At 56.0% G+C, this 57671-nt stretch carries 54 protein-coding genes and 1 pseudogene (2 of these 55 cut by a window edge); 48 read left to right on the top strand and 7 right to left on the bottom strand.

The window, feature by feature from the left end; all coding sequences use genetic code 11:
• Both AAFN83_RS16885 and AAFN83_RS16880 read left to right on the top strand, forming a co-directional pair.
• Positions 1-150 carry the 3' end of an aminoglycoside 6-adenylyltransferase gene (locus AAFN83_RS16885; protein WP_347771445.1) on the top strand. It extends 672 nt beyond the left edge of the window, so 150 of the gene's 822 nt are visible here — the last part of the coding sequence; its start codon lies off the left edge, out of view; its stop codon occupies positions 148-150.
• 50 nt (positions 151-200) lie between these two features.
• Complete coding sequence (locus AAFN83_RS16880; protein WP_347771443.1) at positions 201-707, top strand: GNAT family N-acetyltransferase; 507 nt, start codon at positions 201-203, stop codon at positions 705-707.
• A 23-nt stretch (positions 708-730) separates the two neighbouring features.
• On the opposite strand, the gene mnmA is transcribed toward AAFN83_RS16880, so the two are convergent.
• Positions 731-1834, bottom strand: a complete 1104-nt coding sequence (gene mnmA, locus AAFN83_RS16875; RefSeq protein WP_347771441.1) for a tRNA 2-thiouridine(34) synthase MnmA — start codon at positions 1832-1834, stop codon at positions 731-733.
• A 232-nt stretch (positions 1835-2066) separates the two neighbouring features.
• On the opposite strand from mnmA, the gene cymR reads away from it, so the two are divergent.
• Entirely contained in the window at positions 2067-2486 is a 420-nt protein-coding gene (gene cymR / locus AAFN83_RS16870; RefSeq protein WP_347771439.1) for a cysteine metabolism transcriptional regulator CymR, read from the top strand.
• Between the two features lie 122 nt (positions 2487-2608).
• A complete protein-coding gene (locus AAFN83_RS16865; protein ID WP_347771437.1) occupies positions 2609-4228 on the top strand; it encodes a S41 family peptidase in 1620 nt (539 codons plus the stop codon).
• A gap of 82 nt (positions 4229-4310) precedes the next feature.
• On the opposite strand, the gene AAFN83_RS16860 is transcribed toward AAFN83_RS16865, so the two are convergent.
• Positions 4311-4862, bottom strand: a complete 552-nt coding sequence (locus AAFN83_RS16860) for a GyrI-like domain-containing protein (protein WP_347771603.1) — start codon at positions 4860-4862, stop codon at positions 4311-4313.
• A gap of 84 nt (positions 4863-4946) precedes the next feature.
• Positions 4947-5243 (bottom strand): annotated as a pseudogene (locus tag AAFN83_RS16855) (helix-turn-helix domain-containing protein); the annotation flags it as partial.
• A gap of 327 nt (positions 5244-5570) precedes the next feature.
• On the opposite strand from AAFN83_RS16855, the gene AAFN83_RS16850 reads away from it, so the two are divergent.
• The 21 genes from AAFN83_RS16850 to AAFN83_RS16750 all read left to right on the top strand — a co-directional run bounded on the left by AAFN83_RS16850 (position 5571) and on the right by AAFN83_RS16750 (position 28613).
• Positions 5571-6353: a CPBP family intramembrane glutamic endopeptidase gene (locus AAFN83_RS16850; RefSeq protein ID WP_347771435.1), complete on the top strand. Its 783-nt coding sequence runs from the start codon at positions 5571-5573 to the stop codon at positions 6351-6353.
• Between the two features lie 178 nt (positions 6354-6531).
• Positions 6532-7239: a helix-turn-helix domain-containing protein gene (locus AAFN83_RS16845; RefSeq protein ID WP_347771433.1), complete on the top strand. Its 708-nt coding sequence runs from the start codon at positions 6532-6534 to the stop codon at positions 7237-7239.
• A gap of 127 nt (positions 7240-7366) precedes the next feature.
• Complete coding sequence (locus tag AAFN83_RS16840; protein ID WP_347771431.1) at positions 7367-8542, top strand: hypothetical protein; 1176 nt, start codon at positions 7367-7369, stop codon at positions 8540-8542.
• A 262-nt stretch (positions 8543-8804) separates the two neighbouring features.
• The gene (locus tag AAFN83_RS16835; RefSeq protein WP_347771429.1) at positions 8805-9944 is read left to right on the top strand and encodes a cysteine desulfurase family protein; all 1140 of its coding nucleotides are present in this window, start codon (positions 8805-8807) and stop codon (positions 9942-9944) included.
• Between the two features lie 113 nt (positions 9945-10057).
• Complete coding sequence (locus AAFN83_RS16830) at positions 10058-10576, top strand: PRC-barrel domain-containing protein (protein ID WP_347771427.1); 519 nt, start codon at positions 10058-10060, stop codon at positions 10574-10576.
• A gap of 7 nt (positions 10577-10583) precedes the next feature.
• Entirely contained in the window at positions 10584-10787 is a 204-nt protein-coding gene (locus AAFN83_RS16825) for a hypothetical protein (RefSeq protein WP_347771425.1), read from the top strand.
• 180 nt (positions 10788-10967) lie between these two features.
• Positions 10968-12041 carry an AI-2E family transporter gene (locus AAFN83_RS16820; protein ID WP_347771423.1) on the top strand — a complete coding sequence of 358 codons (1074 nt, stop codon included), beginning with the start codon at positions 10968-10970 and terminating at the stop codon, positions 12039-12041.
• Positions 12042-12367: 326 nt separating this feature from the next.
• Positions 12368-12625 (top strand): FeoA family protein, encoded by a 258-nt coding sequence (locus AAFN83_RS16815; RefSeq protein WP_347771421.1) that lies wholly within the window; start codon positions 12368-12370, stop codon positions 12623-12625.
• Complete coding sequence (locus AAFN83_RS16810) at positions 12622-13356, top strand: FeoB small GTPase domain-containing protein (protein WP_347771419.1); 735 nt, start codon at positions 12622-12624, stop codon at positions 13354-13356. The genes AAFN83_RS16815 and AAFN83_RS16810 overlap by 4 nt, the downstream gene beginning before the upstream one ends.
• The gene (locus AAFN83_RS16805) at positions 13334-14734 is read left to right on the top strand and encodes a nucleoside recognition domain-containing protein (RefSeq protein WP_347771417.1); all 1401 of its coding nucleotides are present in this window, start codon (positions 13334-13336) and stop codon (positions 14732-14734) included. The genes AAFN83_RS16810 and AAFN83_RS16805 overlap by 23 nt, the downstream gene beginning before the upstream one ends.
• 70 nt (positions 14735-14804) lie before the next feature.
• Positions 14805-15548, top strand: a complete 744-nt coding sequence (locus AAFN83_RS16800; RefSeq protein ID WP_347771415.1) for an SGNH/GDSL hydrolase family protein — start codon at positions 14805-14807, stop codon at positions 15546-15548.
• A gap of 396 nt (positions 15549-15944) precedes the next feature.
• On the top strand, positions 15945-18584 hold the full coding sequence (alaS, locus tag AAFN83_RS16795; protein WP_347771413.1) for an alanine--tRNA ligase: 2640 nt from the start codon (positions 15945-15947) through the stop codon (positions 18582-18584).
• A 214-nt stretch (positions 18585-18798) separates the two neighbouring features.
• A complete protein-coding gene (locus tag AAFN83_RS16790) occupies positions 18799-19062 on the top strand; it encodes an IreB family regulatory phosphoprotein (RefSeq protein WP_347771411.1) in 264 nt (87 codons plus the stop codon).
• Position 19063: 1 nt separating this feature from the next.
• Complete coding sequence (ruvX, locus tag AAFN83_RS16785; RefSeq protein ID WP_347771409.1) at positions 19064-19480, top strand: Holliday junction resolvase RuvX; 417 nt, start codon at positions 19064-19066, stop codon at positions 19478-19480.
• Positions 19481-19488: 8 nt separating this feature from the next.
• Positions 19489-19818, top strand: a complete 330-nt coding sequence (locus AAFN83_RS16780; protein WP_347771407.1) for a DUF1292 domain-containing protein — start codon at positions 19489-19491, stop codon at positions 19816-19818.
• Positions 19815-20123 (top strand): DUF1292 domain-containing protein, encoded by a 309-nt coding sequence (locus AAFN83_RS16775; protein ID WP_347771405.1) that lies wholly within the window; start codon positions 19815-19817, stop codon positions 20121-20123. The genes AAFN83_RS16780 and AAFN83_RS16775 overlap by 4 nt, the downstream gene beginning before the upstream one ends.
• Positions 20124-20332: 209 nt before the next feature.
• Positions 20333-21412, top strand: a complete 1080-nt coding sequence (mltG, locus tag AAFN83_RS16770; RefSeq protein ID WP_347771404.1) for an endolytic transglycosylase MltG — start codon at positions 20333-20335, stop codon at positions 21410-21412.
• A gap of 152 nt (positions 21413-21564) precedes the next feature.
• Complete coding sequence (locus AAFN83_RS16765) at positions 21565-22494, top strand: peptidase U32 family protein (protein ID WP_347771402.1); 930 nt, start codon at positions 21565-21567, stop codon at positions 22492-22494.
• A 23-nt stretch (positions 22495-22517) separates the two neighbouring features.
• Positions 22518-23777, top strand: a complete 1260-nt coding sequence (locus AAFN83_RS16760) for a peptidase U32 family protein (protein WP_347771400.1) — start codon at positions 22518-22520, stop codon at positions 23775-23777.
• Between the two features lie 200 nt (positions 23778-23977).
• Positions 23978-26134, top strand: a complete 2157-nt coding sequence (locus AAFN83_RS16755) for a methyl-accepting chemotaxis protein (RefSeq protein WP_347771398.1) — start codon at positions 23978-23980, stop codon at positions 26132-26134.
• Between the two features lie 319 nt (positions 26135-26453).
• Positions 26454-28613, top strand: coding sequence for a methyl-accepting chemotaxis protein (locus AAFN83_RS16750; protein ID WP_347771396.1), 2160 nt, complete (start codon positions 26454-26456; stop codon positions 28611-28613).
• 89 nt (positions 28614-28702) lie between these two features.
• Here AAFN83_RS16750 and AAFN83_RS16745 read toward each other — a convergent pair whose 3' ends face one another.
• Complete coding sequence (locus tag AAFN83_RS16745) at positions 28703-29875, bottom strand: M20 family metallopeptidase (protein WP_347771394.1); 1173 nt, start codon at positions 29873-29875, stop codon at positions 28703-28705.
• 232 nt (positions 29876-30107) lie between these two features.
• Between AAFN83_RS16745 and AAFN83_RS16740 the strand changes: the two genes are divergently transcribed.
• The 17 genes from AAFN83_RS16740 to AAFN83_RS16660 all read left to right on the top strand — a co-directional run bounded on the left by AAFN83_RS16740 (position 30108) and on the right by AAFN83_RS16660 (position 49790).
• Positions 30108-30902 (top strand): transporter substrate-binding domain-containing protein, encoded by a 795-nt coding sequence (locus AAFN83_RS16740; RefSeq protein WP_347771392.1) that lies wholly within the window; start codon positions 30108-30110, stop codon positions 30900-30902.
• 11 nt (positions 30903-30913) lie between these two features.
• A complete protein-coding gene (locus AAFN83_RS16735) occupies positions 30914-31567 on the top strand; it encodes an amino acid ABC transporter permease (RefSeq protein ID WP_347771390.1) in 654 nt (217 codons plus the stop codon).
• Positions 31560-32282 (top strand): amino acid ABC transporter ATP-binding protein, encoded by a 723-nt coding sequence (locus AAFN83_RS16730; protein ID WP_347771388.1) that lies wholly within the window; start codon positions 31560-31562, stop codon positions 32280-32282. Before AAFN83_RS16735 ends, AAFN83_RS16730 begins: the two co-directional genes overlap by 8 nt.
• A gap of 156 nt (positions 32283-32438) precedes the next feature.
• Positions 32439-38378, top strand: coding sequence for a hybrid sensor histidine kinase/response regulator (locus AAFN83_RS16725; RefSeq protein WP_347771386.1), 5940 nt, complete (start codon positions 32439-32441; stop codon positions 38376-38378).
• Between the two features lie 154 nt (positions 38379-38532).
• The gene (locus AAFN83_RS16720) at positions 38533-39552 is read left to right on the top strand and encodes a YpdA family putative bacillithiol disulfide reductase (RefSeq protein WP_347771384.1); all 1020 of its coding nucleotides are present in this window, start codon (positions 38533-38535) and stop codon (positions 39550-39552) included.
• A gap of 41 nt (positions 39553-39593) precedes the next feature.
• A complete protein-coding gene (locus AAFN83_RS16715) occupies positions 39594-40316 on the top strand; it encodes a phosphonate ABC transporter ATP-binding protein (protein ID WP_347771383.1) in 723 nt (240 codons plus the stop codon).
• An 18-nt stretch (positions 40317-40334) separates the two neighbouring features.
• Positions 40335-41222: an SMP-30/gluconolactonase/LRE family protein gene (locus AAFN83_RS16710; protein ID WP_347771381.1), complete on the top strand. Its 888-nt coding sequence runs from the start codon at positions 40335-40337 to the stop codon at positions 41220-41222.
• Positions 41223-41288: 66 nt separating this feature from the next.
• Positions 41289-42068, top strand: coding sequence for an alpha/beta hydrolase (locus AAFN83_RS16705; RefSeq protein WP_347771379.1), 780 nt, complete (start codon positions 41289-41291; stop codon positions 42066-42068).
• 10 nt (positions 42069-42078) lie between these two features.
• Positions 42079-42801, top strand: coding sequence for a YwaF family protein (locus tag AAFN83_RS16700; RefSeq protein WP_347771377.1), 723 nt, complete (start codon positions 42079-42081; stop codon positions 42799-42801).
• A 143-nt stretch (positions 42802-42944) separates the two neighbouring features.
• A complete protein-coding gene (locus tag AAFN83_RS16695; RefSeq protein WP_347771375.1) occupies positions 42945-43907 on the top strand; it encodes a S66 peptidase family protein in 963 nt (320 codons plus the stop codon).
• Complete coding sequence (locus AAFN83_RS16690) at positions 43904-44992, top strand: mandelate racemase/muconate lactonizing enzyme family protein (protein ID WP_347771374.1); 1089 nt, start codon at positions 43904-43906, stop codon at positions 44990-44992. Before AAFN83_RS16695 ends, AAFN83_RS16690 begins: the two co-directional genes overlap by 4 nt.
• A gap of 114 nt (positions 44993-45106) precedes the next feature.
• Positions 45107-45592, top strand: coding sequence for a cysteine hydrolase family protein (locus tag AAFN83_RS16685; protein ID WP_347771372.1), 486 nt, complete (start codon positions 45107-45109; stop codon positions 45590-45592).
• A gap of 73 nt (positions 45593-45665) precedes the next feature.
• Positions 45666-46457 (top strand): lipid II flippase Amj family protein, encoded by a 792-nt coding sequence (locus AAFN83_RS16680; protein ID WP_347771371.1) that lies wholly within the window; start codon positions 45666-45668, stop codon positions 46455-46457.
• Positions 46458-46563: 106 nt separating this feature from the next.
• The gene (locus AAFN83_RS16675; protein WP_347771369.1) at positions 46564-46689 is read left to right on the top strand and encodes an RCKP-type rubredoxin-like domain-containing protein; all 126 of its coding nucleotides are present in this window, start codon (positions 46564-46566) and stop codon (positions 46687-46689) included.
• Positions 46690-46863: 174 nt separating this feature from the next.
• On the top strand, positions 46864-47850 hold the full coding sequence (lplA, locus tag AAFN83_RS16670) for a lipoate--protein ligase (RefSeq protein WP_347771367.1): 987 nt from the start codon (positions 46864-46866) through the stop codon (positions 47848-47850).
• 96 nt (positions 47851-47946) lie between these two features.
• Positions 47947-49026 (top strand): immunoglobulin-like domain-containing protein, encoded by a 1080-nt coding sequence (locus AAFN83_RS16665; protein WP_347771365.1) that lies wholly within the window; start codon positions 47947-47949, stop codon positions 49024-49026.
• Positions 49027-49274: 248 nt separating this feature from the next.
• Entirely contained in the window at positions 49275-49790 is a 516-nt protein-coding gene (locus tag AAFN83_RS16660) for a PaaI family thioesterase (protein WP_347771363.1), read from the top strand.
• A gap of 181 nt (positions 49791-49971) precedes the next feature.
• On the opposite strand, the gene AAFN83_RS16655 is transcribed toward AAFN83_RS16660, so the two are convergent.
• Together AAFN83_RS16655 and AAFN83_RS16650 are read right to left on the bottom strand one after the other, a co-directional pair.
• On the bottom strand, positions 49972-50703 hold the full coding sequence (locus AAFN83_RS16655; RefSeq protein WP_347771361.1) for a phosphatase PAP2 family protein: 732 nt from the start codon (positions 50701-50703) through the stop codon (positions 49972-49974).
• The gene (locus tag AAFN83_RS16650; RefSeq protein WP_347771359.1) at positions 50693-51355 is read right to left on the bottom strand and encodes a 3'-5' exonuclease; all 663 of its coding nucleotides are present in this window, start codon (positions 51353-51355) and stop codon (positions 50693-50695) included. Before AAFN83_RS16650 ends, AAFN83_RS16655 begins: the two co-directional genes overlap by 11 nt.
• Before the next feature lie 316 nt (positions 51356-51671).
• Here AAFN83_RS16650 and AAFN83_RS16645 point away from each other — a divergent pair, with 316 nt between their 5' ends.
• From AAFN83_RS16645 to AAFN83_RS16625, 5 genes are all read left to right on the top strand, one after another.
• The gene (locus AAFN83_RS16645) at positions 51672-52337 is read left to right on the top strand and encodes a M15 family metallopeptidase (RefSeq protein ID WP_347771357.1); all 666 of its coding nucleotides are present in this window, start codon (positions 51672-51674) and stop codon (positions 52335-52337) included.
• A 59-nt stretch (positions 52338-52396) separates the two neighbouring features.
• On the top strand, positions 52397-52780 hold the full coding sequence (locus tag AAFN83_RS16640) for a TIGR02328 family protein (protein WP_347771355.1): 384 nt from the start codon (positions 52397-52399) through the stop codon (positions 52778-52780).
• A 392-nt stretch (positions 52781-53172) separates the two neighbouring features.
• Positions 53173-54981, top strand: a complete 1809-nt coding sequence (locus AAFN83_RS16635; protein ID WP_347771353.1) for a DEAD/DEAH box helicase — start codon at positions 53173-53175, stop codon at positions 54979-54981.
• Positions 54982-54999: 18 nt separating this feature from the next.
• Entirely contained in the window at positions 55000-55230 is a 231-nt protein-coding gene (locus AAFN83_RS16630) for a YwbE family protein (protein WP_347771351.1), read from the top strand.
• The gene (locus AAFN83_RS16625; RefSeq protein ID WP_347771349.1) at positions 55227-55406 is read left to right on the top strand and encodes a hypothetical protein; all 180 of its coding nucleotides are present in this window, start codon (positions 55227-55229) and stop codon (positions 55404-55406) included. The genes AAFN83_RS16630 and AAFN83_RS16625 overlap by 4 nt, the downstream gene beginning before the upstream one ends.
• A gap of 100 nt (positions 55407-55506) precedes the next feature.
• Here the strand turns inward: AAFN83_RS16625 and nagA are convergent, their stop codons facing one another.
• On the bottom strand, positions 55507-56697 hold the full coding sequence (gene nagA / locus AAFN83_RS16620; protein ID WP_347771347.1) for an N-acetylglucosamine-6-phosphate deacetylase: 1191 nt from the start codon (positions 56695-56697) through the stop codon (positions 55507-55509).
• 173 nt (positions 56698-56870) lie between these two features.
• On the opposite strand from nagA, the gene AAFN83_RS16615 reads away from it, so the two are divergent.
• A protein-coding gene (locus tag AAFN83_RS16615) for a YitT family protein (protein ID WP_347771601.1) crosses the window boundary here: on the top strand, positions 56871-57671 show its 5' portion. It continues 45 nt past the right edge of the window; the window shows 801 of its 846 coding nt (coding positions 1-801); the start codon lies at positions 56871-56873; the stop codon falls past the right edge of the window.

The raw sequence follows: 57671 nt of genomic DNA, 5'->3' as shown, positions 1-57671 counted from the left end.
CTTGAGAAAATGCTCATGGCCGTGCTGCAGCTCTATTTTGAGGAAGTGGCCGTTGTACTAGGAATCGATGAGGCATCAGGGGAACATCGGGTCATGATTAGACTGATCGAAAATATAGTTGGGGAACCCCGGATGAAGCTGGATGTTTAATCAGATGAACAAGCCAGCAAGATCTTAACGCATACAAGGAGGGAATGGCCGTGATCCATCTGAAAAGAGCAAGGCCGGAAGAAGCCTCGGTGCTTACCGCAATTCAAAAAGAGAGCTTTGATCGGGAATGCACCCGTTATGGTCAAGAAGAGCAAGGGGGACCTCCCGGCTATGCGGAGGAGGCCTGGCAGCTCGCGATGATGCAGGACATGCACTACTTCGCCATATTGGAAGGGGAGGAGGAGACGGCAGAGGGAGATCGCCTGGATCGGTTGATCGGAGGAGCCATCGTGTCGGAAAACGCGGCTGCCGGGATCTGCCACTTGGGCCGCATCTTTCTGCACCCAGACAAGCAGGGAAGTGGAATGGGAAAAGTGGCCATGCTCGCGCTGGAGCAACAGTATCCGGATGCGATTCGTTGGGAGCTCGACACACCAGACTGGGCGCTCCGCAATCATCGATTTTATCCAAGCTGCGGGTATCGCAAGGTAAACGAAGCGAACGGGTTTTACTATTATGCCAAAGACAAAAGCCCTTCTCCTCCTGATCGGGGATAAGGGCTTTTGCATTCTCTAGTATCTTATTTCAGCTTGGTGATCTTGTCGATGGTACCGCCGCCGAGGCACTTCTCCCCGTCATAAAAGACGACGGCTTGGCCGGGGGTGATGGCCTTTTGCGGATTGTCGAAGAGAACATGGGCGGAACCGTCGGGGTTGATCGTTACCTTAACCCCTTGATCCGGCTGGCGGTAGCGGAACTTGGCCGTGCAGGCAAACTCGCTGCCGGGTGCGGCTCCCTTGATCCAGCTGACTCCGGTTGCGGTGAGGGCAGTGGAGTACAGGCGGTCATCTTGTTCCCCTTGAACCACGTACAGGATGTTGTTCTCCAGATCCTTGTCCGCCACGAACCAAGGTTCGCCGGTACCGGAGCCGCCGATGCCGAGCCCTTGCCGCTGCCCGAGCGTGTAATACATCAGCCCGTCATGCTGGCCCTTCAGCTCGCCGTCAAACGTACGCATGTCTCCCGGTTGAGCCGGAAGGTAGTGGCCAAGGAACTCACGGAAGTTGCGTTCGCCGATAAAGCAGACGCCTGTGGAATCCTTTTTCTTGGCGGTGGCGAGACCGGCCTTCTCGGCGATTTCCCGCACCTTCGGCTTCGGCAGATGCCCGATCGGGAACATGGCCTTGGAGAGCTGGTATTGGTTCAACGCGTTCAGGAAGTACGTTTGATCCTTGTTGCTGTCCACTCCGCGCAGCAGCCGGTAAGCGCCGTCTTCTCCCTGTTCCACTCGTGCATAGTGCCCGGTGGCAATATAGTCAGCACCAAGCTCCAGTGCCTTTTGCAGGAATTCGCCAAACTTGATCTCGCGGTTGCACATTACGTCCGGGTTCGGTGTACGGCCACTGCGGTATTCGTCAAGGAAGTACGTGAACACCTTGTCGTAGTATTCCTTCTCGAAATTGACCGTGTAACACGGAATGCCGATCTGGGCGCACACACGGCGAACGTCGGAAGCGTCCTCCTCTGCGGTGCAGACGCCGAACTCGTCGGTGTCGTCCCAGTTTTTCATATAGATGCCAATGACCTCGTAGCCCTGTTCCTTCAATAGCAAGGCCGCGACGGAAGAGTCCACTCCGCCCGACATGCCCAGGACGACACGGGTCTTTTGGTTGGAAATCGTCATGCTGCATCAACCTTTCTCGGGTAGAACTCGCTTCATTGTACCATATTCCAGGTAAAAAGTTAGCGGGACGGATTTTCATCTGCCGCCGGTTTATGATACCATATCCGATAGGGATTATCGATTAACCGTATAAAGAGTTGATTTCGCGTTAAAAAGCCGAGACTTCGGCTACAATGGGGATGAACAGCACGTACCGGCTGCCCCTCCACTCTTCCAAATGAGGTGTACTTGCTTGAAAATATCAACCAAAGGACGTTACGGTCTCACCATTATGATGGAGCTGGCCGGCCGCACCGGCGAAGGCCCGACCTCGCTCAAGAGCATCGCGGAGAAGAACAACCTTTCCGAGCATTATCTCGAGCAGCTGATTGCGCCGCTGCGGAATGCGGGTCTTGTGAAGAGCATCCGCGGAGCCTACGGCGGCTATGTGCTGTCCCGTTCGGCAAGCGAACTGACCGCGGGAGACATTATCCGCGTGCTCGAAGGCCCGATCAGCCCGGTCGATTTCACGGACGAGGACGATCCCGCCAAGCGGGACCTGTGGATGCGCATCCGCGACAGCATCGCGGAAGTGCTGGATTCCACGACGCTGGAGTCGCTGGTCAATTTCCACGACGAAGGCAAGTATAACAACTACATGTTCTACATTTAAACGCGCGGACCCCCGCTAGCCAAATCGGCTAGCGGGTTTTTTTTTCGGTTTCGGCGGCTGAAAGGATAGCTGTGAAACGAATGGAATTATAGTAAAATCAGGAATAGAAAAGGAAGGTGACCATGAGAAATACTCTAGTAAAGAACCTTGGCACTACTCTTAAGGTGGCGGTTGCTGCTTGCATCGTGATGATCATTTCCTATGTAGTTTACCAAGCCATCCATTTGAAGCTTTGGAGCGGGAATGCTCAAACGGGAATAAAGGAGTTGTCGAAGAAAGAGAAGATCGAGGACTTCGAATATTTAACCCGGTATGTCAAGGATATCTACCCTTATTCCGATGCGATTGTGCAATACAAAAGGTTGGATGATCTCCGATCTCTAGAGAAGGAGTACATCGACCGAGCCGGCGAAACCAGCAACAATACGGAGTTTTTTCAGCTGGTCTACGAATATTCTCAGCGTTTGAGACAAGGCGACGGCCATATTGGTGTGTATTTCGGAACGAACCGGCCGTCGAATAACAACTATGTTCACTATTATTTCAATGATATCCCCAAGAGCACGTATTATAAGACTGATTATTGGGGGCAGGAAGCCGCCAAATTTCAATGGTACGCCTTTTCGGATGCGGATGTGGTTTATAAGGACGGGAAGTATATCTTGAATGAGGAGTATGCTTTCCCGGATCTCACCTTGCCCGCAGGGACGATCATTGTGGGCATCGATGGAATGCAGACCGATGAATACGTGAACACCCTTCAGAACAAAACCCGATTGCAGGTTGACGCCGACTTGAACAAGAATTTCGTCACCACCCTTTTTTCCATCCGGCCGAGTACAGGTTTCGATTATTGGACGGTAGACTTTCAGACAAAGGATGGAGAGGTCTTTACCAGAAAAGTAAAGGCTTTGAATGCGGCTGAAGATGCGGGCAATGGCTTGGCTTCCTTCCAATACCCCAACATGGTCTGCAAAGAAATAGACGAGGACACCGGATACATAAAGATTTTTACGTTTGATCGACAATCAATCCGCGAGGATAACCAGATCATCCAGGATTTTATGCAAGCTTCGCACGGAAAATACAAGAAGCTGATTCTTGATGTTAGAGGGAATACCGGAGGAGAGCTGGAGTATTGGGGAGAGAATATTATTCGGCCGCTCCTTAAGGAATCGAAGTCGTTTGTCCAGTATTCTGCGATCCGAAAAAAGTTTTTTGAGCAGATGGGAATCCGATATCCCATCTACAGACGGGTAATGAAGAATGATCTTTTGCAGAAGGACTTGTACCACATTGATAAGGTTGAGAAGACGGTCCTCCCGGGGTTTAGCGAACAGGACTGGGATATTTTCAAGATTACGAAAACCTTTACGCCGCACAACAGCTTTCCTTTTAACGGAAAGGTGTACATCTTAACGGACCGGGATACCTTTTCCGCCGCGGATTCATTTGCGGTTGCAGCGAAAAGGACCCAGCTAGGACAAGTAGTCGGCACCTACACCGGGGGAAGCGGATCTGCTTTCATAGCCCCCGTGGATATTGCTCTTCCCCATAGTCAAATGATGTTGAGAATGAACGTCGAGTTGACTTTGGATGAGGAGGTTCAGCCCAATCAAATCCTGGGGACGGCTCCTGATGTTGCGCTGCAGGCTTCCACGTTCCCGACCACAAATCCAAACAGCCTTGAGGTTCATGATCTCGTGCAGGACCCATGGATCGATTGGGTCATTCATCACTAAATTACGTAACCATCACATAACCGAAAGCCCACCAGCTCCGGCCGGTGGGCTTTTGGTTCATTTTGATAGGGTGGAAACCGCCTTACTCTTCTTGCTTACCCTTTTTGATAACGGGCACGTAGATCTCCATTACGGTATCCGGGCGGAAGTGGCAGCGTTCATCATAGAATTCAAAATCCAATTTGGATTCATCATACTCATACCCGCTGTCCGGAAACCATTCCTCGAAGATGTACTTCCAGGTTTTTCGAATCGCATTGGGGAACTCGTCCTGATTGGCAGAGCCGTCCTTTCCTCCAAGGGTCACGTCTACCGGAGGGGTGGTGAATACGGCGTACGTCGCTTCCGGCACCTCCAGCGTAATCATGTCGGGGGTTACCTTGTCAAAATCCTCCACCACGACGCCCAGCAAATAAACCAGGCCTCCGCTTTCTCTGGACTCCGGTACGCAGATCCCGACTTCTCCATGCTTCGGAGGATTCAACAGGTCGTACATTTTACATTCCCACCCGTTGATGTCGTATTCATTCCAGAAGGCAGCGATATCTTTGGTGAAGCTTCCATCCGCGAGATTGGTTTTTATTCCATATCCGGCAACTTGAAAAGCGGGCTTTGAGAGAATTGCAGGGATCATTGAACAGCCTCCTAAATGGAATGTGTTTTTGGTTTCTCCAGAAAGATACTGGTTAAGTGCAGCCATTCTTACGGCATATTGGGTCGGGTTATCGCCATACTCCTTACGAAAAGCCTTCGTGAATCCACTTTGGGTTTCATAGCCGTATTCCAGCGCAATATCGATGATTTTTCTGCCTTTTGCCAGCTCGACCGCTGCTAAGGACAATCGCCTCTTTCGAATATAGTCCATGATCGGGACACCCATGCAGAGTTGGAAAACCCTGCAGAAGTGATACAACGAGTACCCGACCTGCTGAGAAACGATTTCAGGTGTCAGCTTTTCTGAGATATTGGCCTCGATAAATTCGATGCTTCGTTTGATATCCTCGCTATAGTTCAAGAATGCCTCATTCCCTTTCCCCGTACGGTTGACTTCATTATACCAACGGCTGAAGCACCAGACTGTTCCGGCTTTGCTATTCTTCCTGTCCCTATTTCTGTTCCTGTTGCGAGCCCTGTGGTTCGGTCATTCGGGTAAAGTGTCGTTTAAGTACAAGAGATCCTTGCCGTGATCGAGTAAGCTTGATCTTGTATTCCAGGCTCTTTGAAAAGTACAGAGAAGGAGGAGAGAAGATTGATCACAAAGAAGCACCAAAGTCGAGCTAGGATTCAGCTCGTATTCGCGCGGCTCCTCTTTTCTCGATTCAACATAAGGAGGACATCCGCTATGAACAAGCTAAGGCTGTATCTGTTCTTCTCTTTCGGATTCACCTGGCTCTTGTGGCTGCCGTTGCTGCTTGAACGCCAGTTCGACATTTCCTTGCCGCAGCTGCCCGGCCAATTCTACCTCGCTTCCTTCGGCCCGCTTCTTGGAGCGATCCTCACCTGTTGGATCACCGAGGGGTGGATTGGCCTGAGAAGCTGGCTGTCTCGCGTATTCTCGGTCCAGCGCGCGGGGAAGGGGATTCTCGCGGCCATCCTTCTCATCCTGCTGTACATCTTGGTGGCGTTGGTTGCCCAGAGGTTGATCGCCGGTCAGTGGCCGGAATGGAACCAATTTGGACGCACCGAAAAGCTGCCCGGTCAGAATGCCGTCATGACGGCGCTAATCTGGATGCTCACGTTCGGGTTGGGAGAGGAATCGGGCTGGAGAGGCTACCTGCTTCCTCTTTTGCACAAGCGCAGCTCGCTCCTTAGAAGTGCGCTGATCGTGGCGATGATCTGGATGCTGTGGCATCTGCCCGCTTTTTGGTTTAATGAGACCTACCTGCAGATGGGCTGGGGCATGATCGGCTGGGGAATCAGCCTGGCGTACGGCTCCATCCTACTCGCTTGGCTCACCCGTCTGGGCAACTGGAGTGTTCTGCCGGTAATCGTTTGGCATGGCGGCTTCGATCTTCTGACCGCCAGCGATCAAGCGGCGGAGGTGATGGCCATGGCGTGCAGCATGCTGGTGATTGTCCATGGGATTCTGTTGAGCCGTCGATTGGCGGCCTTAATGCCGGAGTAAATGGGCGGGATGCACCAATTTTTACAAGGGAATCATTGACAGGAAAAAGGCATCTTTCTATACTCACTCTATCAAGATAATCAAGGATGCCGAGGGATAAGCCATGCGGTATTTGCCTCATGTCGACTTTGGAATTCATCAATTCATTGAGCATTGTCTTCAGGCCGGAGCTGTGCCCATGCCAGCGGATACTTCCGTATACCTGATCTTCATTCTGAATGGTGGCGGAGTCTATAACGGAGTAAGCATGAAGGCGGGAGATGTCATTGCCCTTGGACTGAATAAGGATCCGATGATCGGACTTTCCCATTACACCGAATTGTTTATGGTCGATATGGAATTCCACCTGTTCTTCCAACTGACCGGGATGGAGCCGGCCTTTTGCCAGCAGGTCATTCCGCTGAATGAAGACTCCTTTCTCAAAGACGTGTGCGGCCGACTCATGAGCATTCCGTCTCCTCAGCGTCCGGAGATTGTCGAGCAGGCTTTTCTATCCCGGCTTCGGCAAGGTAAATATCTCGTGAAACGAAAGCTGGAACGGATTGTTTGTGCATCCAAGCTGCTTGAAGTTGTACCGCTCTCTCGGTATGAATCCATTGCAAGGCAAATGAATATCTCCCTTAGGCAGTTAGAGAGAGATTTCACGACGATGTTGGGCATTACCCTGCAGGATTACTCTCGCATTCGGCGCTTTCACCGTTCCATCCGGCTCCTGCGAAGGATGAGCGCTGCCGAGGCCGCCTATTTGTCCGGTTATTCCGATCAAGCGCATATGACGAAGGAATTCAAGAAGATGTCCATCTGGACCCCCGCCCAAGCGCTGCAAAGCTTCGACTTGAACTTTGAAGGAATTCCGCTTGGTGAGCGAAGCTCAGGTGCGCTGTAGATGAGGCGATTTTTGTCGGAATCGCAAGTTGCGGTATTTCGACAGTTTCGTTTGCAAATCGATCCATTCCATCAAGATGTGTTATAATTTTCCTCTGAATCGTTTTATTCATCATAGGGGGGAAATCATGAGGAATTTGAGAAAGTGGCTTTTCGGTCTTCTTGTTCTTTGTTTACTGGTGTCGGCAACCCCGGTTTCGTTCGCAGAGGGAGCGAGTCCCTCTCCGAAAGCGGCAGTCAAGGAAGTGGAATTTCCCATTGCCTTTAACCGGGCAACGGGAGATGGGATCACGGCCATCGCAGCGGATGGAAAAGGGACCATCATCGTCGTTTCTAACCTGTACTACTTGAATATCACGCACGATAACGGGAAAAAGTGGGTCTCCCGAAAACTGCCTTCAAGTGATATGTACGACATCAATTATGTCAAGGGGCGCTTCTACCTATCCCCCATGCATATCGATCCATACAATGCCGCGATTGGCAGCTTCACGTCTACGAATGGAGACAAATGGACTCCCTTCACCCTGGAAGCAAGCAACAAGGAAGCGACAACCATCCGCAATGTTCACTATCTAAATGGACAGTATGTGCTGGTTGGTAATCAAGAGGATGACACCACTCCCATTTACACGTCATCCAACGGGCTGAACTGGAAGGAAGTCGGCCTTTTGCCAACGGAGGTTCGCTACCTGACCTGGAACGGTAAAGTGTACTCCGCCATATGCGGGGAGTATGTGTTCTTCTCGAGCAAGGCCCTCACGTTGTCCCGCAACCAGTTCCAGACGGACGCCAGTGACAAGCGATATGCGGAGCTCATCCTGTATACGTCGTCCAACTTGAAAACCTGGACCCAGCAATCGGGAACGGTCAAAAAGGATCTTAAGTACGGATTTTTAGTAAACGACGTTCCCCGAAAGAGCTACAACTTTAATCTGGAAGGGTACACGCCGGACGGCGTCATCACCTTGTATGATGAACGAAATATCTATACCTCGAAGAATGGAATTTCGTTTACCATCCAGAAGAGCCCCTCGGCCATCGTGAATCCGTTCGGCCGAAGCCCGATTTATAAGCTGGGCAGCAAATACTATACCTTTATTCAATATTGGTACAGCTCCGGAGTGGTTCGCTCCAAAGTCGGCGTTTCGACGGACCGAGTGAAATGGACCGTGACGGATCTGGGGAAAACGGTACCCGATAGCATGAATGTCCTTCAGGCCGGCCAATGGTTTATCGGTTATGGGTATCAAGGTGGGATCTCCCTTTCGGAGAATGGGTTGACCTGGAAAAAAATCCGCTAATAACTCATCATCTCTTTATTCACAATGAGAGTTGATGAGCTACTAGAGCGAGCCATCGGCTTGTACGGAAGCCCTGAAGCGTCCTAGGGATGCTCAGGGCTTTTTTGCTGTTGAAAGCCGACCCTGTTGCCCTTTGCGGACCAATCTGCTACACTCGTGTCGGTATTAAGCATGGAGTACAAGCTAGAGTGTGTCTTCCATTCGGGTTTGAGATCCACTTCTGTCTAGCATTGCTGTACTTTCGGGAGGTTTTTGTTGAACGATGGAACCCATTTACCTTGACCATGCCGCCGCTACTCCGATGCACCCTGAGGCGCTGGCGCGCATGCTCCCCTATATGACGAAGCACTATGGCAATCCTTCGAGCATTCATTCGTTCGGCCGCGAGGCGCTGGCTGCGGTCGCCGAAGCGAGGGAACTCATCGGCGCCGCCCTGAAGGTTTCGGGACGGCGCGTCCTGTTTACGAGCGGCGGAACGGAGAGCGACAACCTCGCGATCCACGGGCTCGCCGCTCGCCGCGGCTATGCCGGGCATGTGATCACGGCGAAGACGGAGCACCATGCCGTGCTGCATGCTTGTGAACGCCTGGAGGAGCTCGGCGTTCAGGTGACCTACCTGCCGGTGGATGCAACCGGCCGCGTGAAGCCCGAGGAGGTCCGGCAGGCGATACGCCCGGACACGTTCCTCATTACAATCATGTACGCGAATAACGAAACCGGCACCATCCAGCCGATGAAGGAGATCGGACAGATTGCGCGGGAGGCGGGCGTCCTCTTCCATACGGACGCCGTCCAGGCGTTCGGCACCGTGCCGATCGACCTCAACGCGCTGGGAGCCGATCTCGTCAGTCTGTCTGCCCACAAGATCGGCGGCCCGAAGGGGGTCGGCGCCTTGGTCGTGGGCGAGAAGGTTGTCCTCCAGCCGCTCCTGTACGGCGGCACCCAGGAGCGCAGCCGCCGTGCGGGCACCGAGAACGTGCCCGGCATCGTCGGCTTCGGCGCGGTGGTCGGGCTGACCGTATCCCGCCTCGCGGAGAAGCGCGCCTACCTGGAGAGCCTCCGCACGCTCCTCCTGGAGGAGCTGGCCAAGCATTTGCCTCAGGAGGCGTTTCACGTGAACGGGCATCCCTCCGAGCGTCTTCCGCACATCGTGAACATCAGCTTCCCCGGCGTGTCGGCGGAGACGCTTCTGATGAACCTGGATCTCGCCGGGGTAGCCGCGGCGAGCGGCTCCGCCTGCACCTCCGGTTCGCTCGAACCGTCCCATGTGCTGGAGGCGATGAAGGTCGGCGCGGATTGCGTCCGTTCCGCCATTCGATTCAGCTTTGCTCCGGTTACCACCAAACAAGAAATCGTTCGCGCGGCGGAAATTGTTGCAACCTTTGTTCGCCGCCATACGTAATAAAATAAAACGGCTTGTTTTTTCTAGTCGTTTGTCAAAAATTCGGATGAAACCCCTTCGCCTTGGATATGCTACACGCGATTTTCCACACAGGGCAGAAGGAGGAATCCCGTTTGTTGAAGGGCCGCGATGTGGTCGGGCTCCCGGTGATCGAAGTGACAACCGGCGAGCGAATCGGCACCGTACAGGACATCCTGTTTGAACGGTGGACCGCTTGCTGCCTGCTGCTTGAGACACGCGTCTGGTTCAAGGCTCCGCGAGCGGTAGAATGGACCGACGGCGTTTCGGTAGGCGAGGATGCGGTGATCCTGCCCCGGGGGATGGTGGTTGCGGACTGTCCGCCCCGCTCGGAGGAAAGCTTTTTCCTCCTGAGGGACCACAAGATTACCGGTGTGCCGATCTTGACAAGAAATGGACAAGAATTAGGTGTAGTCGAAGATGTTTACATTGCAGAAAAATTGGATAAAAGAATACTAGGCTTTGAATTGTCGGAAGGGTTCCTGTCTGATGTGAAGGAAGGGCGCAAGTGGCTGCCCTTTCCCGATAAGATCACATTCGGCAAGGACGCTGTCATCGTCCCGGTGCACAGCCGGGTTGAACGGAAACCGCTCACTACTCAGGAGATAGGGTGATCCCGAAATGCGTTGTCCAAATTGCAACTCCAAAGATATCGGCAAGATCGGCTCCCATCAGTTTTATTGCTGGGGCTGCTTCATTGAATTAACCATCAACGGCGAGAAGATGTCGGTGTACCAGGTAGAGGAAGACGGAACCCTCAGTTCCCTGGATGACTTGTTCTTCGAAGATGTCCAAATCCTGCCTCAAATGCAGGCGAACGGGTAATGAGCTTGAATCCTCGATCACCCGAAACACCCGGAAATTGAAAGAAGGCTCTCCGCGACAGGACGCTTTCTTTTGATTCCGGGTGTTTTTTGAATGGAGCGGCAGATGGGGTTAAGCGGCAGGGATTCCACATATACTGTACCAATGGAGAAAAGGCCAAGCTGTACAGGGGGGAGTTCCGTGGAATCGTTGCCCAACAATCGGTGGTTTAAAGTGCTGGTGTTCATCCTGCTCGGGCTGCTCATTCTGTTCATGCTGGTGCAGATCAAGCCCCTTCTGATGAACGTCTATCATTTTCTCAGCGCCGTGCTGGCTCCCTTCTTGGTCGCCATGATCATCTCGTATGTGTTAAACCCGGTCGTCTGTCTGTTAAACGAACGATCGAAGGTTCCCCGCAGCATCGCCGTCCTGCTGATTTACGCAGCCTTTTTGACGTCCCTGGCTGTTATCCTGGCCAACTTCATTCCGATGTTCGTTCGCCAGTTGACGGAGCTGAACGAGCATTTGCCGCAATTCACCGCGAAGACCCAGGCGCTCATCTCCCAATACAATGAAAATCGCTACATTCCCGAGACAGTCCGCACCGGCATTAACCGGGCCCTGGCCAAGCTGGAGACCGGTATTTCAGCTGGAGTAACCAGCTCCATCGATCGGATCGGCGCTACGCTCAACACCGTCTTCCTGGCCTTTATCATTCCGTTTCTCGCTTTCTACATCCTGAAGGACTTCCAGGGCATCCAACGAGGAATTCTCACCCTGGTCCCCAAAAGCCATCGACGCCAAGCAGTCCGCCTACTGTCCGATGTAGATGAAGCGCTCGGCAGCTATGTGCGGGGGCAACTGCTCGTCTGTGTCATCGTCGGGGTATTTTCCTGGGTAGGGTATTGGCTGATTGGCATGCCGTACCCGCTGCTCTTCGCATCGGCCGTCGCGCTGACGAACATCATTCCGTACCTCGGTCCTTACTTTGGAGCGGCCCCAGCCATCCTGTTCGCCCTCACCCTCTCCTGGAAAATGGTGCTTTATGTCGCGCTGGTCAACTGGATCGTGCAGCTCCTGGAGGGCAATGTCATTTCGCCTCAGGTGGTGGGGCGAACCCTGCATATGCACCCGCTCACGATTATTTTGGTGCTGCTGGCAGGCGGGGAGGTTGCCGGAGTAATCGGCCTCATCCTTGCGGTTCCGTTCTATGCGGCAGGCAAGGTCGTCGTTCAGCACCTGTTCCGCTATTACATCCGCCGGAAGACGGTGTAGGGCATTTGACACCAAGTGGGTCCCTCCATCATAGGGATAGGGTGGGGATCGCATGGACTCGAAGGAAGCTTCCATCGGATGCCAGGAAGGCAGATGGAAGCTTTTTTTGTTTCTCGACATGTATTGCGAACCATTCTTATTCCAAAAAGCGAATAACACAAAATATTTTTCCTTAGTGAAAAAAAGTGTTGTACGCGCAATTTTCATCTGCTATGATCTACCTAAAGGTTGGATTGATTTCCATTGATGAGAGCTCTTTTTTTTACACAAAATGTTTCCCGCGGCTAACAAATATTCCTGGGCGAAAAAGAAAGGGTGTGGAGCTGATGCCGACTGAGAAGGAAGTGGCGCTGTCACGGGCGCTGACCGGGCAAACCTTCCGTATCACCCGACTGCAGGTGCAGGGAACGCTGCGCCGCCGACTGCTGGATTTGGGGTTTGTCCCCGGTGCACGGGTGGAAGTGCTACAGAGAAGCCCGCTTGGCGATCCGGTGGCTTACCGTGTGCGAAGCTTGACGCTTGCTCTGAGAAGAGAACAGAGTGATGCCATTTTCGGGTCCTTGGTGGAGGTGAAGGAAGGATGAACCCCTATCGTTTGGCGTTAGCCGGCAATCCCAATACAGGCAAGAGTACGCTGTTCAACGCTCTGACCGGTATGAATCAGCACACCGGCAATTGGGCGGGCAAAACGGTCCTCCGCGCAGAGGGAACGTTTACCTGGAAGGAGCAGGAGTATGTGCTGGTCGATCTTCCGGGTACGTATTCGCTGTTCGCCAATTCTGCCGACGAGGAAGTAGCGAGAGATTCCATCCTGCTGGAGAAGCCGGATGCCGTCATCGTCGTGGCGGATGCAACCTCCCTGGAGCGGCACTTGAATCTGGCGCTGCAGGTCATGGAGATGACGAATCGGGTTGTGTTGGCCGTTAACCTGCTGGATGAAGCGAGAAAGCTCGGTATATCTATTGACCTTCCTCTACTGGAGGAGCGGCTTGGAGTGCCCGTAGTGGGGATCTCCGCTCGAAAGCGGCAAGGATTGAACGACCTGTTGAATCGGGTGGAAGAGGTGGCTTCTGGGAGTGTTGTGCCCCAACCTCGTCCAATCCGCTATCCCGCGGAAGTTGAATCAGCCCTGGCTCGCCTCATTCCGGTGCTGGAGGAGCGGGTCGGGGAAGCCTATCCGGCTCGCTGGCTCGCTCTCCGTATCCTGGATGGAGATCTGGGGCTGCTGGACTCCCTGCTGCAGGGGGTAGAGCCGTCGAAGGTTGTATGGAACGAGAAGGGGGTGATGGCGGATGCTCCAACCATCTCGGGATGAATTAAAGCGAATCCGGCAGGAAATAACCAGCGGGGGTTTTGATCCCGAATCCTTCCGCGACCAATTGGTCGGCAGCCTCCATTCCGAGGCGGATGCCGTCTGCTCAGGCGTCGTGACCATTCGGGACTCGCGCAGGCTTTCCGACTCCTACCGGCTCGATCGCATCGTAACCTCTCCCATCTGGGGCTTCCCGATCCTCTTCCTCCTGCTGGGGATCGTCTTCTGGATTACGATTGCAGGAGCGAACGTACCGTCCGCGATGCTGGCTGACGGGTTCGCCTGGCTGGAAGGCTATCTGACCGCAGGCTTTGAAGCGCTCCATGCTCCTGATTGGCTGCACGGCTTGCTGGTCTTGGGCTTTTACCGCGGCTCCTCCTGGGTCATCAGTGTCATGCTTCCGCCGATGGCGATTTTCTTTCCGGTCTTCGCCCTGCTGGAGAATTTCGGCTACCTTCCTCGTGTAGCGTTTAACATGGACCGCCTCTTCAAACGTTCCGGCGGCCACGGCAAGCAAGCGCTCACCATGTCGATGGGCTTTGGCTGTAACGCAGCCGCTATCCTGTCCACCCGGATCATCGAATCTCCCCGGGAGCGGATGCTGGCGATCCTGACCAACAGCTTCGTTCCCTGCAACGGCCGCTGGCCGACGCTCATCCTGCTGTCCTCGCTGTTCATGACCTTTGGCGTGGTCGGAGGCGCTGCCTCCTTCGTCACGGCTAGCGTCGTGATGGGGATGGTGCTGATCGGAGTCGCGGTAACGCTCGGCGTTTCCTGGATTCTTTCGCGCACGGCTCTCCGCGGCATTCCCACGCACTATACCTTGGAGCTCCCGCCTTACCGAAAGCCGCAGATCGGCAAAACCATTCTGTACGCAACCCGGGACAAATCGTGGGCCGTTCTAAAGCGGGCGGTCATTGTCGCGGCTCCGGCCGGTGTGTTGACCTGGGTGCTCGGCAACCTGTATATAGGCGAAAGCAGCGTACTGGCGCATGGCGCAGCCTTCTTCGATCCTTTTGCCCACCTGCTTGGCATGGACGGCTACATTCTCATGGCTTTCCTGCTCGGCTTGCCTGCTAACGAAATCGTGCTCCCCATTCTGCTTATGGGGTACTTGTCCTCAGCGGCGATGGTCGACCTTGACGGGCTGGCCGGGATTCGCGAAATCCTCCTGTCACACGGCTGGACCTGGTTGACGGCGCTCAACATGATGCTGTTTTCCCTCTTGCATTTTCCATGCGGGACGACATTATTCAACATTGCCAAAGAAACCCGAAGCGCCAAGTGGACGGCCGTCGCGGGCTTGTTGCCGACCGGTGTTGCGATCTTGGTTACGTTCCTGGTCACTCAAGCGGTAAGAGCATTTGGTCTTGGCGTGTAAATTGACGGGTCCGGCTCCTCTTTCTTATAATAGGGGGAGGAATACTCTCTTCGAGAGGAGGAGACCGGTGATGAAGCCTGATATCCAAGAAGGGCTGAAGTTTATTGTAACGGGAGATTCGATCTCCAAAGGGGTCATCTACGATGACAGCAAAGGCAAGTACAGAGTCTTGGAAAATAACTATGTATCCATCCTTCAGAACAAGCTGAAGGGAATGGTGCAGAACACCGCTCGGTTCGGCAATACCCTGATCAAGGGGGCCGGACGACTGAAGACCGACGTAGAGAAGGGGAGCCCCGATATCGTGCTCATCGAATACGGGGGCAACGACTGCGATTTCAATTGGAGTGAGATTGCGGACGATCCGGCACGGGAGCACAGCCCGAAGACCGACTTCCACCTGTTCGAGAAGATGCTGACGGAGACGATCTCCTACCTGAAGAGCAACAAGATCATCCCGGTTTTGATGACCTTGCCTCCGCTGAACGCCGAGCGCTATTTCAAGTGGGTGAGCAACAACAATCCGCTCGCCGAGAAGAACATCCTGGAGTGGTTGGGCAGCGTGACCAAGATCTATTGGTGGCAGGAGCGTTATAACTCCATGGTCATTAAGGTGGCCGAGGAGACGCGGACGAAGTGGATCGACATTCGCGGGGCTTTCCTGCAGGACCCGGACTACAGCAAGTTTTTGTGCATTGACGGCATTCATCCCAACGAAGAAGGGCATCGCATCATTGCCGACAAAGTGTTGGAGTATGTGGGAAGCCGTTATTCGTACCTACTGAAGGATGGCTCCGGTCTTGGCTTTGCTTGACGTTCGTTGACATTCCCTTTCGGGATGGCTATAATTTACCTGATAAGCAACCATAACGAAAACGAAGATAAAACCCATGCGGTCATTGCCCGTCCGGCAGAGAGAAAGCCTCGATCAGGGACCCTCGAATCGATTGAGAAGAGAACCTTATCGGCTGCGAAGGCTTTTCGGCGAAGAATGCCCGTGCCAGTTTTGGAGTGTGAATTGCCTTCACCGGTTGGACCCGTTACCATCCACAACAAGGAGACTGGCCCGATGCCTGACGATTCGTCAGGAGGCAGGTTCAGTAACCAGGGTGGTACCGCGATCATTCGTCCCTGCTAATCAGCAGGGGCGTTTTCTGTTTTTTATCACAAATCAGGCCGCAGGATATGAGGCCAAGGGGGATTATTCACCATGAAAGCCAGTGTCATCCGTCAAAAATGGGTAGATTTCTTCGCTGAGAAAGGGCACAAGATTGAGCCGAGCGCTCCGCTCGTGCCGCATAACGATCCGTCTCTCCTGTGGATCAACGCGGGTATGGCGCCGCTCAAGATGTATTTCGACGGTCGCGTGAAGCCGGAGAATCCGCGGATCGCGAACGCGCAAAAGTGCATTCGCACCAACGACATCGAGAACGTCGGCAAAACCCGCCGTCACCACACGTTCTTCGAAATGCTCGGCAACTTCTCGATCGGCGACTACTTCAAGGTGGAGACGATCAACTGGGCATGGGAATTCCTGACGAGCCCGAAATGGCTTGGCCTCGATCCGAACCGCTTCTCGGTTACGGTCTATAAGGACGACGAGGAAGCCTTCACGCAGTGGAATCAAGTGATCGGCATTCCAGCAGAGCGGATTTACAAGCTGGACGGCGACAACTTCTGGGATATCGGCGAAGGCCCTTGCGGTCCCTGCACCGAAATCTTCTACGATCGCGGCGACCACTACGGCGATCTGAATGACCCGGAATGCTGGCCTGGCGGGGAGAACGAGCGCTTCCTCGAAGTATGGAACCTCGTGTTCTCCCAATTCAATCACAACAAGGACGGCAGCTATACGCCGCTTCCGAACAAGAACATCGATACCGGTGCAGGGCTGGAACGCCTGGCAACCGTCCTTCAAGATGTGGATTCCAACTTCGACACGGACCTCTTCCTGCCGATTATCGAGGAGACCTGCCGTCTCGCCGGGGTGCGCTATGGCGAATCGGTGAAGACCGATGTAGCCCTGAAGGTGATTGCTGACCATATCCGCTCCGTTTCCTTTGCAGTTGGTGACGGCGTGCTGCCGTCCAACGAGGGCCGCGGCTACATCATCCGCCGCCTGCTCCGCCGTGCCGTTCGCTTCGGGAAGACCATCGGCTTGGACAAGCCGTTCCTCTACCTGCTGACCGGCAAAGTTGCCGACATCATGGGCGTGTACTATACCGAGGTGGTGACCAAGCAAGAATTCATCACCAAGGTGATCCGCGGGGAAGAGGAACGGTTCCACGAGACGCTGAGCGACGGCCTCGTCCTGCTCTCCAACCTGGCTGAACAGGCGAAGAAGGAAGGGCTTGCGACGATCTCCGGTCAAGAGGCGTTCAAGCTGTACGATACCTACGGCTTCCCGTTTGACCTGACGGAAGATTTTGCTGCCGAGCACGGGCTTACCGTCGACCGCGAGGGCTTCGACAAGGCGATGGCGGAGCAGCGGGAACGCGCCCGCTCTGCTCGTCAGGAAACCGAGAGCATGAAGGTACAAGGCGGACCGCTTACCGATTACACCGAAGCCTCGCAATTTGTCGGCTATACGGAATGGACGATCGAGGCGAAGGTGCTCGCCATTGTGAAGAACAACGAGCTGGTGAAGACGGCAGAGGAAGGCGACGAATGCGCCGTCATCCTGGACCGTACGCCGTTCTATGCGGAAAGCGGCGGCCAAGTAAGCGACCGCGGCACGATGAAGAGCGACGTGGTGAACGCTGCTGTGACGGATGTCAGCAAAGCACCGAACGGCCAGCACGTCATGTCCGTGAAAGTAACGAGCGGCACCCTGAGCGTCGGCGCAACGGTAACCGCGGAAGTGGATCAAACGAGCCGCAAGGATATCGTGAAGAACCACACCGCAACCCACCTTCTGCACAAGGCGCTGAAGGAAGTGCTGGGCGATCATGTTAACCAAGCCGGATCCCTCGTGGCACCGGAGCGGCTGCGCTTCGACTTCTCGCACTTTGGCAGCTTGACCGCCGAAGAGCTGAAGGACATTGAAGAGCGCGTGAACCGCCAAGTGTGGACGAACACCGTGCTCGACATCTCGCAAAAGGCCATCGACGAAGCGAAGGCCATGGGCGCCATGGCGCTCTTCGGCGAGAAGTATGGCGATGTCGTGCGCGTCGTACGCATCGGTGACTACAGCCTCGAGCTGTGCGGCGGCTGCCACGTCGTCTCGACGGCGGAGATCGGCCTGTTCAAGATTGTAAGCGAAGGAGGCATCGGCTCCGGAGTGCGCCGGATCGAAGCCGTTACCGGCCGTCACGCTTATGGGTACATGGAAGATCAGCTGAGCTTGCTTGATCAAGCGGCTGCCTTGCTAAAAGCAGGCGTACAGGATGTGCCGAAGCGCGTCGAAGGGCTACAAGGGCAACTCCGCGAGCTTGGCCGCGAGAACGAATCGCTTAAGGCGAAACTGATGAGCGCCGAAGCGGGCTCTCTGACCGACCAAGTGAAGGAGATCGCCGGGATTTCGGTGCTCGCCGCTCGCGTCGACGCTCCGGATATGGATGCGCTGCGCACGCTGGCCGATCAGTTGAAGGCGAAGCTCGGCTCCGGCATTCTTGTGCTGGGAGCAGGCAGCGCCGACAAGGTCAACCTCGTGACGCTGGTTACACCTGACCTGACGGCCAAGGGCTTCCACGCCGGCAAGATCATCAAGGAAGCAGCTGCTGTATGCGGCGGCGGCGGCGGCGGGCGTCCGGACATGGCACAAGCCGGGGGCAAGGATGCTTCGAAGCTGCCGGACGCTCTGAAGAAAGCGGAAGAGACGATTGCTGCCCAAGCAGCGGTGCAAGCCTAAGCTCGATGTGGAAGGAGAAGCCGGCGGATCTGATTGTTGGCCGTTCCGCCGGCCCCTTTCTCGTGTATGACCCAAGAGAATTTCTTTGGGAAAATGGCCCATTTTTCATGAATAAGGCCAGGTTCTTATGGATATAACGGAAAGATATGCTTTAATATAGACAAGAGGGTCCTTTCTTTGTCTGATGATATTCTTACTCCGGGAGGTGCCGGTGATGAGCTCCATGGACAAAACGATGAAATTCAATGTGAAGGCGGATGCTGACGAAACTTCTCCTCGGGAAGTGTTACTATCGGTATACGAAGCTCTTCAAGAAAAAGGATACAATCCGATCAATCAAATTGTCGGGTATTTGCTGTCGGGCGATCCCGCCTACATCCCGCGCCATAACAATGCCCGTACCCTGATCCGCAAGCGGGAGAGGGACGAGCTGATTGAGGAATTGGTCCGATCTTATCTGAAGCAGGAGAAGGAATAACGTGCGCATAATGGGTTTGGATTATGGGGATAAAACCATTGGTGTAGCTGTGAGCGACGAGTTGGGCTGGACGGCCCAAGGCGTTGAAGTCATCCGGCGTAAAAGCCGGGAGGACGACCGGACTCGGCTGGCGGAGTTGATCCGCGAATACACCATGGATGAGATCGTGGTTGGCATGCCGAAAAACATGAACGGCACGATCGGTCCGCGCGGAGAAGCGAGCCGCGAATTTGCAGATCAGCTGGCGGAATGGTTTGGCCTTCCGGTTCATCTGTGGGATGAACGATTGACTACGGTCGCCGCACAGCGTACATTAATAGAAGCGGACGTAAGCCGCAAAAAGCGCAAAGGGGTCATCGACAAGATGGCTGCGCAATTGATTTTGCAAGGCTTTCTTGATTCCAAGACAAAGAGGTGACGTTTCCGATGGACAACAACGACCTGAAGAACGCAGGCCCCGCCGGAGAAAACATGGAAGAGCCGGAGATCATCTACATTCCGGATGAAGACGGCAATGAAGAAGAATTTGAAGTCATCATGAAGTTTGAAGTCGACGGCTCCGATCGTCAGTACATGATGGTCGTGCCTGTGGATGCCGCCGATGACGAAGAATCGGAGGAAGTCTACGCCTTCCGCTATGAAGAAGACGGCGACGATCTCAAGCTGTTTACCATCGACGATGAGCAGGAATGGGACATCGTGGAGGAAACCTTTAATACGCTGATGGCGGAGCTGGAGGAAGAGGAGAACCAATGACCGACCTGCGCGTGGAAGATGTCCAGCGCCTTCACCTCGTTCGAGAGGCCTTTGGCGAGGAGCTTGAGCTGGAGGATCCGGACGGTCATACCCGAATTTATCGTCTATTGGATGAATTTACGGCGGGAGGCTCCTCCTATGCGATCGTGCAGGACGAACCGATGCGCAAGGCGGACGAGATTGAGGTATTCCGACTCGTTCAGAACGAGGACGGAAGCCTGTCTCTGGAGACCGTAGAGGACGATGAAGAATGGGAGACCATCGCGGAGCTTTACGACGAGATGTCGGTTTCATTTGAAGATTGACGCCCTCTTTTACGCAAACGCTAACAATGAGCATGTCGACCTTTTCATTGGTTTGCAAACACGCTCTAGAGCGTGTTTGCAAACCTGATCTTCAGTCGTATTCGTTGGTTGATTCAGGGGCGGAGTTCACGCTCCGGTAGAGAGCGGCGGAGGCCGCTCTTTTCTTGTATATAACGCAAAGTAGGACAGACTTGACCTGGAGGAATGGTATGGCTACAAAACCCAAGCCGCGGCGAGGTCGGCGCGTGCTTCGCATTTTTCTCGCATTGCTCTTGTTCCTTCTTCTTCTAGCCGGTGGTGGACTGTATTACGTATGGAACGGCCTTCAACCTACAGAGGCCGGAGAAGCCGTTCGTCTGGAGATACCATCCGGAACGGGAACGGTTCGCATCGCACAGCTTCTGGAGGAAAAGGGCCTCATTCGCAACAAGCTGCTGTTTACGGCCTACTTGAAGTACAAGGAGGAAGGAAGTCGTTTTCAGGCTGGAACGTATGATGTCGCTCCCGGCGCTACGCTCGATGAGATCATCGCCAAGCTGAACAGCGGCGACACTGTGAAGGCGGAGATGATTCGCTTTACGATCCCGGAAGGCTATACGGTGAAGCAGATCGCGGCCAAACTGGCGGAATCCGGCTACACGACCGAGAAGGAGTTTCTTGCTCTTCAGGACAAGCCGGGCTCGGTAACGCTCTCTCTTCCCGAAGGTGCGGCCGTGACCGGTGACGAGCTGGCCTACCCGCTGGAGGGCTACCTGTTCCCGGAAACCTATGAGATGGTCAAAGGGAGCACCTCAGCTGAGATTCTCGAGCGGATGACGAAGGAGCTAACGGATCGGCTGGCTGCGATTCCTGATTTCGACGGCAAGCTAAAGGCGAGTGGGCTTACCCTTCATCAGCTGCTGACGCTCGCTTCTCTGGTGGAAAAGGAAGCTGCCGTTCCGGCCGAACGCCCGCTGATCGCCGGTGTCATCTACAACCGGCTGAAGGCGGACATGAGGCTTGAAATCGATGCGACCGTGCAGTACGCCCTCGGCGAAACGAAGGATCGACTGTTTGAGAAGGACCTTCAAATCGAAAGTCCCTACAATACCTACAAAACCAAGGGACTTCCACCCGGGCCGATTGCATCGCCGGGGCTGGCCTCGATCCAGGCGGCCCTTGAGCCGAAGGAATCGGAGTACCTCTTCTACGTCACCAAGAAGGATGGCACCCGCGAGCATCTGTTTGCCAAGACGTATGCAGAGCATCTGAAGAACATCGAGAAGAGCAAGCAAGGCGCAACGAAATAAGAGAGCTTAAACCGTCTGACCGTTCCGGCGCAGGCGGTTTTTTCCTGTTTACCGGTTGGTAGCATCAAAGTGTGACATTTGTTATAGTAGAAGATATGTCTTTTTTCCAAAAGAGATGTCCGTTTTGGTTTGCATAAAAGGAGGAAACGAGGATGGCGAAGAAACCGGAGCTGGTTACGGCGGCGGGAAGTCTGGAGGAAGTGAGTCGGCTTCTTGCGGCAGGGGCCGATGCGATTGCTGTCGGAGAAGAGCGTTATGGCATGCGGCTTCCGGGTAACCTAAGCGTCTCTGAGCTTGCACAGGCGGCTAAACTTGCTCATGAGCAGGGGGCCAAACTGTACGTGATCGCGAACGCTCTCTTTACAAATGACATTGCCGATGAATTGCCCGACTATGTGCGTCAGGTTGCGGAAGCGGGTGCGGACGCCCTGGCCTTTGGAGATCCTGCTCTACTTCCTGCGTTGAAGGAAGCGGGGGTCGCCCTGCCCTTGCATTGGCATGGCGAGACGATGTCAACGAACTACGAGACTGCCAACTACTGGGGGCGCCGGGGAGCCGTTCGCGTGTTTGCGGCGCGCGAGCTGAATCTGGAGGAGCTTCTGGAGCTCAAGCGCAGCTGCGCCCTGGAGGTGCAGGTGCAAGTACATGGAATGACCAACATCTATCACTCGAAGCGGCCGCTGGTGGAGCTGTACCGGGAGCATCAAGGCCGCCGCTTGTCTACGGAAGCCTACGGGCAGGAGCGAGGGCTGGAGCTAATCGAGGCGGAGCGACCCGATGAACGGTTCCCTGTCTTCGAGGATGCGAACGGGACGCATATCATGAGCTCGGACGACCTCTGCTACCTGGATAACCTGGAAGACCTGATGGAAGCCGGTATCGACAGCTTCTATGTCGAAGGTCTGCTTCAATCGATCTCCTATCGGGAAAAGGTCGTCGCGATCTATCGACAGGCAATCGATGCCTATGCGCAAAACCCTGTCGATTGGTACCGCGATGAATGGCTCGAAGAGCTGGAGGAGATTCAGCCGGATCATCGGCGGTTGAGCTTCGGCTTTCTGTATAAGCAGCAAGTGTATTGAAGAAGAGAAGAAGGAGGGAGATCATGACCACGAACAAAACCGCAGGCATGCCTACAAGCAGCCCCGCCTTGGCCAAGCTGCATAAGCCGGAGCTACTGGCCCCGGCCGGAAATTTGGAGAAGCTGAAGTTCGCTGTCCGGTATGGAGCGGATGCCGTCTATATCGGGGGGCAGCAGTACGGTCTGCGATCGAACGCCGATAATTTTTCACTGGAGGATATGCGGGAGGCGGTCGAATTTGCACGTCCTTACGGAGCGCGTATCTTTGTCACCACCAACATCATTGCCCATAACGAGGATATCGCAGGGGTTGAGGAATACCTCCGGGGATTAGAGGACGCTGGCATTTCGGCCATCATTGTGGCGGACCCGATGATTATCGAAACCTGCCGCCGCGCAGCTCCGAAGCTGGAGGTTCACCTGAGCACCCAGCAGTCTACTCTCAACTGGAGAGCCGTTCAGTATTGGAAGGAAGAAGGAGCGGACCGCGTTGTGCTCGCGCGGGAGACGAGCTTTGAGGAGATCGCCGAGATCAAGTCTCACGTTGACATCGAGATTGAAACCTTCATCCATGGGGCGATGTGCAGCTCCTTTTCGGGCCGCTGTGTGCTGTCAAATCACTTTACCGGACGGGACTCCAACCGCGGGGGCTGCTGCCAATCCTGCCGCTGGAAGTACGACTTGTATGAGGGCGAGCAGGCGTTGTTCGAGGAAGGCGACAATCCGTTTGCGATGGGGGCGAAGGACCTCTGGATGCTGGAGCATATTCCGGAGCTGGTTCGTTCCGGCATCGACAGCTTCAAGATTGAAGGACGCATGCGGAGCATTCACTATGTTGCTACGGTCGTGAATGTCTACCGTCAAGCCATCGACGCTTACTTGGCGGACCCGGAGGGCTACCAAACCGACCCCCGCCTGGTCGAGGAAATCTCCAAAGCGGCCAACCGTCCGGTAAACACCGGCTTCTACTTCGATGAACCGGGGCATGAGGATCACATCTATACGCCGGAGGACAAAGCGGTTCCCTATGATTTCGCGGGATTAGTGCTCGATTATGATGCCGAAACCGGGATCGCCCTGATCGAGCAGAGAAATCACTTCAAGCCGGGACAGGAGATCGAATTCTTTGGTCCGGGCGGACTGTTCTTCCAGCAGCGAGCAGGAGAACTAACGGATGAAGAGGGCAATTCCCTCGATGCGGCTCGGCATCCGCTGCAAAAGATCCGAATGAAAGTGGACCGGGAGGTTCGCCGATTCGATATCATGCGCAAGAAAAACAAATAGAATGTCTACAAAAGCCCCTTACGGGGCTTTTGTCCCATCTTGGGGAAAAATCTCAGATCGAAACGTTTTGAAGAAGGAAGTGCTTGAAGTTTGTCGAAATCACATGATAGGTACATAAGTTCAAATGGACGTCAGCGTTGAGTCGTTGGCTTCATTTTGAAGCAATCCAGAAAGGACTATGAAGTGGGATGGTGGGGTAGATGAATTCGAAAAAACCAAAGACAGAGGGGAAATGGATTGCGAAAGCAGGGAAGGGAACGAAAGCGCTTACAGCAAGAGTAAAACAGGTCCGTGTCAACCCGGCTCGTTCCGTCGGCATTCAGTTGTTTCTCGCCTTTTTCTGCGCGATCTTCGTGCTCGTTCTTGGGGTAGGCTTGTATTCCTATAGCCAGTCCAAGACCATCATTCAAAACAAGGTGGATGAAGCGACCAAAGGCACGATCACCCAGGTAGGGGACAAGCTGGAGCTCGGTCTTGGAATGTTCGAGAGCGAATCCATGAAAATCATCGCGGACAGCGACATGAGTTCTGCGCTCGCCGGCTGGAAAAGAGCTTCCACCAATCAGAGCGACGACTCGCTGTATGATCAATTGACAGCCGTTCAGAGCATTACGAAGAAATTGTCGAGCATTACGTTCGGGAACACCGGGATTGGAAGCATTCATATTTTACCGATCCCCCAAGGGATCATGCCCATCAGTACGACATCCTTCCAAACGGCTAACGGGGCGAAGGACTACCGGGAGGAAGAATGGTTCAAGAGAGCCATTGAGGCGAACGGGAAGGTCGTCTGGGTGGATACGGCCGCCAACGGCTTCTCCAGTGTCTCCAAAGCGCCTGCCATCGGCATGGCTCGTCAATTGACCATTACGAGCACGGGCGACCGGGATCAAGTCCTGCTCTTCGAAATTCCGCTAACGTCACTTGCGGATTACTTGACGCACATATCCACGGATACGAGCAGCGCTACCTATATCGTGAGCGACAGCGGCAAGATTATTTACTCCGATGATCGCGCCAAGGTTGGCCAGGATTCTCCCGTCACCTTGACAGCGGATGATTTCAACGCTGCTCAAGAGATGGCCATGAGTAAGGAACTCAAGGTGGATGGAAGCAAGCAACTGGTTGTCTACAAGAGGATGGGAGAGACCAACTGGTCGATCGTAACCTTGATTCCTGTGGCAGAGCTCCTCAAGGATACAAAGGCCATTCAGAACGTAATGTGGATTTCGGTTATCGTCGCTGCACTTGTAGCAATCGGAGTCGGGTTCCTCGTGGCGAATATGATCGGCAAGCCTCTTCGCAAGCTGCGCAATTTGATGCAGCGGGGAGAAAGCGGAGATCTGACGGTACGAGCGGCCTTCAAGGGCAAGGATGAAATCGGTCAGGTCGGCGTGAGCTTCAATCAGATGATGGAGCAGATTACGCGCCTGGTTGACCAGACCAACCGTTCTGCCGAGCAAGTGCTTACGACGGCGGGAGAGCTGTTGAGCGCATCCAAGCAAACCACAACCTCCGCCAAGGAAATCGCGATCGCGACCGAAGAGATTGCGAACGGCGCATCCAGTCTCGCGGTTGAGGCAGAGCGGGGCAACAACCTTACGCATGTGATCGGCGACAAGATGAAGCATGCCGTCGAATCGAACATGCAGATGGGAGCTGCCGCAGGCGACATCCAGCGCTCGAGTGAGCAAGGGATGGTCTACATGAACGAGCTGACTGCCAAAACCAGCTCGACCGAAGAGATGGCACGGGCGATGGTCGAGAAGGTAGAGAAGCTGAAGGACAGCACGGCTTCGATCCGCAAGATCCTCGATGTTCTGGGCAACATGACCAAACAGACGAACATCCTGTCCTTGAACGCCACGATCGAAGCAGCACGCGCCGGGACAGCAGGCAAAGGCTTCATGGTGGTCGCCGACGAGATTCGCAAGCTGGCTGAGCAATCGAAGGCTAACATTGGATTTGTCGCTGAAATTACGGACACGATCCAAACCGAGATTGACGAGACGGTGAATGTTCTGGTCGAGGCTTATCCGCTCTTCCAAGAACAGATTCAATCCGTGAAGGATACAGATGAGATCTTCAAGAGCGTCAACCTGCATATGATGAGCTTCGTGAATCAGCTTAATCAGGTGACAGACTCGATCCATGTGCTGGATGCAAGCCAGCGTGATCTGACCGAAGCGATGACGAATGTCAGCGCCGTGTCGGAAGAATCGTCTGCTACCTCCGAAGAGGTGGCCTCGCTCAGCAATGAGCAACTGGGTGTAAGCGAAGGCTTGACCCGACTGGCCGAAAACCTGGAAAGCCTGTCACGTGGGCTCCAAGACAGCCTGAAGCAGTTTAAATTCTAATCGCTTCCGCTCGATAAGCCGATCGCATCGGAGATCAATCCGATGCGATCGGTTTCTTTTTTATCCTACCATTGTTATTGATAACATAAAATAATTAATAACAAAATTTTGTTATTTGCTTGTCGAGTTTTGAATAATCTATGAACACAAGGATAAAAAACAGGTGGATTTTTTCGCTATTAAGGAGCATAATGGCAGGAGAGAAAGGCATTTTGTCGAAATTGTAAAGCATATAATCGGTTGAGAGAGGTGAGCCCCGCTTCGCGAGACTAAAAAAACCTAACAAAAACGGAATCAGTTAATGGGGAGGGCTAATCAAGTGAAGAAGAGAAAAGAGCCAAAAAAGACAATAAAAGAAAAAAAAGAATCGAAAGTAAAGAAAGCGCTTACTATCGAAGATCGGCAAGAACTTCGCACCTCTATGTTCCAATCGGTTGGCCTTAAGCTGTTCCTGATCTTCTTTTCGGCTATTCTGATCATGGTGAGCTCGGTAGGTTGGTATTCGTATACAAGCTCCAAAAAAATCATCAAGAACAACGCCGAGCTGTCGATGAAGCAGAGTGTCAATCAAGCCGCAGAGAAGCTGCAGCTCGGGTTAAAGATTTTTGACAGTGAATCGTTGAAGGTTGTGAAGGACCCTGATATGCTGTCCATCCTGGCAGACTGGAAGCTGCAAGCCACCGGCCGCGGCACCGGAGATGCGGACAAAACGCTGGAGGCCATTGACAAGAAGCTGGATGCCATCAAGCTGAACAGTGTCAGTGAAATTGCCGCCATTCATATCCTTCCCACTACAGCGATAACCCCGGTGAGCACGAACGGGTTTGAAGCTTTGCCGGAGGAGAAGGACTATCGCAAGGAAGACTGGTTTACGAAGACGCTGGAAGAGAGCGGCAAGACGTTGTGGCTAGATGCTGTGGAAAAGGGCTACACCAAATCGGTATCGAAGCCTTCTGTCGGTCTGGCCCGCCAGTTGACGCTGTCTTCGATCGACGATAATGGACAAGTTCTTCTCTTTGAAATCCCGCTCTCGTCGCTTGCCAGCTACATCACCCACATTCAGGTCGGGAAGACGGGCAAGAGCGTCGTGTTGAACGAGGAAGGCACCATTATTTATTCCGAGGTTTATGATCAGGTCGGTAAGAAGGGCTCTCTGATCTTAACGGAGGAAGAGCAGGCAGCGGCCTCCAGTGAGGTGGTCAGCCGCATCGCCGAGATCGGAGGAGTGGAGAATCTGATTGCTTACCGGCAAGTTTCGGGCAGCAGTTGGACGATTCTGACTACCGTTCCGGTGAAAGAGCTGGTGGGCGATACGGAAACCATTCGCAATGTTACCTGGCTGTCCATTGGTGTCGCGACTCTTGTTGCCATTGGGGTCGGCATTCTTGTTGCCCGGCAGATTGGCAAGCCGGTGCGCAGCTTGAGCCGGCTGATGCATCGGGCAGAGCACGGCGACCTTACGGCAGCCGATCAATGGACGTACAAGGGCAAGGATGAGATCGGCCGCCTTGGCCGCAGCTTCCATCAAATGATGGCCCAGATCAAGCATTTGGTCGTGGAAGCGACCAAATCCGCAGCTGAGGTGCAGGCCTCAGCCGAGGAGGTACTCGGCGCAGCCAAGCAGACCACAACATCAGCCAAGGAGATCGCCATCGCGACAGAGGAGATCGCGAACGGCGCATCGAGCTTGGCGGTGGAAGCGGAACGAGGCAGCAACCTGACCACGATCATCGGCGATCGGATGCAACAGGCTGCCTCGGCAAGCGAACAGATGGGTACCGCCGCGCAAGCGGTACAGGAGTCCAGCTCCGTGGGGATTCGCCATATGGGCGAATTGACCAACAAGACGCGAACCACCGAGGAAATGACTCGTACGATGGTGGACAAGGTCGCCAACCTGAAGGAAAGCACCGCCTCCATTCGGAAGATTCTTGAGCTGCTCGGTTCGATGACCAAACAGACGAACATTCTCTCCCTTAATGCTACGATTGAAGCAGCGCGTGCGGGTGCGGCCGGTAAGGGCTTTATGGTTGTGGCGGATGAGATCCGCAAGCTTGCCGAACAGTCGAAGGAGAACATCGGCTTTGTCGCGGAAATAACGGATGTCATCCAACAGGAAATCGAAGAGACGGTGGATGTTCTTCAGGAAGCTTACCCGATGTATCAGGAACAGATCGAGTCGGTGAAGGAAGTGGACGAAATCTTCCAAAGCGTCAATCTCCGCATGGAGGGCTTCTCTGCTCAGCTCAGCGAGGTGACGCTGTCCATTCATGCTCTGCAGGACAGTCAACAGGACCTGACCGAAGCGATGACGAACGTGAGTGCCGTTTCGGAAGAATCCTCGGCGACGTCCGAGGAAGTGGCTTCCCTCAGCAACGAGCAGCTTGGCGTGAGCGAAGGGCTGGCTCGTTTGGCGGAACAGCTGGAAGGGTTATCTCGCAACCTGCAGGAAAACTTGACTCGCTTCCGCGTAGAGTAGAGTTGTTGCGCGGCGAAAGATCGTGTTGATGAAGGGAACGAAAAAAGCCTTCTGCTCCCAGAAGGCTTTTTTCGTTGCGACAAACAGGCTTAGCGAACGGCGACGGCAGCCTGAAACTCAGCCTTCACTCGTGCCAAGAGCTCGGGCTGAGTCAGCACATCATAGGCTGTCCAGGCGAGGGCTTTGGCTCCGAGCTTCATGCCTTCCATGGCCCGAGGAAGCATGGCGGCGTCCCGGAATTCCGCCGTGTGGAGCAAGTATGGGTCCTCGGTTACCTTGATGTAAGGGTGGATGGTCGGACATTGCCGGGATACATTGCCGAGGTCGAGCGAGCCGTTGTCCTTGCCTGCCGACAAGAGGTGTTCTCCCACGCCGAGTGCATGCAAGTTGCTTGTGAAGAGGTCGGACAGCGTCTCATTCGTAATAAGCTCGTCGTACGAGTATTCGTAGTTCGATACTTCGACGGTGCAGCCGGTTTGAAGGGCTGCTCCTTCGGCGCAGCGCTTCACCTTGTTCACGACTTCGTCGGTAATCGGACGATGAGCGGAACGAATGTAGAATTCGGCCTCCGCTCGCTCCGGAATGATATTCGGCGCTTTGCCGCCGTCGGAGATGATGCCGTGAATGCGCACATGATCCGGCAGCTGTTGGCGAAGCATGGAGATCGAGGAGAAGAGAAGCAGCACGGCATCCAGGGCGTTGATCCCTTCGTGCGGGCTCGCAGCGGCATGAGCGGCTTTGCCGTGGAAAGTAAAACGCAGCGCATCCATGGCAAGCGAATGGCCGGATTTGACATGGGAATGATAAGGGTGCGCCATCAGGGCGACGTCGACATCACGGAATAGGTCGGCATTCGCCATATCCACCTTGGCCCCCATTGTTTCCTCGGCAGGCGTTCCATAGACGCGCAGCGTCCCTCCCGTTTCTTGGAGGACAGAGGCAAGCCCGAGCGCAGCCCCCAGGCTCATCCCGGAGATCAGGTGATGACCGCAGGCATGTCCCACTTCGGGTAAAGCGTCGTATTCGCACAATAGCGCGACAACCGGTCCCGGCTTCCCGGAGGCAAGCGTCGCCACAAAAGCGGTGGGAATGTCGAGCGGAGCGGCTTCTACCTGAAACCCGGCTTGCTCGAATTCCTGCTTCAAGCGGGTGGAAGCGAGGACCTCCTCATGGCCCAGCTCGGGATGCTGGCCGATGTAGAGGGCGGTGTCGGTGAGCAGATCCATCCGGCTCTCGATGGCTTGTTCGATTCGGTTTTTCATCGGTGAGAAACTCCCCTTTTTCTGGACTTCCCTCATTATACCTTCTGGGATTTTCACGGCAAGCGATCGGGCGATTTGCATTTCCAGCAATATGGATTTCTATGTAAAGGAAATGTATAAACATTCAATGAACATCCGGTTATCTCCATTGCATTCTAGGTTTCCAGCTTATATAATGGCAACATTGTGTTTAATTATGAGTAACTCATACAGAGTAGGGGGCCATTATTTTATGAAAAAGCTGACGGTGCTTCTCGCATCGGTTCTCGTACTGACGACCATCCTGACCGGCTGCGGCAAGAAGGACGCCAAGCTGGGTGAAATCCAAAAGGCTGGCAAGATCGTCCTGGGGACGAACGCCACTTATCCGCCTTACGAGTTCCACAAAAAAATTGACGGCAAAGACACGATCATCGGCTTCGACATCGCCATCGGGCAAGCCGTTGCGGATGAGCTGGGCGTTAAGCTCGAGATCAAGGACATGGACTTCAACGGACTCCTGCCTGCTTTGACGGCCGGCAAAATTGACATGATCATCGCAGGGATGACTCCGACGGATGAGCGCAAGAAGAGCGTAGACTTCTCCAAAATTTACTACACCGCCGCTCAAGGCGTAATCGTCCGTGCGGAGGACAAAGACAAGTTCACCACGATGGAAAGCCTCGATAACCAAAAGATCGGTGTCCAAACGGGCTCGATCCAAGAGGATATCGCCAAGGAGCAAGTGAAGAGTGCGGACATCAAGGGACTCGGTTCCGTTGCAGACTTGATCCTCCAACTGCAAACGAAGAAGGTGGACGCCCTCATCGTGGAGCTCCCGGTTGCAGAAGCGTACATCCAAAATGCGAAGGATCTGGTTATCGCAGATGCGAAGCCGAAGGATGACGTAGGCGGCTCGGCCATCGCGGTTCAGAAGAACAACCCTTCCCTCGTAGCTGAGATCGACAAGGTGATTGATAAGCTGATCGCCGAGAACAAGCTGGATCAATACGTGAAAGAAGCCGCCGACCAAATGGCGCAAGAATAAGGTGAAGCCAAGTGGACTTTTCTTTCCTTCCGGAGTATGCGGATTATTTTCTTAAAGGAGCAGGGATCACCGTATCCCTCTCCTTCTTTACCGTTATTTTTGGGGTAATCCTCGGCATTTTTATCGCGCTGATGAGAATGTCCGGCATCGCTCCGCTGCGCTGGCTCGGAACCGCGTATGTGGAATTTATTCGGGGAACGCCTCTGCTTGTGCAGGTCTTCCTCATCACGTACGGGATTCCCCAACTGATTCAAGTGAACATTCCGGACTTTGCATCCGGCGTCATTGCGCTGTCCATTAACAGCGCCGCCTACATTGCGGAGATCTTCCGCGCCGGCATTCAATCGATTGACAAAGGGCAGATGGAAGCGGCACGTTCTCTTGGGATGACGAATCGCCTGGCCATGCAGCGGATTATTCTTCCGCAAGCAGTGAAGAACATTTTGCCGGCGCTCGGGAACGAATTCATCGTCGTCATCAAGGAATCGTCCATCGTCATGGTCATCGGCATCGCCGACCTGATGTACAACGCCAACGTGGTGCGCGGCATGACGTTCAAATCGTTTGAGACGCTGCTCGCAGCCGCTATGGTCTACTTCGTCCTCACCTTTACCCTGTCGAAGTTCCTCGGCGTGACGGAAAGGAGGTTGAAGGCCAGTGATTGAGGTTAGCGGACTTCGCAAGTCCTTCGGAAAATTGAATGTCCTCACGGGCATCGACCTCTCCATCAAGCAGGGAGAAGTGGTCGTCGTCATTGGACCGAGCGGTTCGGGTAAGAGCACCTTCCTCCGCTGCCTGAACCTTCTGGAGGTCCCGACGGCAGGAGAGATCGTCTTTGAGGGCAACCGCATCACGAATCCGAAGCAGGATATCAACAAGCTGCGGCAAAAGATGGGGATGGTGTTCCAGCAGTTCAATCTGTTCCCTCACCTTACCGTTCTCGGCAATATCACCATCGCCCCCCTTCAAGTGCTGGGCCAGAGCAAGACGGAGGCCGAAGAGAATGCGCGGAGGCTGCTCCGCACGGTCGGGCTGGAGGACAAGGCCACCAGCTATCCAAGCCAACTGTCGGGCGGGCAAAAGCAGCGGATCGCCATCGCGCGGGCGCTTGCCATGGCCCCCGATGTCATGCTCTTCGACGAACCGACCTCGGCGCTTGACCCTGAGATGGTCGGGGAAGTGCTCGACGTCATGAAGAAGCTGGCAGCGGGCGGCATGACGATGGTGGTGGTCACCCACGAGATGGGCTTTGCCCGCGAGGTAGGCGATCGCATCATCTTCATGGATGGCGGTGTCATCGTGGAGCAAGGGACGCCAGAGGAAGTGTTCGGTCGACCTCAGCACCCTCGTACTCAGGATTTCCTCGCCAAGGTACTGTAAGAAAAAGACCAGCTGCATCCGTTCGCGGAGGCGGCTGGTCTTTTTTGCATACAACGAAAAGGGGACCGGAATGTTTCGAACGGACAACCATCGGGTATTTACATTTGATCTGTCATTTCTACAACCTTCGTACATTTTCGGAAAGGAAGTTAACCCATGGCCAGTGAACGAAAGGTCGAACACGAGCAGCCTGAGGGAAGTGCCGGGGATCATGACATTGCCAAGGAGCTTCTGGAAGCGCTGATTGCTTATCGGAAGGGGGACTTCACCGTCCGCCTTCCTTATGATTGGGAGGGGCGCGAAGGGAAAATCGCGAGCGTCTTCAATGAGATTGTGGAAACCCAAGAGGCGATGGTAGAGGAGCTGCGCGAGATTGAGCAAGCCGTAGGCCAGGAGGGCAAGGTTACCCAACGCCTGAGCCGTCCGCGTCTGGGGGGAGCCTGGGGAAGCCTGACGGGTTCCGTCAACAGCCTCATCGACGGACTGGTGCTGCCGGTCAGCCAGATGGGTCAGGTGATCGGAGCCGTCGCGAACGGAGATTTGTCCAAGAAGATTGAACTGGAGATCGACGGACGCCCTCTCTCCGGTGAATACTATCGCGCCGCCGTGGGAATCAATCGCATGGTGGAGCAACTGAAGGATTTCGCTTCCGAGGTAACCCGCGTGGCCCACGAGATCGGGACGGAGGGCAAGCTCGGAGAAGAAGCGAGGCTGAAGGAAGGGTCCGGCACCTGGAAGCAGCTCACGGATGCCGTGAACCGGATGTCGCGCAACCTGGCGCATCAGGTGCGCAACATCGCGGAGGTGACCACCGCCGTGGCGAGCGGGGACTTGTCCAAGAAGATCTCCGTGGAGGTTCACGGGGAGATGTCCCAGTTGAAGCAGACCATCAACACGATGGTGGACCAGCTCGGGACGTTCGCTTCCGAAGTGACGCGCGTGGCGCGCGAGGTCGGTACCGAAGGCAAGCTTGGAGGCCAGGCACGGGTGTCGGGGGTAGACGGCACGTGGAAGGACTTGACCGACAGCGTGAATTCCATGGCGCTCAATTTGACCGATCAGGTACGCAACATCGCGGTCGTCACGACGGCCGTAGCGGGAGGCGACCTGACGAAGAAGATAACAGCAGACGCTCAGGGCGAGATCCTGGAGCTGAAGAATACGATCAACACGATGGTGGACCAACTGGGGACGTTTGCCTCGGAAGTGACGCGGGTGGCGCGCGAGGTCGGCACCGAAGGCCGTCTCGGCGGTCAAGCGGAGGTCAAGGGGGTAGACGGCACGTGGCGCGATTTGACCGAGAGCGTCAATTACATGGCGTCCAACCTGACCGGCCAGGTACGCAACATCGCGGAGGTGACGACGGCGGTTGCAAGCGGGAACCTGACGAAGACGATCACCGTTGATGTCAAAGGCGAAATGCTTCAGTTGAAGAACACGATCAACACGATGGTGGACCAGCTTGGTACATTCGCTTCCGAAGTCACGCGTGTGGCGCGCGAGGTCGGCACGGAGGGCAAGCTGGGCGGGCAAGCCGAGGTGAAGGGCGTCGGCGGTACCTGGCGTGATTTGACCGAAAGCGTCAATTCGATGGCGTCGAACCTGACGAACCAGGTGCGCAACATCGCAGAGGTGACGACGGCGGTCGCCAGCGGAAACCTCGGCAAGAAGATTACGGCCGATGCTCAGGGCGAGATCCTGGAGCTGAAAAATACGATTAACACGATGGTGGATCAACTCGGAACGTTCGCTTCGGAAGTGACACGCGTGGCTCGCGAGGTTGGCACGGAGGGCAAGCTGGGCGGGCAAGCCGAGGTGAAGGGCGTCGGCGGCACGTGGCGCGATTTGACCGAGAGTGTGAATTCGATGGCGTCAAATCTGACGAATCAGGTGCGGAACATCGCGGAGGTGACGACCGCTGTCGCAAGCGGGAACCTCGGCAAGAAGATCACGGCCGATGCTCAAGGCGAAATTCTGGAGCTGAAGAACACGATCAACACGATGGTGGACCAGCTCGGAACGTTTGCTTCGGAGGTCACGCGCGTGGCGCGCGAGGTTGGCACCGAGGGAATGCTGGGCGGCCAGGCGGAGGTAGAGGGCGTCGGCGGCACGTGGCGCGATTTGACCGAGAGCGTGAATTCGATGGCGTCGAACCTGACGAATCAGGTGCGGAACATCGCAGAGGTGACGACCGCCGTCGCGAAGGGCGACTTCAACAAGACGATCACCGTCGACGCCCGCGGCGAAATTCTGGAGCTGAAGAGCACGATCAACCGCATGGTGGATCAGCTCCGTACGTTCTCCTCTGAGGTTACTCGCGTGGCGCGGGAGGTCGGCACCGAGGGGAGACTCGGAGGTCAGGCACAGGTGAGCGGAGTCGAGGGAACCTGGCGCGACCTCGCCGATAACGTCAATTACATGGCGGCCAACCTCACGAGCCAAGTGCGTAATATCGCGGCGGTGACGACAGCGGTCGCCAACGGAGACCTGTCCAAGAAGATCACGGTCGACGTGAAGGGCGAGCTGTTCGAGCTGAAGGAGACCATTAATATCATGGTGGATCAGCTCAATTCGTTCGCGTCCGAGGTCACGCGGATGGCGCGGGAGGTTGGCACCGAGGGCCTCTTGGGCGGTCAGGCGGTCGTTCGCGGCGTCGGCGGCATCTGGAAGGACTTAACGGATAACGTCAACATCATGGCGGCGAATTTGACCGATCAGGTGCGTGGCATTGCCAAGGTCGTCACCTCAGTGGCGATGGGCGACCTGAAGCGGAAGCTGACGGTGGACGCCAAGGGCGAAATTGCCGAGCTGGCCGAGACGATCAACAGCATGACCGATACGCTTGCCACCTTCGCGGAGCAGGTCACCACCGTAGCTCGCGAGGTCGGCGCCGAGGGCAAGCTGGGCGGGCAGGCTCAGGTGCCCGGGGCATTCGGCACCTGGCGCGATCTCACCGACAACGTCAATTACATGGCGACGACGCTCACTACCCAGGTCCGCGCGATCACGACCGTCGCCACGGCCGTGACGAAGGGTGACCTGTCGCGGACGATTGATGTCCAGGCGGTCGGCGAAGTGGCGGAGCTCAAGGACAACGTCAATGAGATGATCCGCAACCTCAAGGAGACGACGCGCATCAACACCGAGCAGGACTGGATGAAGACGAACCTCGCGAAGCTGAGCCGTCAGCTCCAGGGCCAGCGGGATGTCCATGCTGTCTGCCGGATGATTCTGTCCGAGCTCGCACCGCTTCTCTCGGTGCAGCACGGAGTCTTCTTCATGAACGAGCTCGAGGGCGGCGAGCCGATCTTGAAGCTGTTCGCCTCCTATGGCTTCCAGCAGCGCAAGCATCTCTCCAATTCGTTCCGTCCGGGAGAGGGATTGGTCGGCCAATGCGTCATGGAGAAGCAGCGGATTCTCCTCACGAGGGTTCCGGGCGATTACGTCACGATCAACTCCGGCCTCGGCGAAGCGACGCCGCTTAACATCGTGCTGCTGCCGATCATCTTCGAGGAGCAGGTGCTGGCGGTGCTGGAGCTGGCTTCCTTCCGTCTGTTCACGGAGATTGATCTGGCGCTGCTGGACCAATTGGGCGACACGATCGGCATCGTGCTCAACTCGATCAAGGCGAACATGCGCACCGAGGAGCTCCTGATGCAATCCCAGTCGCTTGCGGAAGAATTGCAGCAGCAGCAAGAGGAGCTTCAGAACACGAATGAGGAGCTGGAGGAAAAGGCTCGCTTGCTCGTTCAACAGAAGGCGGAGGTCGAGAGCAAGAACCAAGAGGTGGAGGAGGCCAAGGTCGTTCTCGAAGAAAAGGCGGAGCAGTTGGCCCTCACCTCCAAGTACAAATCGGAATTCCTCGCGAACATGTCGCATGAGCTGCGAACGCCTTTGAACAGCTTGCTGTTATTGGCGGAGCAATTGAAGGATAACATCGAACGCAACCTGACGGACGAGCAGGTGAAGTACGCGGCGACGATCCATGAATCCGGTCTTGATCTGCTGGGGCTGATCAACGACATTTTGGACCTGTCCAAGATCGAATCGGGTACGCTGACGCCGGAATTTGATACGGTGCGGCTCACGGATGTGACCGCGAGCATGGAGCGCATGTTCCGTCATGTCGCGGCGGAAAAGAAGCTCGACTTCGCGATCCGCAAGGAGGAAGGGACACCGGAGCAGATCATGACCGATGCGAAACGCCTGCAGCAGGTGCTCTCGAATCTGCTGGCGAATTCGTTCAAATTCACTCATAAGGGGCAGGTGCACCTCATCCTGCGCAAAGCTCTCGAGGGCTGGACACCGGACCACAGCCGCTTATCCCGTGCGAATGCTGTCCTTGCCATCTCGGTGAGCGATACCGGGATCGGCATTGCCGAAGAGAAGCAGCAGATTATCTTCGAGGCATTCCAGCAAGCAGACGGAAGCACGAGCCGCGAATACGGCGGCACCGGCCTCGGCCTTGCCATCAGCCGCGAGATCGCGCATATGCTGGGCGGGGAGATCAAGCTGTATAGCGTACCTGGCCGGGGAAGCATCTTCACCCTATTCCTGCCTTGCGACGGCCCCGGCCCGAAGGAGCTGGGGAGGGAAGAGTCACGCGGCAAGGGCGTCCTTGCGTTGCAGCCTTCCGGGCAAGAAACAACCACGGCGGGTCCGTTAGCCACCTCCACCCCGGAAAGCTTAGCTTTGAAGATTGGGCGTATACCGGCTGCGGAAGCGATGGCGGGGTCCGAGGCGGACGCCGCACCTGGTTCGCCAACCGAGCTGTTCGCAAGCGAGCCCCTATTCGTTGAGAAGAAGCCCCAAACGGTGCCTGATGTGATTGATGAGGCAGCCGGGTATCCTTCCTCCAAGCAGCTGCCAACGGTCTTTACGCTGAATGCAGAGGATGTGGAGGATGATCGGGCTTGCATCAAACCGGGCGACACCGTCTTCCTGGTTGTAGAGGATGATGTGAAGTTTGCAAAGATCGTTCTCGATCTCTTGCACAAGAAGAACATCAAGGTCATCATCGCCACTCAGGGCAGCAGCGTGCTGGAGCTTGCCCGGCACTTCAAGCCGGCTGCCATCACGCTCGACCTGCGCATGAACGAGGTTGACGGCTGGGCGGTGATCGATTATCTGAAGGGTGATCTGGAGGTGCGGCATATTCCGGTCGGCGTCATCACGGTGGATGACGAGCGGATTCCGGTCCTGCAGCGCGGGGCGTATGCTTATCACGCCAAGCCGCTCAGCCAGGAAGAGCTGGAGAATCTGATGGACCGCCTCTTGGCTTATTCGCGCAGGGAGGTCAAGGAGCTACTTGTGCTGAGGACTCCCCGTGACGGGGAGGAACAAGAGGAGTTGGAAGGAACCGATGTTCACGTAACGGAGACCGCCTCTCAGAAAAAGGCGCTCACGGAGCTGAGGACGAAGGAGTATGATGCCTTCTACGTGAGGGCAGACCTTCCGGAGCCGGGGCTCATTCCCTTCCTGAGGGAAGCCGTCAAAGCGTCGAAGAACCCGGCGCTGCCGATCCTCTTTTTCCGGGAGGGCAAGCTTTCGAAGGCCGCAGAGGCGGAGCTGGAGGAGCTGCTCAAGCAGCATGTGGTGAAGGAAGTGAAGTCTCCTATCCGTGCTCTGGATGAAACCTCCTTGTTCCTGCATCGCAGAGCGGAGGGGTACACCGACACCCAACGGGAGACCCTCGCCAAGCTTCACCAGACAAACGAAGCCATCGCGTTCAAAAAGGTGCTGGTCGTCGATGACGACATTCGCAACATCTTCGCGCTGACGACGATTCTGGAACGCCACAAGATGAAGGTCATCCCGGCGGAGAACGGACGCGACTCCATTGAAATCCTTGAATCGACTCCCGATATCCACGTGGTGCTGATGGATATCATGATGCCCGGCATGGACGGCTATGAGACCATGCGGGCCATTCGCAGCATCCCGCGCTTCAAGGAGCTGCCCATCATTGCCTTGACGGCGAAAGCGATGAAGGGGGATCGGGAAAAGTGCATCGAGGCGGGAGCTTCCGATTACATCACCAAGCCGGTCAACAGCTCGCAGCTTCTGTCCTTGCTGCGGGTATGGCTGTACCGTTGACCCATTAATGGAAGATCCCTTTCACCGCCTTCCGGGGCGAGTGATCGGGGTCTTTTTGCAGTGGGGAAGCCGCTGGGAGAAGGGGGAGGGCGTGTCATTTTGAAGCGGGTACAGTATAATCAGAAGAAGAAGCTGCCAGAAGGAGAAGAAGCTTGTGGAAACCGTTGTCATCATCGGAGCCGGGCCCTGCGGCCTGTCCGCTGCAGCCGAACTGAAGGAAGCGGGCATCGACGCCCTCGTCGTGGACAAAGGCTCGCTTGTTCATTCCATATCCCGCTATCCAACTCACCTTACCTTTCACAGTACCCCGGAGCTGCTGGAGATCGGCGGAGTTCCCTTCGTCACGCCCAATGAGAAGCCCACCCGGCTGGAGGGGCTCACTTATTACCGCACGGTGGTGGAGCGGAAAGGGCTTCGCGTGCGCACCTATGTAGAAGTGACCGCAGTTACCCGGACGGAAACCGGTTTTGAGCTTAGACTCCAGGATCGTTTTGGCCGAGAGAGCTCTCTTGCTGCTCGACATGTCATCCTGGCTACGGGCTACTTCGACCATCCGAACGAGCTGGGCATTCCGGGCGAGCCGTTGCCCAAGGTAAGCCATTACTACACGGAAGCGCATCCCTATGCCGGGCAAAAGATCGTTATCGTGGGAGGCAACAATTCCGCGATGGATGCGGTGTTGGAGCTGGTTCGTGTCCAAGCGGAAGTTACCTTGGTTTATCGCGGCAGCGGCTTATCCCGTTATGTGAAGGCCTGGACCCGTCCTCTGATCGAGGGCTTGATGGATAAGGGGCGCATCCGCGCACTCTTTGAAAGCGAGTTGAAGGAGATTCGCGAGGACGAGGTTTGCGTGCGGGACAAAGAGGGCCGGGAAGAATGGCTGGACAATGACTTCGTGCTGGCCATGACCGGCTTTCGACCCGATCGCCGCCTGCTGCAGAATGCCGGCGTTCAGGTACTTGAAGAGACCGGGGCCCCCTGGTATGATCCCGAAACGATGCAGACGAACGTTCCCGGATTCTACATCGCCGGAGTGGTGGCGACGGGAAGCCGAGCGAATGAAATCTTCATTGAGACCGGCCGCCATCATGGGCGCTTGATCGCACGCGACTTGGCTGGAGCGTATCTTCAACCCCCTGGTGTGGTCGAAGTGCGCGAACACGAACAAGAATGACCTGAGGCAGAGCGTTTTTCGCAAAGGAGAATCGGTCAATTATGATCATACGTCATTTGGAGAAAACCTATCCGGATCATCCCGTGCTGAGAGGAGTCAGCTTTCAAGCGGATCCCGGCGAATTCATCGCCATTGTCGGGGCGAGCGGAAGCGGCAAGACCACGCTCCTCCGCTGTTTGACCCTACAGGAGTCTTGGAGCCGGGGGGAGTATATCTTTGACGGCCATAACGTATTGAACGGCAACCCATTATCCCGCTTGAAGATTCGTCGAAGCTGGGTGTACCTCAAGGAAGACCCGGGGCTTCTCCAGAAGAAGACCGCGGTGCAGAGCGTGCTGGAGGCGCGTTGGGACCAAATGTCGCTTTGGCGCAAGGTGCTGCGCAAATCCTCGATGGACGAGCATGTCTATGCGAATGATTTCTTGGAAAAGGTCGGTCTGCTCGACAAAGGTGCGGAGAAGGTGGAGAACCTGAGCGGCGGCGAGAAGCAGCGGGTAGCGCTCGCTCGCGCCCTGATCAAGGGAGCGAAGCGAATCGCAGCGGATGATCCGGTGAAGGGGCTCGATCCGCAATCCGTCAGCCGCGTAATGGAGGATTTCCGCAACGTGGCCAAGCGCGAGCAGGTGCTTCTCGTTTGCGCCATGCAGCAGCTCGATCTGGCTGAGCGCTATGCGACGCGCATTATCGGCTTGTCCAAGGGCCAGATCGTGCTCGACATTCCAGCGCGCAAGCTGACAGCCAAAGAGAAAGACCTCATCCTATAAGCACACAAGGAGGCAACCATGAATACGAAGGAAATTGAACTTGTTCCCGTTCACGAAGGACGGGCGCTGCTGGGGGAAGGCCCAATCTGGGTGGCCGCGAGCGGTCTCATCTATACGGTTGATATTGAGGGGAAAAAGGTAGACGTCTACGATCCGGCAACCGGGGAGACCCGAATCATTTCGGTTGGGTTCCGTGTCGGGGCTGTCGTGCCGAGAGAACAAGGCGGACTGGTCATTGCGGGAGAGGATGGCTTGTACGCGCTCGATCCGGAGACGGGAAGCCTTGAAGCGATGGCGAAGCCGACGAATGAGCCGAATGGTAACCGCTTTAATGATGGAAAATGCGATCCAAAGGGCCGCTTCTGGGTCGGCACCATGAGCATGACCGAGAACCCAAAGCAAGGGACGCTGTATCGGCTCGATCTCGACGGCCAGCTTCACTCCATTGTATCCGGCGTCACCATCTCCAACGGACTGGCCTGGAACGCCGCCGGCGATACCTTTTACTATATTGATACGCCCACGAATGAAATCATGGCCTATGACTATGACGCCGAAACCGGAGAGTTGTCCCATGCTCGTCTCGTCACGCGTTTTTCGAGCGAGGAGGGATCGCCGGACGGCATGACGATCGATGCGGAGGACAAGCTTTGGGTCGCACACTGGGGCGGCTGGCGGGTTTCACGTATCGACCCGGCTACAGGCGAACGGATGACGGTGATTCCTCTCCCGGCTCAGAATGTGACGTCCTGCGTGTTCGCCGGTGAGGATCTCATGGACCTGTACATCACCACCGCCCGAACCGGACTTAGCGAAGACCAACTGGCAGAGCAGCCGCATGCAGGCGGCCTATTCCGTATTCGTCCCGGAGTTCGCGGAACCTCAACCATCGCATACCGCGGGTAACGCATCCGAGCCCAACGAGCTTGAATCGAAAAAAACCATTTGAAGCATGAAGGAGCTTGAACGCACATGGCGTTGATCCACTGTGATTTTTATTCTGACGCGCTAGGCTTGAGCACGTCCATGAACGTCATTATTCCGCAGAAGTCCTACACCCAGATCGGCATGGCCTCAACGGGAGGCAAAGAAAAATACCCCGTTCTGTACCTGTTGCACGGCTTGTCTGACGATCACACCATCTGGTGCCGCCGCACCTCAATCGAACGGCACGCAGCCGAGCACGGCATTGTCATCGTCATGCCTTCTGCACAGCGCGGGTTCTATACCGACATGGACAAGGGCCTCAAGTTTTGGACGTTCGTGAGCGAAGAGCTGCCGAAGATCGTTCAATCGTTCTTTCCCGTATCCGACGCTCGAGAGGATACCTTCGCAGCAGGCCTGTCCATGGGCGGTTATGGTGCGTTTAAGCTCGCGCTGACCCATCCTGAGCGCTATGCAGCAGCGGCAAGCCTGTCCGGCGCCTTGGACATCTCCGCTCTGATCGGGCGCCAAACCGTATCGGATGCCGAGCTTGAACTGATCTTCGGCGATCTGACCCGGCTGACGGGCAGCCGCCACGACCTGTTCCGGCTGGCGGAAGACCTGGTCGCCTCCGGCAAGCCGCAGCCGAAGCTGTATCAATGCTGCGGAACGGACGACTTTCTCTATGAGGATAACCAACGCTTCCTCGCTCTGGCCGAGCGGACCAAGCTCGATCTGCTCTACGAGGAAGGACCGGGCAATCACGAATGGGGCTACTGGGATCAGCAGATTCAGCGGGTGCTGAATTGGCTGCCGATCTCACGTTAACCCTGCGTCCATGGCGAACCGGAATTTCAGCGCCTTCGACGCTCCTGATTTCACAGCCTATTCGGCGCAGCATTACGCTGCCATTGGGCTTAGTCTTCTGATGGTTCTGCTTCTATACGGGTTTCGCCGCTCGCTAAAGGATGAACGGCGAAAGCGGATAATCCGAGGGATCCTGGCGGGAACACTCATTGTGTGCGAGCTGTCCTTGAACGTCTGGTATCTATCGGAGAATGTCTATTCCGCTGCGGATACGCTGCCGCTGGAGCTGTGCAGCATCTCCCTCTATGTAGCGGTCATCATGCTCCTGACCAACAACCGAAGGCTGTTTCCGTTCGTCTACTTCGCCGGAATCAGCGGGGCCTTGCAGGCGATCCTCACGCCAGCGCTTGACTATGGATTTCCTCATTATCGCTACCTGGAGTTTTTCATCGCGCATTTGGTTATCATTCTCTCCGCGTTGTACATGGTCTGGGTAGAGGGGATCCGACCGACGCTGCGATCGATGTTCGCTGCCTTCGGGTGGTTGAACGCGCTGCTCGTTCCCGTCGGGCTCGTCAACCGGCTCTCGGGTGGCAACTACATGTTCATCTCCCGCAAGCCGGAGACCGCGTCACTCCTCGACGTACTCGGTCCTTATCCGTGGTACTTGTTGTCCCTGGAAGCCGTGGCACTCCTCTTGTTTGGATTGTTGTATGTGCCCTTTGCTTTTCGGAAAAGAGACACCACTGAATAGCCGCCCGTCATGGGCGGTTTTTTCATACCATTCCCCCATAAGAGGAGCGGGTTCTGCTCTAACGAGCCGTTTTCAATCAAAGTTAGCCTAATAGGTGGAGTCTCAAGCATATAGTAGTCATAGACCGGAAGGAGGCCGCTCCATTGGCAAAAAGGAAGGAACGAACAAAACCGCGTGCCTTGAAGCCCGGTGACACCGTGGCCATCGCCAGCCCGGCGAGTCCCGGCGATGCGGATGCTTTGGCGAAGGCAGCGACATACCTGGAAGAGCTCAGCCTGAGAGTACGGTTCGGAGAAACCTTTCGGTTGCGACGAGGGTATTTGGCGGGAAGCGACGAGCAGAGGGCGGATGAACTCAATGCGATGTTCGCGGATCCGGGAATCAAGGCCATTCTCTGTTCGCGCGGAGGGTACGGAACAGCGCGGATTGCGGATCGGCTCGACTATGAATTAATCCAAGCGAATCCCAAAATATTTTGGGGCTTCAGCGATATCACGTACCTGCATACCGCAATTCGGCAGAGGACGGGGCTCGTCACCTTTCACGGGCCGATGCTGGTTGACCTTACCAAGCAGCCGGTGCACCGGCTTACGCTTGCTTCCTTTGCCTTACTGTTTTCGACCGTGCCTTTCCGCTTCCCCGAGGAAGAGTCTCCTCTGGACGTACTTGTGGAAGGGGAGGCCGCAGGGGAACTCGTCGGAGGGAATTTGGCACTCCTTACGAGTACGCTGGGCACGCCGTTTGAGCTGGATACGGCGGGCAAGCTCCTCTTGATCGAAGATATTCATGAACCGCCTTATCGCGTGGACCACATGCTGAACCAGCTGCGGCTTGCGGGCAAGCTGGACGATGCGGCAGGGTTTGTGGTAGGTGATTTCAGCGACAGCGCACCGCGCAACCCGGAAGAATCGTTAACGCTTCGGGAGGTTTGGAACGATTATCTCGTTCCGCTGGGGAAGCCGTGCATGAGCGGCTTTTCGATCGGCCACTGCTCCCCCAATGTGGCGGTTCCGCTCGGGGTACGAGCGGTCCTGCGAACCTCGCAGCGGGAGCTGGCCTTCGTCGAGCCCGCTCTGCTCCAAGAGGGAGGGACTCGCACGGGATGAAGATTCGGGAAGTAGAGGTGTTTCGTCAGGCGATTCCGCTACACAAGCCTTTTCGTACCGCCCTTCGGACGGTGACGGTGGCGGAATCGGTGCTGGTTCGGCTGACGGCCGATGATGGACGTGTGGGCTGGGGAGAGGCCCCCGCCACCCTTGCCATCACGGGGGACAGCCTGCCGGCCATTGAGGCGGCCATTCGCGACACAATGAGGCCGCTCCTCGTGGGCCAGAGCGTGCTTGCCCATGAGGCTCTACTGCAAGCAGTGAACCGCTCCATGATCGGCAACACCTCCGCGAAAGCGGCCGTGGATATGGCAGTCTATGATCTGCTCGGGCAGCAGTGCGGGCTTCCGCTCTATCAATTGCTGGGCGGTGCCAAGGACGAGCTGGAGACGGATTTTACCGTGAGCGTTGGCGCTCCTGTTGCAATGGGAGAGGATGCCGTCGAAGCGGTGGCGGGCGGCTTTCAGGTGCTCAAGATCAAGGTGGGCAAGGACAGCATCGAACGAGACCTGGAGCGGATTCGAGAGGTTCGCCAGTGGGTAGGACCGGAGATTACGATTCGGCTCGATGCCAATCAGGGCTGGCAGGTCAAGGAAGCCATCCGTTCCATCCGACAGATGGAAGAGGAGGGGCTTGGCATCGAGCTTGTCGAGCAACCGGTTCATGCCCTTGACCTCGACGGGTTGAAGGCGGTCACCGACGCCGTGGACACGCCGATCATGGCCGACGAGAGTGTCTTCTCCCCGCGACATGCCCTCGAAGTCCTGAAGCGGCGAGCTGCCGACCTGATCAACATCAAGCTGATGAAGACCGGAGGCCTCTACAAGGCACTCCGGGTGAACGCCATCGCAGAGGAATACGGAGTTGAGTGCATGATCGGCAGCATGATCGAATCCCGAGTGGCGGTAACGGCGGCCGCTCACCTTGCCGCTGCCCAGAAGAACATCACCCGCTTTGACCTCGATGCGCCGCTCCTCCTTGCGGCTGATCCGGTCGAGGGCGGGGTCTGCTACACCGGCCGCCGAATAGCCTTTCCAGCCGAACCGGGGCTTGGCATCCGCGGGGTCATACTTACTTCTCCCTAGAGCGGGTTGCAACTGTTCCGTGGATTTGCCAATACGCTTTAACGAGAAGGAATCCGAGAGTGGGTATCGAAAGGGTAGAAGTTCCTCTTATCCAACAATAGGAGTGGTTCCCTTATGAAACTTGCCCTTCTTGTTCTCGACATGCAAGTTGGTCTGCTGCGCGACGCCGAAGGCCGCACGGACAAGGCCTGCGAGCATATCAACTACGTCGCTTCTCTCCTTCGGCAAAATCATCACGTGGTCATTCATGTAATGGACACCGAGCATGAGGGAGAGGAGGCAGCTTTCTCCGTTCATCCTCTCGTGGAACAGGAGTCAATGGATCTTCACGTTCGGAAATCCTGCTCCAATGCCTTCTGGAACAGCGAACTGGAGGCGGTGCTTAAGGCTCGCCAGGTTGATTTTGTCATCGTGAGCGGCTTTGCCGCAGAGCACAGCGTGCTCTTTACCTATAACGGAGCGATGGAGCGAGGGTTCCGAACCGCTATCCTGCAAAAGGGTGTGGTCAGCATGCACGAGGAGCAACCCCTCACGCTGTACCGGGATCGCTTCGTTCTCTCCTATCCCGTCGTCGAAGCCATGCTGGGCGTCCAGGAGTAGACGGGGAAGGGAGAAGCAGCGAATGCAATCGGACGAGCATCCGCAGGCACATTAGAAGAAGGGATCGATTTACATGAACGGGTTCCTCCTCGTGTTTCTCTTGACCGTGATTATTCATGCCGTAGAGACGTTGTCCTATGCTCTTCGCTACGCGGGGGTGCGAACGGCTAAATATGCGGTCGCGCTGTCCCTGACCGGGATCGTGCTGCTCGTCTCGCGAACGTCCAATCTGATTCAGTCCCCGATTCTTGGGAAAATGGTCGATTACGCCAAGCAAGACGCAAGCTACCCGCTTCTCTCCTCCTTCCGCTCGATCCTGATGGCGGCGAGCATCGGAACCTTGGTCGGCCTCGTGCTTTTTCCGACGATGGTGGTGATCGCTTCCCGGTTTCTCAGCCATCTGGAGGTGGTGGGCTCCCTCGCCAAGACGGTCACCAGCGTCACCATCGAGCAATTGAAAAAGGCGCCTGCCCACCTTCGCCCCCCCACCTGGTCCATGATTCGCTCTCTGCGCATTTACGGTGTGCCCAAAAGGCTCCTCGCCCTCAACATCGTGACCACGGCTATCTACACGACCGGGGTGCTGTCCGCTTTGTATGCCTCCCATCTGAGCCCCGAGCACGGGATGGCGGCGTCGCAGTCCTCGGGCCTCATCAACGGGCTCGCCACGATCATATTGGCGCTGCTCATTGATCCCCAGATGGGCATCATGACGGACAAAGCCCTTGCTTATCCCAAGGAGCGGGCCCGTCTCGGCAAAATCTTTGCTCTCATGATCATCACCCGCGTTATCGGGACTCTATTCGCGCAAGTGCTGCTCGTTCCGGCGGCGCACTGGATTTTGTGGGTGATGAAGTGGCTGTAATCGCCTCAAATCCGACATAAAAAGGGGAAGGAATGTTCGCATTTCGGCCGAAATGGTAGAGAAGAGCGAACGTGCTCCCAGTCGGACCGAAAGCGAGGTGCCAGCCATGGCGGTTTGGAAGTGCAAGGCATGCGGAGAGACGAAGGAAGGACGCTGCCGTCCGGGCAAATGCCCGAAATGCGACGCCCCGAAGGAAAGCTTTGAGAAAGTGGAAGAGACAGCTGCCAAGTAAGCCGGATCGGACCTTTACCTGCAAGAAAGTGAAAGGAGCGCAAAGCGAGAAGCTTTGGCGCTCTTCTTTATTTGCAAAAAGATACCGATCGTTCCCCATTTGCGCCGTTCCGAGCAAACGTGCTATGGTGAAAAGTGGAGAATGTCACATTACCCGTGAACCGGAGGGATACCATTGCTGTTCATCGATAACGAAGGGATCACAGACCCGCGAATTAACCTGGCTTTGGAGGAGTACGCCCTGAAGAATCTGCCGGCGGATTCGGATTACCTGTTGTTTTACATTAATGAGCCTTCCATCATCATCGGCAAAAACCAGAATACGATGGAAGAGATCAATATCGAGTATGTCGAAGAGGAAGGCTTGAAGGTCGTTCGTCGCCTGTCCGGCGGCGGTGCGGTGTACCACGACCTCGGCAACCTGAATTTCAGCTTCATCACGAATGACGACGGCCAATCGTTCCATAATTTCCGCAAGTTCACCGATCCGGTGGTTCAGGCGCTCCGCAAGCTTGGTGTGGAGGCAGAGCTTTCGGGACGCAACGACATTCAGGTCGGCGAGCGCAAAATATCCGGAAACGCCCAGTTTACGCAAAAGGGTCGCATGTTCAGCCATGGAACCCTGCTGTTCAACACCGAGCTTGGCAAGGTCGCGAATGCGCTCAAGGTGAATGCCGAGAAGTTCAAATCGAAGGCGGTCAAATCGGTTTCGAGCCGCGTCGCCAACATCTCGGAATTCTTGGACAAGCCGATGACCATTGAACAATTTCGCCAGTTTATCCTGGACTCGATCTTTGACGGCCAGGAAGTTGAGCGCTATCCCCTTACCGAGAAGGATTGGGATGCCGTCCGCGCCATCTCCGCAGAACGCTATGGCAACTGGGACTGGAACTATGGCAAGTCCCCCGCCTTCAACTATCGTCAGGTGAAACGCTTGTCCGCCGGCACCTATGATTTCCGCCTCGATGTTCAGAGCGGACGAATTGCCCGGGCTTCGCTGTACGGCGATTTCTTCGGAGTGGGTGAAGTGGCCGAGATCGAGGCGAAGCTGGACGGTGTCAAATATGATCGAGAGTCGGTACGAGAGGCTCTTGCGGGTGTAGACCTTAAGCACTATTTCGGGCCGGTGACGGAGGACGAAATACTCGATTTGCTGTTCTAGTGGAGGGATTTTCCTCTTCGACACCCTGAAAGGGCAAGGACTCGTCGAATCCATATAGCGGATGAAACGAACCCCTATAAAGGAGAGGATCTCAAGGTGAAACCCCCTAAAAAAGTATGGACCCTGGTCACCGCCAGCGCTTTGCTTCTCGGAGCGATTGTCCCCCTGTCGGTCTCGGCGGACGCCAAAGCGGTTCCTCCCGGCCAAGAAAAAGCAAAGACAGCGGTCGGAAGCAACAAATCCCGTGAGGTACTGAATAAGTTCATCACCAACTGGAAGAAGAATAACCCCAACAAGCAGGCGAAGAAGACGGACCTGTCCCGAGTGACGGAAGCCAAGGCGGCGCTGGCTCTCAAATTTGGCGGTAAGGATACGGCCGCATCGGTCACCCGTTCGCTTGATAAGCTGCCGAAGAATGGGAAGGCCGGCGTCAAGATCACCTGGCAATCGAGCAGCCCGGATTTTCTGACCAACGAGGGGAACCTTGTGAAGCGGCCTGCTGCTGGAACGGGCGACCTGAAGGTGGTGCTGATTGCGATCCTGTCCTACGGCAGCGCTCAAGAGTACAAGACCTTTGAGCTGACGGTGAAGGAAGACGTCAGCGATGTCCAGAAGGTGGCGCTGGATAAGGCAGCGTTGAAGCTGGACTTCGCCAAGGGAGATTCCGCCGCATCGGTGACCAAGGCCATCGGCCTTCCGACCAAAGGAGCAAACGGCTCGAAGATCACCTGGTACTCCTCCAATCCGGCTGTCCTCTCCAATGACGGCAAGGTCGTGAATCGACCGGGACCGGACGGAAGCGGGACGGTTCTGCTTACAGCCATTCTCACGAGCGGGAATGCGAGCGATACGCTCAGCTTCACCGTGACGGTGAAGCCGGTGCTGACGGACGCACAGAAGGTGACAGCGGACAAAGACGCGCTCGCCATCGGGTTCTCCGGCACGGATACGGCAGCTTCCGTCACTCGTGACCTGAAGCTCCCCTCTCAAGGGGCGAACGGCTCGAAGATCATCTGGTTGTCGTCCAACACCGCTCTCATTTCAAATGGCGGCAAGCAGGTGAATCGACCGGCGGCCGGTATCGGCAATCAGGCGGTACAGTTAACCGCGATTCTCTGGAACGACTTCGCCAGCGAGACCAAGGTGTTTACCGTCGTGGTGAAGCAAAAGGATTAAGGAACATATCCTTTTCCATTAATGAATTTCCCTCTAAATAATTTGGTACTAATAACCCCATGCCTTCCGACGAGGAGCAGGATTGCAAGTGATTCCTGCTCCTCCATGAACCTGCCAGCCTGCCGAGGATCCCCCGGTTGGCGGCAGGCTCTGTCGGAAGGCTTTCTTCATGAAGGGGAGCGGTGTAAGATGGGAAGAGAATAAGGTTGTCTTAGTGTGACAAGATAGGGATGAGAGTGGGGGATTCGATGGATCGTAAGGAATGCATCGACAGGATCGAGGAGCTGTCAGACCGGGAGCTTCGGGTTGTCGGGGAGACGCTTCGAGCGCTGTCAGGAATAAAGGAGAATCGGTACCCGTTCCTCGGCAACTTCCTGCAGATTGAGCGGGAGGAGCGCGGCGAGGACGGGGCATTTCGCTGCGGCATGCCGATCCGACCGGATATGCAGAACCCGTACCGCATCGTCTACGGCGGCATCACAGCAACTCTCGCTGATATGGCGATGGCCTGGATGCTGGAGGATTATATCCAGGAGCCGGACAAGTATGTCACGCTCGACATGAATGTGACTTATCACAATCCGGGCATAGGCAAGCGCCTCCTCGCAGAAGCGAGAGTGGTGCACCAGGCCTCGGAGATTTGGCAGGTGGTTTGCGACATTCGCAACGATCGAGGGCAGCAGGTAGCAAGCGCCACTGGCACGTTCCTGCAGCTTCGGCGCAAAGAGCGTACGAGATCAGCCAGTGTGGTTGAACAGGAGTAGAGAATGAAGAGGCGATAGGGCAACGGGTTGCAAGCTCAGTTGGAACAACCACGGCCTGCCTCTTCGAGAGGTTTGCAAATGCACACTGGCAAGCACGAAAAAAAAGCGGTCCGAGCGGGCCGCTTTTTTCATGGATAAACCTATTGTCGGGTAAAGAAATCGCTCCGGAGGAACGATAAGCTTACAGGTTGCGCGCCTCGCGGGCTTGCCGAGCTTGTGCCGCCAGCTTGCGGAACATGGGCCAGCCGGCTTGCGATTGCCAGACGACGAGACGGTGGATGATCTGCACCAGGACGAAAGCGGCGACGACATCGAGTACCACATGCTGCTTGACGAACAAGGTCGACAGCACGATCGAGCCCGCCACCCCGTAGATAAGCAACTGATTCAGCCAGGTCTTGAACTTGCTCGTGTAGAGAGCCCTCATGACGAGGATGCAGGAGAAGCAGTGAATGCTCGGAAACGCGTTGAACGGCTGATCTCTGCGGTAGATGTATCGGATGAGTTCAGTTAGCGGATCGTTGCCATACAAAACCGGACGCGGCACGGTCGTTTGGAACACCAGGTAGATCCCGTAGCACGACATGGCACAGAGCACATAAGTGATCAAGCACTCGTAGTAAACCTTTTTGTCATGCTTGAGGTAATAGATCACACAGATGTAGATGAACACGATCCAGATCGAGTAAGGGATGGCAAACGCCTTGACCATCGGAATCATCCGATCGACTTCGGTGACCAGGGAATGCACGCGCTCCCGCGGGCCGTTGACGAGTGCATAGAGGGCTCCCATGACGGGGAAAATGCCCATGCCGAGCAGCGGAGCGTATTTTTTCAACTTGGAGAGGCGATCCAGACCCGCGATGCCCCCGAACGGCTTCGACTTTTGAAAGACGGGTTTTTTATCCCGCATAAGGTTCTTCCTCCAGAAGGTCAGCCAGGTTGCCGAACGGATTGTTGGCAAAATGACCGGTTTTGTAGACGACCTCGTCCTCCCGTTTCTCCTCGGAGAACTCGTTTCGCTCCAGCTTCATCTGGTCGGCCAGGCGGACGAAGATGTGGGCGGTGTTCACCGCATCGTCCATGGCGCGGTGGTGGGAGCCCGCGAACGGGATCTCCAGCCACTCCAGAGCGGCCTTGAGGCCCATCTGCTGGTGCTTTTCCTGCTTGCGGATGGCCGTCAGCAGCCGCTGCAGGTTGTTGTGGTTGCGAATCCAAGTCATATTCAATTTATGGCTGCGGCACTCGCGGATGAATTGCAGCTTGTCGTCCGGGCCCCAAGAGCATAAGTAGTAATCATCGCCAATCCACTTCAGAAACTGGGCAATCACTTCAGGGAACTTGCCGGCGGATCGCACATCCTCCTGGGTGATCCCGGTAAAGTCGGTTGTGGACTTGGTGAGGACTGGGCTTTTGACAGGTTGGACAAAGGCTTGGAAGGTGTCCGTGATGGCGAAGGTGCCATCCTGCTTGGTTACTTTGGCCGCTCCGATCTCGATGATTTCGGAGATTTGGTCCTTCTTCCGGCAGACGGTCATTTCCAAGTCGTAGATGATATAGTTCATGATGCCGCGTCACCTCTTTTCACAAAAACAATCCGGTATGAGTTGGACTCCCCCGGAAGGCATCCCATACAGTATACTAAATTTTGTGGGAAAAAGGTTAGGAAATATGTGACGTCTGCGAGCCTGTTTCTGCTTTTTTGTGCCGCTATCCCATAAGACGCAACAAATGGGCATTTCCCTGCATCATTTTGTGAAAAAAAATATTATTTCTTTCGTAGACCCTGTCCGGCTCCCTGCCGATCGGCCGCTCTCTTCTGAGAATATGATAAACTGACAAGGACAAGAACCTAGAATAATAGAGTCAGGTGAATTCCTTATGCTGTCCAGAGAACCGATCTATCCGGGACCGTCTCGCCGCGGCCCCATGCCGAGGAGCAAAAAATCTCGCTCGCGAAAAAGAAAATGGCTGGTGGTTGGCATACTGCTGATTGCCGCTTGGATACTCGCCCGACTGGCCTTCAACCAAGGATTTATCTCCGATCCATTCCAGGAATCCGAGGCCGTCATCGCCATTCATCCAGAGGTCCAAGCGAAGGCTCAGCAGGTAAAGGACGCTGCGGCTAAGCGCGGCATTGACGTGGTGCTCACAAACGGATTTCGGAGCACGGAGGAGCAGAATGTGCTCTATGAGCAAGGACGGAGCACAGAAGGGCCTGTCGTGACGAAGGCAAAAGGCGGAGACTCTTACCACAATTATGGGCTTGCGATTGATTTTGCCCTGCGAACCGGCGACGGGGATGTGGTGTGGGACCTGGAACGAGACGATAACGGCAACGGCAAGGCGGATTGGATGGAAGTCGTGACCCTTGCCAAGAAGCTCGGCTTTACATGGGGAGGGGATTGGGAGAACTTTCCCGATTATCCTCACTTGCAGATGGATTTCGGCTATTCGATCCGTCAACTAAAGAACGGCCGCTACCCCGAGGGATCGATTACCGCCCCGGTCACGGCTTCTGCCTCCCCGGAGGCTTCCACCCCGTAAGGGGAGACCCGATGGAGTCTTGCTGCGCTACCATTTTACACACGATAGGAGAGTCATCCATGCGATTGTGGCACCAAGAGCTCATCCCGCGCCTGCCGCGAAACCAATTGCTGGGCCAGCACCGCGAATGCGCCGCGCTTCGAGGAGGCGGCTGGGGGAAGCCGCATCGAACCGTCAACTATGTCTTTGAATACCCGTGGACTTTTCTTTACTTCTACCACGTACTGATCATGGACGAGATGGAGCGGCGGGGCTTTCAGGTCGACCCCCTCTGGAGAACGCCGATCTATCGGGGGAAAACCTGGCCTGCATGGCCAAAGGACCAAGCCCCGCGCGAACTCATGACGGAGTTCCCGCTCATCTACCCGGAGCATGATGAAGCCTACTTGCAGGAATGCCTTGACAATCTGAAGGGCAAGGGCATCGATCTTTCCCTGGAGTGAACGAGTTTACGGTTGGGGGAAGTGAATCAGCATCACATACTGCCAAGAAAGCTTCGCTGATCCGGTACAGGGAGAAAAGGGTCTCTGCTGTTGCGAAAATCGGCGTTTGGTTAAGATAATGATGTGCGGAATCCTTATTTGAGATCAGGTAAGGAAGTAGGGCAAAATAACGATGTCGCATATCGTTATTTCGCGAAAACGGTTCCGGTTGAAGAGGTTTCGCCCAATTAGTGATCTGTCGGATTGCGAATTGAACCGAAATCAGAGGTTGAGATCAAATAAGGATATGCGAAATCATTATTTGATGTGCCCATCAAGGAACGGCTTGTGATCCGCCTTTTTATGGTATACTTGAGGTTCTGACAAGACAGGAAGAAACGAGGAAATCAGCTATGGCAGAAACATTTATCGAGCTTGGCGTTCGTCCCGCACTTGCTCGTCGGCTTCAACAAAACGGGGTTGCGGTGCCGACTCCGGTTCAGGAGCGGGCCATCCCGCTTATTCTGGAAGGCAAGGACGTCATCGGCCAGGCTCAAACCGGAACGGGCAAGACGCTCGCTTTTGTGCTCCCGATATTGGAAAAGGTGGACACCGCACGGGATGAGGTGCAGGCGCTTATCCTGACACCGACACGCGAACTGGCGATTCAGATCACCGACGAGATCCGCAAGCTTACCTCTGCAGTGGGGGCGTCGGTTCTTGCCGCTTACGGCGGACAGGATGTGGAAGGGCAGATTCGTAAGCTGAAGACCGCTCCCACGATTATCGTCGCTACGCCAGGTCGGCTTCTCGACCACTTGGGACGCGGGACGGTGAATTTGAATTCGCTCTCAATCCTGGTGCTGGACGAGGCGGACCAGATGCTCCACATGGGCTTTTTGTCGGAAGTGGAAGGGATCATTCGGCAAATGCCCGGCATGCGCCAGACGCTTCTGTTCTCAGCCACCATGCCGGACAATGTGCGCAAGCTCGCGAATCGATACATGTTCCAACCGGAAGACATCGTGGTCAAAGGACGCAAGATCACGCTCGACAACATCAAGCAGCTTGTTATCGAGACGACAGATCGCGGCAGGCAGCAGGCGCTCATGCAGGTCATCACGCAGCAAAGACCGTACCTGGCCGTCGTCTTCTGCCGCACGAAAATTCGGGCGAAGAAGCTGAACGAGGTGCTCATTCAGAACGGGTTCCGCTCGGATGAGCTTCATGGCGACCTGAGCCAAGCGAAGCGCGAGCAGGTCATGAAGCGGTTCCGCGATGCCAAGCTGCAGGTGCTGGTTGCGACGGACGTGGCTGCACGCGGTCTCGACATCGAGGGAGTCACGCATGTCATCAACTACGATCTGCCGCTGGACGGGGAGAGCTACATTCACCGGATCGGCCGGACAGGACGGGCGAGCCAGAGCGGGATGGCCATTACGCTGGCAACAGCTCGTGACCGCGAGAAGTTGGTTTCGATCGAGCGGCACATTCAGCTGACGCTGGAAAAGAAGCGCGTAGAGGTCAACTATTCGAACGACGGCGCTGACCGCTCGGAGGAAACCCGCGAAGCGTCGTCGAGCTCGCGCAGTAGCCGCAAGCCCCAAGGTGCAGGAGGGTCGCGCCGCAGCGGAGGCGATCGTCGAACTGGCAGCGGAGCACGTGGTGGCGAGAAGCGCGAGTGGGGACGTAAGCCGGAGTCCCGCGAAGGTGGACGCCCGGACGCACGCGGCGGCGAGAAGCGCGAGTGGGGCCGCAAGCCCGAGTCCCGCGAAGGCGGGCGGCCGGATGCACGCGGCGGCGAGAAGCGGGAGTGGGGCCGCAAGCCGGAGTCTCGCGAAGGCGGACGCCCGGATGCACGCGGCGGCGAGAAACGCGAGTGGGGCCGTAAGCCGGAATCCCGCGAAGGTGGACGCCCGGACGCACGCGGCGGCGAGAAGCGCGAGTGGGGCCGCAAGCCGGAGTCCCGCGAAGGCGGACGCCCGGACGCACGCAGCGGCGAGAAGCGCGAGTGGGGCCGCAAGCCGGAGTCTCGCGAAGGCGGACGCCCGGAGTATCGCAGCGGAGGGAAGCCCGAAGCCCGCGGCGGCCGCAAGCCGGACTCGCGCGGTGGCAGCAGCCGGCCGGGACCGGGCCGCTCGGATGGACCGCGCTCGGGCGGACGCCCCGGCGGCGGCCGCAACGGGGGGCGCGGGAATGCGCCCGGCCGTCGCGGACGGTAAGCCGAAGGAGGGCGGAAGATGGACGGACGGAACCGAAGCGAGGTTCGCCCGGGACTTGAGGTGGACATCGTCCTGAAGCAGGACCAGCGAACCGGGCGGTTGACCCGCGGGATCGTGAAGGACCTGCTCACCAACTCCCCCACCCATCCCCATGGGATCAAGGTGAGGCTTACGAGCGGACAGGTTGGCCGTGTGAAGGCCATTCATTCCGCTCGCGAATCCCAGTCGGGAGGAGCGGGGGAAGAATGAGCAAGGAACTTCAAGAAGCGGAGCGGCAACTGGCGGAAGCCAAAGAGCGTATCCGCTCGCTGGAAGAAGAGAACGAGCGCTTGAAGCGAGAGCTGCTGCGCCTCAAGCAGAGCAAGCTGCGAGGCGGCGGAGGAGACCATGCCTCCTCCCGCCTGCGCGACGCTTTGCGCGAATAGAACGAAGCCCCCGGAAGGGGACCCAAGCCAGACCGCCTGTTCAGGCGGCTGACGGGTTCCCGCCGGGGGCTTCTCTGTTCTCCTGCGCAGCGGGCGGCGCTTAGGCGACGGGCTTGCCGTCGACCCAGACGCCCGCGAGCGCGAGCGATTCATCCAGGAGCAGCAGATCGGCCCGCTTGCCAATGGCAAGCGACCCGAACTCCGCGTCCTGGCCGATCTGCCGCGCGGGCGTTCCGCTGGCCATGCGGCTCGCTTCCTCGACCGTGGCGCCTGCGCGCTGGACCGCGAAGCGGAAGGCGCCGAGCATCGTCAGCGTGCTGCCGGCCAGCGCCCCGCTTCCGGCAATGCGGGCGACACCGTCCGTCACCTCGACGGGCAAGCCGCCGAGCTCATAGCGGCCGTCGCCGAGGCCGGAAGCGGACATGGCGTCGGTGATGAGCGCCACCTTGTCCGCTCCCTTGGCGCGGAGGACGAGCCGGATCACCGCCTCGTGTACATGATGGCCGTCAGCGATGAGCTCCGCCGTGATGCGGTCGTCCGACAGCACGGCTCCAACCGCCCCCGGCTCGCGGTGATGGAGCCCGCTCATGGCGTTGAAGCAGTGCGTGCCGTGGGTGAGGCCGGCATCCGCCGCAGCGAGCACCTCCTCGCAGGTGGCGTCGGTGTGACCCGCGGAGACCGTCACGCCTGCTTCGGTAAGGAGGCGGATCGTCGCATGGGCACCGGGCAACTCCGGCGCGAGCGTCTGGAGGCGGATCAGCCCCGGATAGGCGGTCAGCCACTCCTCCAGCCATTCTTCCTGGGGTAAGCTGAGATGGGCAGGGTTTTGCGCGCCGATCCGCTGTTCGTTCAGGAACGGGCCCTCCAGATGAACGCCGGCAAGGCGGGCGTATCGCAAGGGCTGTTCCTGATAGTCGTGAGCAGCTTGAAGCACACGATCGATGGCCTCCTTGGAAGCCGTCACCGTGGTGGCGAGCAAGGAGGTCGTTCCGTGACGAACATGGTGGGCCGCAATCCGATCATATGCTTCGACCTCGGCATCCATAAAGTCAGCCCCGCCGCCACCATGAACATGCACATCGACAAAACCCGGCAAAAGCCAGGCGCCTTTTGCGTCCAACGTCAGGATCGTTTTCCCGGAGGATCTGGGTACGTCTCCTGCTCCCAGATCGGCAATGCGCGTCCCTTTTACCAGCAGCCAACCGTTCGGAATCGTTCCCGTTTCGGTAACCAGATTTGCATGATGAATGAGAAATTCGGGAGCATCTTCGGCAACCGCATCGGCGGGCATAGGGAAATCCTCCTACAAAATCAGATTTGCATCCTTATTTTTACTAGAAAGGTTGTGAATATTTCGTATATACTGATTATATACGATTTATCATTTTTACGGATAGTGAAGGGGGACTCCTATTGGCTCATTTGACAAACGACGGCACCATCACCCAAACCCAGCATCGAAAAATGACCGCTGCGCGCCTTCTGACGCGTGCCCTGACCATGATTCTCGGATCGTTGCTGTTTTCGGTTGGACTGGAGATTTTTCTGGTTCCGAACAACATCATTGACGGGGGCATAACCGGTATTTCGATCATTCTCTCCCATCTCACGGGAATCTCCATCGGGATTTTTTTGCTCCTGTTAAACCTTCCTTTTCTTTTCCTCGGCTACAAGCAGATCGGCAAAACCTTCGCACTCTCTACTCTGTTTTCCGTTATCGTGATGTCCATCGGGACCGAGCTCCTTCATCCCGTTAAACCGCTCACGGACAACCTGCTGCTCGCGACCGTCTTTGGCGGAGTTTGCCTCGGCGTTGGGGTCGGGCTGGTCATCCGTGCGGGAGGTTCGCTCGACGGCACCGAAATTGTCGCCATTCTGGTGGGCAAGCGCCTTCCGTTCTCCGTCGGCGAAATCGTCATGTTTATCAACATCTTCATTCTCGGAAGCGCCGCGTTCGTCTTTAGCCCTGACAGCGCCATGTATTCGCTGATTGCCTACTTCATTGCGTTCAAGATGATCGATGTCACCATCGAAGGGATCGATCAGTCAAAATCCGTCTGGATCATCAGTGACAGCTATCGAGAGATCGGTGACGCTCTTACCTACCGTCTCGGCCGCGGGGTAACCTACCTGAGCGGAGAGGGCGGCTTCAGCGGAGACGACAAGAAGGTCATCTTCATCGTCATCACCCGTCTGGAGGAAGCGAAGATGAAGTCCATTGTCGAGGACAAGGACCCCAACGCCTTCGTGGCGATCGGCAACATT

Source organism: Gorillibacterium sp. CAU 1737 (genome assembly GCF_039888655.1).
In the GTDB taxonomy this organism is placed as follows: domain Bacteria; phylum Bacillota; class Bacilli; order Paenibacillales; family NBRC-103111; genus Gorillibacterium.
Note: the sequence above shows the minus strand (reverse complement) of the source record. Positions and strands in the feature narration are given on the sequence as shown.

Coding starts and splice junctions, on each gene's coding strand:
- mnmA (WP_347771441.1), bottom strand. CDS start 1,834: ATGACGATTTCCAACCAAAAGACCCGTGTCGTCCTGGGCATGTCGGGC.
- AAFN83_RS16865 (WP_347771437.1), top strand. CDS start 2,609: ATGAGAAATACTCTAGTAAAGAACCTTGGCACTACTCTTAAGGTGGCG.
- AAFN83_RS16860 (WP_347771603.1), bottom strand. CDS start 4,862: ATGATCCCTGCAATTCTCTCAAAGCCCGCTTTTCAAGTTGCCGGATAT.
- AAFN83_RS16850 (WP_347771435.1), top strand. CDS start 5,571: ATGAACAAGCTAAGGCTGTATCTGTTCTTCTCTTTCGGATTCACCTGG.
- AAFN83_RS16845 (WP_347771433.1), top strand. CDS start 6,532: ATGCCAGCGGATACTTCCGTATACCTGATCTTCATTCTGAATGGTGGC.
- AAFN83_RS16840 (WP_347771431.1), top strand. CDS start 7,367: ATGAGGAATTTGAGAAAGTGGCTTTTCGGTCTTCTTGTTCTTTGTTTA.
- AAFN83_RS16835 (WP_347771429.1), top strand. CDS start 8,805: ATGGAACCCATTTACCTTGACCATGCCGCCGCTACTCCGATGCACCCT.
- AAFN83_RS16825 (WP_347771425.1), top strand. CDS start 10,584: ATGCGTTGTCCAAATTGCAACTCCAAAGATATCGGCAAGATCGGCTCC.
- AAFN83_RS16815 (WP_347771421.1), top strand. CDS start 12,368: ATGCCGACTGAGAAGGAAGTGGCGCTGTCACGGGCGCTGACCGGGCAA.
- AAFN83_RS16810 (WP_347771419.1), top strand. CDS start 12,622: ATGAACCCCTATCGTTTGGCGTTAGCCGGCAATCCCAATACAGGCAAG.
- AAFN83_RS16805 (WP_347771417.1), top strand. CDS start 13,334: ATGCTCCAACCATCTCGGGATGAATTAAAGCGAATCCGGCAGGAAATA.
- AAFN83_RS16800 (WP_347771415.1), top strand. CDS start 14,805: ATGAAGCCTGATATCCAAGAAGGGCTGAAGTTTATTGTAACGGGAGAT.
- alaS (WP_347771413.1), top strand. CDS start 15,945: ATGAAAGCCAGTGTCATCCGTCAAAAATGGGTAGATTTCTTCGCTGAG.
- AAFN83_RS16790 (WP_347771411.1), top strand. CDS start 18,799: ATGAGCTCCATGGACAAAACGATGAAATTCAATGTGAAGGCGGATGCT.
- AAFN83_RS16780 (WP_347771407.1), top strand. CDS start 19,489: ATGGACAACAACGACCTGAAGAACGCAGGCCCCGCCGGAGAAAACATG.
- AAFN83_RS16775 (WP_347771405.1), top strand. CDS start 19,815: ATGACCGACCTGCGCGTGGAAGATGTCCAGCGCCTTCACCTCGTTCGA.
- mltG (WP_347771404.1), top strand. CDS start 20,333: ATGGCTACAAAACCCAAGCCGCGGCGAGGTCGGCGCGTGCTTCGCATT.
- AAFN83_RS16765 (WP_347771402.1), top strand. CDS start 21,565: ATGGCGAAGAAACCGGAGCTGGTTACGGCGGCGGGAAGTCTGGAGGAA.
- AAFN83_RS16760 (WP_347771400.1), top strand. CDS start 22,518: ATGACCACGAACAAAACCGCAGGCATGCCTACAAGCAGCCCCGCCTTG.
- AAFN83_RS16755 (WP_347771398.1), top strand. CDS start 23,978: ATGAATTCGAAAAAACCAAAGACAGAGGGGAAATGGATTGCGAAAGCA.
- AAFN83_RS16745 (WP_347771394.1), bottom strand. CDS start 29,875: ATGAAAAACCGAATCGAACAAGCCATCGAGAGCCGGATGGATCTGCTC.
- AAFN83_RS16740 (WP_347771392.1), top strand. CDS start 30,108: ATGAAAAAGCTGACGGTGCTTCTCGCATCGGTTCTCGTACTGACGACC.
- AAFN83_RS16725 (WP_347771386.1), top strand. CDS start 32,439: ATGGCCAGTGAACGAAAGGTCGAACACGAGCAGCCTGAGGGAAGTGCC.
- AAFN83_RS16715 (WP_347771383.1), top strand. CDS start 39,594: ATGATCATACGTCATTTGGAGAAAACCTATCCGGATCATCCCGTGCTG.
- AAFN83_RS16710 (WP_347771381.1), top strand. CDS start 40,335: ATGAATACGAAGGAAATTGAACTTGTTCCCGTTCACGAAGGACGGGCG.
- AAFN83_RS16705 (WP_347771379.1), top strand. CDS start 41,289: ATGGCGTTGATCCACTGTGATTTTTATTCTGACGCGCTAGGCTTGAGC.
- AAFN83_RS16700 (WP_347771377.1), top strand. CDS start 42,079: ATGGCGAACCGGAATTTCAGCGCCTTCGACGCTCCTGATTTCACAGCC.
- AAFN83_RS16690 (WP_347771374.1), top strand. CDS start 43,904: ATGAAGATTCGGGAAGTAGAGGTGTTTCGTCAGGCGATTCCGCTACAC.
- AAFN83_RS16685 (WP_347771372.1), top strand. CDS start 45,107: ATGAAACTTGCCCTTCTTGTTCTCGACATGCAAGTTGGTCTGCTGCGC.
- AAFN83_RS16680 (WP_347771371.1), top strand. CDS start 45,666: ATGAACGGGTTCCTCCTCGTGTTTCTCTTGACCGTGATTATTCATGCC.
- AAFN83_RS16675 (WP_347771369.1), top strand. CDS start 46,564: ATGGCGGTTTGGAAGTGCAAGGCATGCGGAGAGACGAAGGAAGGACGC.
- AAFN83_RS16660 (WP_347771363.1), top strand. CDS start 49,275: ATGGATCGTAAGGAATGCATCGACAGGATCGAGGAGCTGTCAGACCGG.
- AAFN83_RS16655 (WP_347771361.1), bottom strand. CDS start 50,703: ATGCGGGATAAAAAACCCGTCTTTCAAAAGTCGAAGCCGTTCGGGGGC.
- AAFN83_RS16650 (WP_347771359.1), bottom strand. CDS start 51,355: ATGAACTATATCATCTACGACTTGGAAATGACCGTCTGCCGGAAGAAG.
- AAFN83_RS16645 (WP_347771357.1), top strand. CDS start 51,672: ATGCTGTCCAGAGAACCGATCTATCCGGGACCGTCTCGCCGCGGCCCC.
- AAFN83_RS16640 (WP_347771355.1), top strand. CDS start 52,397: ATGCGATTGTGGCACCAAGAGCTCATCCCGCGCCTGCCGCGAAACCAA.
- AAFN83_RS16635 (WP_347771353.1), top strand. CDS start 53,173: ATGGCAGAAACATTTATCGAGCTTGGCGTTCGTCCCGCACTTGCTCGT.
- AAFN83_RS16630 (WP_347771351.1), top strand. CDS start 55,000: ATGGACGGACGGAACCGAAGCGAGGTTCGCCCGGGACTTGAGGTGGAC.
- AAFN83_RS16625 (WP_347771349.1), top strand. CDS start 55,227: ATGAGCAAGGAACTTCAAGAAGCGGAGCGGCAACTGGCGGAAGCCAAA.
- nagA (WP_347771347.1), bottom strand. CDS start 56,697: ATGCCCGCCGATGCGGTTGCCGAAGATGCTCCCGAATTTCTCATTCAT.